At 59.8% G+C, this 57,671-nt stretch carries 49 protein-coding genes and 2 pseudogenes (1 of these 51 running past the window's edge); 19 read left to right on the top strand and 32 right to left on the bottom strand.

Annotated elements, in window-relative coordinates; all coding sequences use genetic code 11:
* Together FNL14_RS09830 and FNL14_RS09825 are read left to right on the top strand one after the other, a co-directional pair.
* Positions 1–764 carry the 3' portion of an aldehyde dehydrogenase gene (locus FNL14_RS09830; protein WP_142059605.1) on the top strand. The gene continues 733 nt to the left of window position 1, outside the view, so 764 of the gene's 1,497 nt are visible here — the last part of the coding sequence; its start codon lies off the left edge, out of view; it ends in the stop codon at positions 762–764.
* Positions 765–919: 155 nt separating this feature from the next.
* Positions 920–2,191, top strand: coding sequence for a M20 family metallopeptidase (locus FNL14_RS09825; RefSeq protein ID WP_142059603.1), 1,272 nt, complete (start codon positions 920–922; stop codon positions 2,189–2,191).
* Between the two features lie 458 nt (positions 2,192–2,649).
* Here FNL14_RS09825 and FNL14_RS09820 read toward each other — a convergent pair whose 3' ends face one another.
* The 5 genes from FNL14_RS09820 to FNL14_RS09800 form a co-directional block, all read right to left on the bottom strand.
* Positions 2,650–3,084 (bottom strand): PAS domain-containing protein, encoded by a 435-nt coding sequence (locus FNL14_RS09820; protein WP_142059601.1) that lies wholly within the window; start codon positions 3,082–3,084, stop codon positions 2,650–2,652.
* Positions 3,085–3,286: 202 nt separating this feature from the next.
* Positions 3,287–3,811 carry a helix-turn-helix domain-containing protein gene (locus FNL14_RS09815; protein WP_220126159.1) on the bottom strand — a complete coding sequence of 175 codons (525 nt, stop codon included), beginning with the start codon at positions 3,809–3,811 and terminating at the stop codon, positions 3,287–3,289.
* 232 nt (positions 3,812–4,043) lie between these two features.
* Positions 4,044–4,475: a Rid family detoxifying hydrolase gene (locus tag FNL14_RS09810; RefSeq protein ID WP_255470766.1), complete on the bottom strand. Its 432-nt coding sequence runs from the start codon at positions 4,473–4,475 to the stop codon at positions 4,044–4,046.
* Positions 4,476–4,501: 26 nt separating this feature from the next.
* Positions 4,502–5,716, bottom strand: a complete 1,215-nt coding sequence (locus tag FNL14_RS09805; protein WP_142059597.1) for a MalY/PatB family protein — start codon at positions 5,714–5,716, stop codon at positions 4,502–4,504.
* Positions 5,713–6,828 carry a Xaa-Pro peptidase family protein gene (locus tag FNL14_RS09800; RefSeq protein WP_142059595.1) on the bottom strand — a complete coding sequence of 372 codons (1,116 nt, stop codon included), beginning with the start codon at positions 6,826–6,828 and terminating at the stop codon, positions 5,713–5,715. Before FNL14_RS09800 ends, FNL14_RS09805 begins: the two co-directional genes overlap by 4 nt.
* 570 nt (positions 6,829–7,398) lie before the next feature.
* Here FNL14_RS09800 and FNL14_RS09795 point away from each other — a divergent pair.
* Together FNL14_RS09795 and FNL14_RS09780 are read left to right on the top strand one after the other, a co-directional pair.
* Complete coding sequence (locus FNL14_RS09795) at positions 7,399–8,754, top strand: MFS transporter (protein WP_142059593.1); 1,356 nt, start codon at positions 7,399–7,401, stop codon at positions 8,752–8,754.
* Positions 8,755–10,126: 1,372 nt separating this feature from the next.
* Positions 10,127–12,043, top strand: coding sequence for an SGNH/GDSL hydrolase family protein (locus FNL14_RS09780; protein WP_181762589.1), 1,917 nt, complete (start codon positions 10,127–10,129; stop codon positions 12,041–12,043).
* 245 nt (positions 12,044–12,288) lie between these two features.
* Here the strand turns inward: FNL14_RS09780 and FNL14_RS09775 are convergent, their stop codons facing one another.
* The 8 genes from FNL14_RS09775 to FNL14_RS09740 are packed head-to-tail and all read right to left on the bottom strand — an operon-like array spanning position 12,289 to position 20,541.
* Entirely contained in the window at positions 12,289–12,711 is a 423-nt protein-coding gene (locus FNL14_RS09775) for a DUF4913 domain-containing protein (protein ID WP_142059585.1), read from the bottom strand.
* The gene (locus tag FNL14_RS09770) at positions 12,704–14,473 is read right to left on the bottom strand and encodes a type IV secretory system conjugative DNA transfer family protein (RefSeq protein WP_142059583.1); all 1,770 of its coding nucleotides are present in this window, start codon (positions 14,471–14,473) and stop codon (positions 12,704–12,706) included. Before FNL14_RS09770 ends, FNL14_RS09775 begins: the two co-directional genes overlap by 8 nt.
* Positions 14,473–16,092 (bottom strand): ATP/GTP-binding protein, encoded by a 1,620-nt coding sequence (locus FNL14_RS09765; RefSeq protein ID WP_142059581.1) that lies wholly within the window; start codon positions 16,090–16,092, stop codon positions 14,473–14,475. The genes FNL14_RS09770 and FNL14_RS09765 overlap by 1 nt, the downstream gene beginning before the upstream one ends.
* Positions 16,092–17,603, bottom strand: coding sequence for an SCO6880 family protein (locus FNL14_RS09760; RefSeq protein WP_142059579.1), 1,512 nt, complete (start codon positions 17,601–17,603; stop codon positions 16,092–16,094). Before FNL14_RS09760 ends, FNL14_RS09765 begins: the two co-directional genes overlap by 1 nt.
* A 1-nt stretch (position 17,604) precedes the next feature.
* On the bottom strand, positions 17,605–18,909 hold the full coding sequence (locus FNL14_RS09755; protein WP_142059577.1) for a hypothetical protein: 1,305 nt from the start codon (positions 18,907–18,909) through the stop codon (positions 17,605–17,607).
* On the bottom strand, positions 18,909–19,634 hold the full coding sequence (locus tag FNL14_RS09750) for a hypothetical protein (RefSeq protein WP_142059575.1): 726 nt from the start codon (positions 19,632–19,634) through the stop codon (positions 18,909–18,911). Before FNL14_RS09750 ends, FNL14_RS09755 begins: the two co-directional genes overlap by 1 nt.
* Positions 19,635–19,646: 12 nt before the next feature.
* A complete protein-coding gene (locus FNL14_RS09745; RefSeq protein WP_142059573.1) occupies positions 19,647–19,934 on the bottom strand; it encodes a hypothetical protein in 288 nt (95 codons plus the stop codon).
* Between the two features lie 13 nt (positions 19,935–19,947).
* On the bottom strand, positions 19,948–20,541 hold the full coding sequence (locus tag FNL14_RS09740; protein WP_255470765.1) for a DUF6668 family protein: 594 nt from the start codon (positions 20,539–20,541) through the stop codon (positions 19,948–19,950).
* Between the two features lie 167 nt (positions 20,542–20,708).
* Here FNL14_RS09740 and FNL14_RS09735 point away from each other — a divergent pair, with 167 nt between their 5' ends.
* From FNL14_RS09735 to FNL14_RS09705, 7 genes are all read left to right on the top strand, one after another.
* Positions 20,709–20,981 (top strand): helix-turn-helix domain-containing protein, encoded by a 273-nt coding sequence (locus FNL14_RS09735; protein ID WP_011689726.1) that lies wholly within the window; start codon positions 20,709–20,711, stop codon positions 20,979–20,981.
* Positions 20,982–21,014: 33 nt separating this feature from the next.
* Positions 21,015–22,097, top strand: coding sequence for a CHAP domain-containing protein (locus tag FNL14_RS09730; protein ID WP_142059569.1), 1,083 nt, complete (start codon positions 21,015–21,017; stop codon positions 22,095–22,097).
* Positions 22,094–22,609 carry a hypothetical protein gene (locus tag FNL14_RS09725; RefSeq protein WP_142059567.1) on the top strand — a complete coding sequence of 172 codons (516 nt, stop codon included), beginning with the start codon at positions 22,094–22,096 and terminating at the stop codon, positions 22,607–22,609. The genes FNL14_RS09730 and FNL14_RS09725 overlap by 4 nt, the downstream gene beginning before the upstream one ends.
* Positions 22,610–22,615: 6 nt before the next feature.
* Positions 22,616–24,079, top strand: coding sequence for a chromosome partitioning protein ParA (locus FNL14_RS09720; protein ID WP_142059565.1), 1,464 nt, complete (start codon positions 22,616–22,618; stop codon positions 24,077–24,079).
* Between the two features lie 49 nt (positions 24,080–24,128).
* Positions 24,129–24,359 (top strand): hypothetical protein, encoded by a 231-nt coding sequence (locus FNL14_RS09715; RefSeq protein WP_255470764.1) that lies wholly within the window; start codon positions 24,129–24,131, stop codon positions 24,357–24,359.
* 400 nt (positions 24,360–24,759) lie between these two features.
* Positions 24,760–26,355, top strand: a complete 1,596-nt coding sequence (locus tag FNL14_RS09710; RefSeq protein ID WP_255470763.1) for a helix-turn-helix transcriptional regulator — start codon at positions 24,760–24,762, stop codon at positions 26,353–26,355.
* Positions 26,356–27,329: 974 nt separating this feature from the next.
* On the top strand, positions 27,330–28,100 hold the full coding sequence (locus tag FNL14_RS09705; RefSeq protein WP_142059561.1) for a ParA family protein: 771 nt from the start codon (positions 27,330–27,332) through the stop codon (positions 28,098–28,100).
* 633 nt (positions 28,101–28,733) lie between these two features.
* Here the strand turns inward: FNL14_RS09705 and FNL14_RS09695 are convergent.
* The 8 genes from FNL14_RS09695 to FNL14_RS09660 all read right to left on the bottom strand — a co-directional run bounded on the left by FNL14_RS09695 (position 28,734) and on the right by FNL14_RS09660 (position 34,713).
* A complete protein-coding gene (locus FNL14_RS09695; protein WP_142059557.1) occupies positions 28,734–29,333 on the bottom strand; it encodes a hypothetical protein in 600 nt (199 codons plus the stop codon).
* Between the two features lie 194 nt (positions 29,334–29,527).
* The gene (locus tag FNL14_RS09690; RefSeq protein WP_181762588.1) at positions 29,528–30,199 is read right to left on the bottom strand and encodes an Abi family protein; all 672 of its coding nucleotides are present in this window, start codon (positions 30,197–30,199) and stop codon (positions 29,528–29,530) included.
* A gap of 316 nt (positions 30,200–30,515) precedes the next feature.
* Positions 30,516–30,695 carry a hypothetical protein gene (locus FNL14_RS09685; protein ID WP_142059553.1) on the bottom strand — a complete coding sequence of 60 codons (180 nt, stop codon included), beginning with the start codon at positions 30,693–30,695 and terminating at the stop codon, positions 30,516–30,518.
* 450 nt (positions 30,696–31,145) lie between these two features.
* Complete coding sequence (locus FNL14_RS09680) at positions 31,146–31,946, bottom strand: DUF2382 domain-containing protein (RefSeq protein ID WP_142059551.1); 801 nt, start codon at positions 31,944–31,946, stop codon at positions 31,146–31,148.
* 47 nt (positions 31,947–31,993) lie between these two features.
* Entirely contained in the window at positions 31,994–32,764 is a 771-nt protein-coding gene (locus FNL14_RS09675) for a hypothetical protein (RefSeq protein ID WP_142059549.1), read from the bottom strand.
* Positions 32,765–32,973: 209 nt separating this feature from the next.
* Positions 32,974–33,480, bottom strand: coding sequence for a hypothetical protein (locus FNL14_RS09670; RefSeq protein ID WP_255470762.1), 507 nt, complete (start codon positions 33,478–33,480; stop codon positions 32,974–32,976).
* Positions 33,481–33,681: 201 nt separating this feature from the next.
* A complete protein-coding gene (locus FNL14_RS09665) occupies positions 33,682–33,963 on the bottom strand; it encodes a hypothetical protein (protein WP_142059545.1) in 282 nt (93 codons plus the stop codon).
* A gap of 81 nt (positions 33,964–34,044) precedes the next feature.
* Positions 34,045–34,713 (bottom strand): TetR/AcrR family transcriptional regulator, encoded by a 669-nt coding sequence (locus FNL14_RS09660; protein WP_255470761.1) that lies wholly within the window; start codon positions 34,711–34,713, stop codon positions 34,045–34,047.
* A gap of 458 nt (positions 34,714–35,171) precedes the next feature.
* Between FNL14_RS09660 and FNL14_RS09655 the strand changes: the two genes are divergently transcribed.
* The 3 genes from FNL14_RS09655 (at position 35,172) to FNL14_RS09645 (ending at position 37,362) form a co-directional block, all read left to right on the top strand.
* Positions 35,172–35,936: a CHRD domain-containing protein gene (locus FNL14_RS09655; protein WP_181762587.1), complete on the top strand. Its 765-nt coding sequence runs from the start codon at positions 35,172–35,174 to the stop codon at positions 35,934–35,936.
* Positions 35,937–36,025: 89 nt separating this feature from the next.
* Positions 36,026–36,679, top strand: a complete 654-nt coding sequence (locus FNL14_RS09650) for a sortase domain-bontaining protein (RefSeq protein ID WP_142059543.1) — start codon at positions 36,026–36,028, stop codon at positions 36,677–36,679.
* Between the two features lie 47 nt (positions 36,680–36,726).
* Positions 36,727–37,362, top strand: a complete 636-nt coding sequence (locus FNL14_RS09645; RefSeq protein WP_142059541.1) for a hypothetical protein — start codon at positions 36,727–36,729, stop codon at positions 37,360–37,362.
* 292 nt (positions 37,363–37,654) lie between these two features.
* On the opposite strand, the gene FNL14_RS09640 is transcribed toward FNL14_RS09645, so the two are convergent.
* From FNL14_RS09640 to FNL14_RS09630, 3 genes are all read right to left on the bottom strand, one after another.
* Positions 37,655–38,179: a hypothetical protein gene (locus tag FNL14_RS09640; protein ID WP_142059539.1), complete on the bottom strand. Its 525-nt coding sequence runs from the start codon at positions 38,177–38,179 to the stop codon at positions 37,655–37,657.
* Between the two features lie 96 nt (positions 38,180–38,275).
* Positions 38,276–38,935, bottom strand: coding sequence for a helicase associated domain-containing protein (locus FNL14_RS09635; RefSeq protein WP_142059537.1), 660 nt, complete (start codon positions 38,933–38,935; stop codon positions 38,276–38,278).
* 69 nt (positions 38,936–39,004) lie between these two features.
* Positions 39,005–39,601, bottom strand: a complete 597-nt coding sequence (locus tag FNL14_RS09630; protein ID WP_142059534.1) for a recombinase family protein — start codon at positions 39,599–39,601, stop codon at positions 39,005–39,007.
* Between the two features lie 1,054 nt (positions 39,602–40,655).
* Here FNL14_RS09630 and FNL14_RS09625 point away from each other — a divergent pair.
* From FNL14_RS09625 to FNL14_RS09615, 3 genes are all read left to right on the top strand, one after another.
* Positions 40,656–40,967, top strand: coding sequence for a hypothetical protein (locus FNL14_RS09625; RefSeq protein WP_142059532.1), 312 nt, complete (start codon positions 40,656–40,658; stop codon positions 40,965–40,967).
* 202 nt (positions 40,968–41,169) lie between these two features.
* The gene (locus tag FNL14_RS09620) at positions 41,170–41,853 is read left to right on the top strand and encodes a helicase associated domain-containing protein (protein ID WP_181762586.1); all 684 of its coding nucleotides are present in this window, start codon (positions 41,170–41,172) and stop codon (positions 41,851–41,853) included.
* Between the two features lie 460 nt (positions 41,854–42,313).
* Complete coding sequence (locus FNL14_RS09615) at positions 42,314–43,108, top strand: DUF2382 domain-containing protein (protein ID WP_142059527.1); 795 nt, start codon at positions 42,314–42,316, stop codon at positions 43,106–43,108.
* 372 nt (positions 43,109–43,480) lie between these two features.
* On the opposite strand, the gene FNL14_RS09605 is transcribed toward FNL14_RS09615, so the two are convergent.
* Positions 43,481–43,948, bottom strand: coding sequence for a hypothetical protein (locus FNL14_RS09605; protein WP_142059523.1), 468 nt, complete (start codon positions 43,946–43,948; stop codon positions 43,481–43,483).
* Between the two features lie 703 nt (positions 43,949–44,651).
* Between FNL14_RS09605 and FNL14_RS23605 the strand changes: the two are divergent.
* Positions 44,652–44,798: pseudogene (locus FNL14_RS23605) on the top strand (ATP-binding protein); the annotation flags it as partial.
* A 373-nt stretch (positions 44,799–45,171) separates the two neighbouring features.
* On the opposite strand, the gene FNL14_RS09595 reads toward FNL14_RS23605, so the two are convergent.
* The 7 genes from FNL14_RS09595 to FNL14_RS09565 form a co-directional block, all read right to left on the bottom strand.
* On the bottom strand, positions 45,172–45,741 hold the full coding sequence (locus FNL14_RS09595; RefSeq protein ID WP_142059521.1) for a hypothetical protein: 570 nt from the start codon (positions 45,739–45,741) through the stop codon (positions 45,172–45,174).
* A gap of 265 nt (positions 45,742–46,006) precedes the next feature.
* The gene (locus FNL14_RS09590; RefSeq protein ID WP_142059519.1) at positions 46,007–46,849 is read right to left on the bottom strand and encodes a hypothetical protein; all 843 of its coding nucleotides are present in this window, start codon (positions 46,847–46,849) and stop codon (positions 46,007–46,009) included.
* A gap of 29 nt (positions 46,850–46,878) precedes the next feature.
* Positions 46,879–47,880, bottom strand: coding sequence for a hypothetical protein (locus FNL14_RS09585; protein WP_142059517.1), 1,002 nt, complete (start codon positions 47,878–47,880; stop codon positions 46,879–46,881).
* Positions 47,877–50,741: a DNA methyltransferase gene (locus FNL14_RS09580; RefSeq protein WP_255470760.1), complete on the bottom strand. Its 2,865-nt coding sequence runs from the start codon at positions 50,739–50,741 to the stop codon at positions 47,877–47,879. The genes FNL14_RS09585 and FNL14_RS09580 overlap by 4 nt, the downstream gene beginning before the upstream one ends.
* Positions 50,741–54,037, bottom strand: coding sequence for a helicase-related protein (locus tag FNL14_RS09575; RefSeq protein ID WP_181762584.1), 3,297 nt, complete (start codon positions 54,035–54,037; stop codon positions 50,741–50,743). The genes FNL14_RS09580 and FNL14_RS09575 overlap by 1 nt, the downstream gene beginning before the upstream one ends.
* 174 nt (positions 54,038–54,211) lie before the next feature.
* On the bottom strand, positions 54,212–54,526 hold the full coding sequence (locus FNL14_RS09570) for a hypothetical protein (protein ID WP_142059513.1): 315 nt from the start codon (positions 54,524–54,526) through the stop codon (positions 54,212–54,214).
* A complete protein-coding gene (locus FNL14_RS09565) occupies positions 54,507–54,839 on the bottom strand; it encodes a hypothetical protein (protein ID WP_142059511.1) in 333 nt (110 codons plus the stop codon). The genes FNL14_RS09570 and FNL14_RS09565 overlap by 20 nt, the downstream gene beginning before the upstream one ends.
* A gap of 633 nt (positions 54,840–55,472) precedes the next feature.
* Here FNL14_RS09565 and FNL14_RS09560 point away from each other — a divergent pair.
* Positions 55,473–56,628, top strand: a pseudogene (locus FNL14_RS09560) (IS1249 family transposase).
* Positions 56,629–57,671 lie beyond the last annotated feature (1,043 nt).

Genomic DNA, 57,671 nt, shown 5'->3' with positions numbered 1-57,671 from the left:
GCGATTCGGCAGGCCGCACGGTCGCGAAGGCTGCGGCGTCCAATTTGGCTGTCATGCAGATGGAGCTCGGATCCAACAATCCCGTGATCATTCTGGATGATGCCGATGTCAGCTCGGCGGCACAGTCCATTGTGCAGGGCATGACCCGTCTCAATGGCCAGTGGTGCGAGGCACCCGGCAAGGTACTGGTTGACGGGTCGATTCACGACCGTTTCGTTGAAGCTATGAAGTCCGAACTCAATAAGCTTCGGGTCGGAAATGCCTTGGACGAGACAACGCAAGTGGGTCCCCTGGCGTTTGAGCGGCAGCGTGATGGTTTGAAAGCCTCAGTGAATCGACTCCTCGAACTGGGGGGAACGCTGGTCACTGGCGGCGACCTACCGGATCTTGACGGCTGGTTCCTGGCACCGGGGATGATCGTCGGATGTCCCGCCGGAGCCGCCACCGAAGAACTCTTCGGGCCACTGGTCACGGTACATCCCGTGCGTTCCGTTGAAGAGGCACTTAGCCATGCAAACGGACCAGCAACCGGTCTTGATGCCTACGTGTTCGGCGGTGACGAAACACGGGCCATCGACGTGGCATCCCGTATTCGTGCCGGTGAGGTCCGCATCAACGGTACGTTCATGAGCGACCTGGCCAGCAATTCGCGCCAGAGTTTCTGGGGTACCAGCGGTATCGGAGGCCACGGTCCCCAGTACGGCGTGCGCTTCTTTACCGGCGACCGCGTGGTTGGCGTCGACAGGACGGATCTCCCGCTCTAGGCGCCGTATCCGATCCCACCAAAGCGTAAGCGAGGCCCTGCGAGGCCTGCGACAGAGATTCCAGGAAAGGACGCGCAGCTCAGACGCGAGCTCCGCGTCCTCTCGGGAAAGCAGCAGGCCAGGACCTTGGCAACATGAGACGAGAAAGCCCTTCAATGACAGATACTTCAACGACAAATACGGGGCGGCTTTCAACGCTGAGCTTCCTGGAGGGCGCCATGGCGGCGATCCCGGCCTTTGGAAGCGACCTGGTCGATTTCCGTAGGGAAATGCACGCCGATCCTGAAGTCGGCCTGTATCTGCCCCGCACCCAGGCCAGGGTCCTTGAGGCACTCAAAGGACTCGACCTCGAAATAAGCCTGGGAAAAGCAGCCTCGTCCGTGGTTGCTGTACTACGCGGCGGGGCCACCCAGGCCCCCGTGGGGAGCCGTCCTACTGTACTGCTTAGAGGGGACATGGATGCCCTTCCTGTGGCAGAAAAAACGGGTATACCCTTTGCCTCAACCAATGGCGCAATGCATGCCTGCGGTCATGACCTGCATACAGCGGGCCTGATTGGTGCCGCCCGTTTGCTCTCGTCCGTATGTGACAACCTGACCGGCGACGTCATCTTCATGTTCCAACCGGGGGAGGAAGGACATGACGGGGCCCGCATCATGATGGAGGAAGGCGTTCTTAACGCAGCCGGCAGGCGACCGGATGCTGCCTACGCCCTGCATGTCGTTTCGGACATGCCGTCAGGCGTGTTCACGACCCGAGCCGGCTCCTACATGGCAGCCTTCGGAGACCTGTCCGTCAAGGTTATCGGGCGTGGTGGGCACGGTTCGCGCCCCTTCCAGGCTCTGGATCCCATACAGGTAGCTGCTGAAATGCTTGGCGCGCTACAGACGTACATTACCCGTCGATTCAACGTTTTTGATCCCGTGGTTCTGTCCGTGGGCCAATTCCATGGCGGTTCCGCCTCTAATGTCATACCTGATTCGGCGGAATTCAGGGCCAGCGTCAGGTCTTTCAGCCCCGGCGTCGAAGCACGGCTCGGACAGGAGTTGCCGGATCTTATCCGGCAACTGGCGACCGCTCATCAACTGACAGCCGACGCAATGTTCACTCCAGTTATGCCGGCCACCGTCAATCACGACAGTGACGCCGAACTCTGGGGCAGGACCGCACGGACGTTCTTCGGAGAGCACCGCTTCGTGCCCAGCCCGTCCCCCAGGACCGGCTCCGACGATTTCTCGCGTGTCCTCGTGGAGGTACCGGGAGCGTACGGGCACCTCGGAGCTGGGTCTCCAGATATCGGCCCCATGGAGTGGGCTCCCATGCATTCGCCCAGGGCAGTGTTTGACGACAGTATCCTCGTCGATCAGGCACAATTTATGGCTGGCGTGGCGCTTGGAAGGCTCCACGAGTTGGAGGTCCTGGGGTAGCTTGGAGGGCTTCCGGAGCGTCCACACCTCCTTTGAAGCAGTGGACCTAGCAGTACCGGTCTCGACGCGCCGAATGGATGGCCCTTCAACCACTATCAGGTTGCCGTACACCCAACCAAAGTTGCCACACGGTCCCGTGCCTTGTCCTTCGAACAAACCCCAATTGATCGACGTTTGAACGAGTTGTCAGGCCTGCCTGCCCGCCCACAGCCGGGGACAATTCTCGTCGTTTATCCACCGCTACTGCGACCAGGGAGCTACCCCAACAGCTCCAATTTCCAGCCGTGAAAACTCGAATTGACCCCAGCCATGGACGGATCAGAATCGCCACCAGTTCCGGGCCGCGGGATTAGCATGCATGGCTTTTGGCCGGGCGATGCAGGTTGACGGAATCTCCATTATCAGCCAGTTTGAAATAGTCGGGGGAATGTCCCGAAAAGGGGCTGTTTCCTGCCCCGTCAGTTACGGAGTTCCTGCGCGGTCACGTCCTCGGCCCCGTGGATAATACAGGTAACCTCTCCATTTCCATCGAAGACCGGCGCGTTAAGGGGCTGCCAATAGCGCTCTTCGTAAGATCCGTCAGGGAGTTCCATGTCGTACCGTTGGACCGGAAGAATATCGGCTTCGCGCGTTGCGACTACGCGCTCGATGGATTCGCGGAGGACAGTGGTCCCGTTGGCGGTCGGGTCGTTAGGGTTGTCGGGGAAGACGAGTAGGATGTCCCGGCCCAGGACAGCGTTACGCTGCTTTCTCGTGGCAGCGAGAAAGCTGTCCGTTGCGGCAACTACTCTCCTTTGTGGATCGACGACGATGTACTGATTTGGAAGGCTTTCGAATATTAGTCGAAAGTCCGGGCTGTTCCGACTGTCGGCTTGGGTGATTGGTTCGGTCATGCGGCACCTCTCTGATGTTGATGAACGCGGCTCATTTGGGGCCGCGTAATTGTTTATGTGCGGGCACCAAGGATCGTGGGGATGTGGCTTTGCTCCCCCGGATTCCAATGACGTTGTTATCCAGCCTGGTAAGAGACCCAGGCTCAGGTACCTCCGCCAGCGCGGCGGATTTTGTGACTTCTCTTGGCCTTTGCTGTGAGGCCTAGCGACCGACTGCAGGCACTAGGACCCAAATAACCTCCGCACCTTGATTCTCATCAGGGTTGCGGTATGAATGCGGTTCTCGTCCGGCAAACGTGATGGCCTGGCCCGCCGTCAGTTTCACTTTCCTGTTCGAAAATAGAATCTCGACTTTTCCGTTAAGGACGTAGGCAGTCTGGGTATCACAAAACGTGGGGTACAGTTCATCACCCGGTGAGGCTCCGGGCTCCAATTCCGTGTGAGTGACTGTAACGCTTTTTGTTGTACTGGGGGTTAAAAGACTGTGGTTGATGCCCTGTTTCGACGAAGTCCCTACAACGATCTGTCCCTTGGAAACGATCTCCGTTACCTCTTCGGAGAGCAAGTCGGAGGCTTCAATCCTGAGTGTGTGACAAAGGACCATCAGTGTTGAGACGGTCGGTGACACGGCGTCACGTTCAAGACGGGATAGATACCCCTTTGATAGCCCGGCTGCATCGGCAACCTGCTGCATGGTCAGACCTTGAGCAATGCGAACTGCCTTCAAGCGGGGTCCGATTGAGAATGACTCACTGACGCCGTCAACGGCGGTAGATCGGGTGTTCAATGTGAACCTTTCATCTCAGACCCGCGCTGGCCTGCGTCACAAGCGTGTGTCGTTCTTCCTCCAGAGGAGCTGATGCCTGACCCGGCATCCTGTAGGTGGACACGTTTCCTTGAGCATCATCCAAAACACCAAATTGTAACAAGGTGTCACGCCTAGAGTGGCCGGCTTGTTCTCAGATGTCTTTTTTCAGGTCGCTCACGGCTGCGACGACTTCGATCTCTACGAGGGCCTGGGAATCTGGGAGTGAACTGACAGCCACGCAGGAACGTGAGGGCAAGATCGTCCCGAAATACGAAGCATAGACATTGTTCACCGCGGCGAAATCTTCAATACGCCGCAGGAAGACCGTTGCCTTGAGGACGTTCTGCAGACTGGCCCCCGCCGCATCGAGAATTGCGGACAGGTTTGCTATGACCTGATGTGTCTGTGCCTTGGCGTCACCCGGTTCGACGACCTCACCCGTCGATGGATCAATAGGCAATTGACCGCTGACGTAGAGAATCCCTGCGTGGTAGGTACTCTGCGAGTAGGGGCCAGCCGCTTGCGGTGCGGCCGACGTTGACAAACGGTTGATGGCGTCTAGTACTGGTGTAGGGGCTTTCACATAGTCCTCCTGTATCTGAGGTGACTTCACTTGTTCACCTGGTCGGTCCGGCAGTGCTGGAAACCTTCGGAAATAGCGGTGATGATTTCTTCCAGGACCGGGTAAGGAGTGGCGAAGTTGAGACGTACAAAACCACGTCCGGGAGATCCAAAGTCAGCCCCTTCCATGAGTGCCACCCTTGCTCTCTGGCTGATGTGCATTGCGGGGCGATCCGTCCACTCTGTTTGACGGAAGTCGATCCAAGCGAGGTAACTTGCGTCAGGAATGCGGTATCTGACCCCAGGCAGAGAACCGCGAATCAGGTCCGCGAGCTGCCGTCGGTTCTCATCGAGGTAGATCAACAGGTATTGCAACCATGATCTCCCAGCGCTATAGGCCGCCGTCGTCGCCCAAAGACCGGGTGTGCTGGCACTGTGTGAGAGTAAGGCGTTGAGTCTTTGGGCCGTCGCCCGGTCGCGTTCGGCTACGACAACGTGGGCAGCATTGACTCCGCCTATGTTCCAGCCTTTGGTCGCCGAAACACCAGTCATTGCATGGCCAGCGGCTGCGTCGGTAACGGACGCATAAGGGACGTGCCGCTGATCTTCTCCCGTGGCCGATTTGGAGTACGTCAGGGGCCCATGGATCTCATCGCTGAAAACACGCCCCCCATGGGCTTCCACGATGTTCGAGAGGCTCGTCAGTTCAGCCCTTGTAAAGACAGTTCCCGTCGGGTTGTGCGGGTTGCAAAGAATCAGTGTTCCGGCACCCCTGGCGAAAGCCCGCTCAATATCATCCAAGTCAAGGCACCATCGACCATCCACACATTGCATGGGACTCTCAATAACGTTCCAGCCCAGCTCGGTCGGAACCTGCATAAAGGGTGGGTAGGAAGGAGTCGGGACGATGACGTCTTTTTTCGCTCCTGCGAAGAAGAGAAAATATGCTTCAAGGGCGTGGACGAGGCCACCGATGGTGACCACATCCTGTCGGTCCACAGTCCAGCTGTACTGATCCAGCAACCATTGCCTTGATGCCTCAGCTGCAGTTTCGATCGCAGCCTGGTGGGGGTAGCCCAAGTCGCCTCTGTCGACCGCGGACCGAAGAGCGGAAACGACCTCTTGTGCCGGCGCGAAGTCCATTTCCGCGACGGCTGCGCCGAAACGGTCGGACCCGAGTGTCCATTTCGCGCGCCCCATCTCCCGGAGTGCTTCGGAATCATAGGCTTCGAACAAGTCCCGCGGGCTGCCCAACAAGCTCATTTGATGAAAAGTTCACGATCGAAGTGGGTTAGGACCTCGCAGCCATCTTCGGTGACCGCAATGGTTTCCGAAATGTTGAGCCCGTTGGCAGAGATGTAGGCGTGGAAGGTCATGCCGGCTTCGAAACAGAAATCGGCATTGTGCGTCACTTCAAGCTTTTCGTACGTATTGGGCCATAGGATCATCCCAATGCCATAGAAGGTCTTGTTGGGGTACCGCTCGACCCACTTGGTCCCCAGAACACCGTCGCGGACAATCCGGTCCGGCACGGAACAGTGGACGCCAGCCTTAACGGTGGCCAAGGCCTCATCTTGAACTTCCACAAAACGGCGGAACGTGTCGACCATCCTCTTTTCCGGTTCTCCGATCACGAGGGTCCTCATAGAACGGGCGTGATAGTTTTTCTTGTGCGCCGTCATCTCCAAGAAGACGAGATCCCGGTCCGTTAGAACCCGGTCGCTGTACCAGTTATGGATGTGATGGGCCCGATCTCCTGAGGCGATTGGACCGGGATCGCTGAAGTCGCTGCCTCCACGAACAGCTGCGGTTGAGGTCGCGATTGCGATATCACGCTCCGTGCCCCCTGCCCGTGCCGCCTCAATGCCTGCGGCGTGCATCAGACCCACGACCTGGCCAGCTTCCCTGAGGTATCCCAGTTCTGCATGCGACTTTATGAACCTCAACGAGTCAAGTTCCTCCCCGAGATTAACGAACTCGATCCCGTTGGTGCCAAGCACCGAATGAATGAGCGAGAACGGGGCTCGCCATGAACCGCCGTCGAAGCCAACGCGGCCGGCTACCGATGCCTCCGATAGTGCCCGCCGCACAACCTCCGCAGCCGTTTCGCCGTCATACCAGAGCAGGTAGTTGTCCGCCCAGGCGCCTGTCGTCCGGAAATGGTGTTCCTCGGCTTTACGGAGCACCGTGAGCGGGGTGCCGGAAGACCCGATAAGCGCAAACTGGAACGAAGTACTGTAGCCCTGGGTGTAGAAACCGGTCAGATACGTGACCATCTCGGGCTCGAACACCATGAGGTAGTCCAACTCCCGATCCGCCATGTACTTTCGCGCTTTATCCACGCGCGTCATGTATTCAGCGCTTGCAAACCACATGTGAACTCCTCAACTTGGCCAACGTGGCCCTTAGAACTTTTCGTTTACAGCAGAAGCACCCACGAGCGCTTCCGGTTTCACCAGCAGTCCTCGATGGAACCGTGCAGCTGCTGACATGCGACGTTGCGCGTCCAGCAGCCTGCGACAAGCAATATCGCGAGCTCGAGCCGCCCGGACTGGCGATGAAACATATGTTTCATGGAAACCTAAAAATAGAGCACTGTCAAGATCGCTGTTGGTAGTGAGAAAGCTTCGCAGCTGGTTTGCGACTTCGCGCGGATTAGCCCACTAAAATCCCTGTTCTCGTCCTGAAACGCTGATCTTTCTTTCTGAAGACCTGACTTCACCATGAAATTCTTCTTGACAGGGGGCAACGTGACCTGTTTCATATAAGCAACACAAGTTGTCCAAATGAGTCATCCCGCGCTCCTTAGGCGCGGGGTTAAACAGGGCAACCGGTGCTACGGCTGAAAGAGCCTGCACTCTCCCGGCGGTACAGGTATTCCAGACGACGAAGTCCGGATGTATAAGACAGATAGATCTCCTTGGAGATCGACGTTAGGAAGTCAGATGTCCACTAATGAACAGGCCAGTTCGGTGCGGCGCGGGGTCACGGCCGCCGCGCTGGGCAACATCATCGAATGGTTCGATTACGGGGTCTACAGCTTTGCAGCTGTAACCATCGGAACCCACTTTTTTGCCACGACGGACCCGGCAACGGCCGCCACGTCCTCGTTTGCCGTTTTCGCGCTTTCGTTCCTTGTGCGCCCCATTGGCGGTGTTGTCATCGGCGTCCTAGGAGACCGCCGCGGTCGTCGTGACATGCTAATGCTCACGGTTGGACTGATGACCGCGGCAACCGTAGCCATCGGGTTGCTGCCCACATACGCCCAGATAGGGTTCCTGGCACCAGCGCTTCTCACACTGGCGCGCCTCGTTCAAGGATTCTCCGCCGGCGGGGAGTACGGCGGCGCCAATACGTTCATGGCTGAGGTTTCGCCGGCCGGACGTCGGGGATTCTTCGCCAGCATTCTCGAAACAGGGGTTCTCATTGGATATTTGGGTGGTGCCGGAGTAGTGGTGGGCCTCATGTCAGCTCTGCCAGAAGAAGCCTGGCAGGACTGGGGGTGGCGTATCCCCTTCATCGCCTCATTGCCACTGGGAATCTTGGCTTTGCTCCTCCGCAGGCATCTGGAAGACACTCCGGTGTTTGAGAAGATGAAGGCGGCAGCTGAGCTCACCCGATCGCCGCTCTTTGATACCTTCCGCCGCGCCCCCCTCCCCTTGCTTGTCACCTTCCTGATCGTGGCCTACGCGAACGGGGCGTACTACCTGATCCTGACATTCCTTCCCTCCTACGCACAGACCGAACTCGGTCTGTCGGCCAATCTATCTTTGACGCTCAGTATTGTGGTGATGCTCGCACTTCTTTTGACGATCCCATTGTTTGGCCGCCTCGGAGACAGGATTGGACGGACCAAGCTCATCACCGCGTCTGTGATCGCCCACTTCGTCCTAGCCATCCCCGCTGTCTTGCTCCTGACATCCGGAAACGTGGTGGCCGTTTTCGCTGCCACGCTGATTCTTGGAGTAGCGATTGCACCACTGGCATCACAATATGCCGCCGCCCTTACAGTTCTATTCCCTCGGTCAATCCGATACACCGGATTCACGTTGTCATTCAACGTTGCGACTGCGATCTTCGGCGGATCGGCACCCTTCATCGTCGGGAGCCTGCTGTCAGCGACAGGTAATCAGCTCGTCATTGCATTCTTCCTGATGGGCACAGCCATTCTGGCGGGCATCGGCATTAGGCTCCTGCCTGAAACAATGCACATGAGCGCAGACCATGACGAGAGCATGGGCGGATCTGGAATCACACGGTCCGCGGAAGCGAAGGCTTTGGCTGCTGACGGAGGACGGTAATGCTCAACTGACGGTGGCTTGGCTATTCACCGACCGGATGGAACAGCCCACGCCCCCAGACATAGCTCCGCCGTATCTTCTGGGCGCCAGGGGTTAGTTTGAAGCCACTCGCTTCGAGCAAGCCCTTGGCGTTCTTGGCCAGCCGTAGATCCTGCCGTAGGAGCCATCGCTGACGGTCCAGGACGTTCTTTTGCAGCAGTGACCTCAATTCCTTGTAGGACAAGCCTCCCCAGAACCTAACCAGATCTGTGGGTTAGGGGGCGGATTACGATTTCTGACGACTCGATTGCTTGAGGGATACCGGCCCCGGGGGACTAGCGGAGCGATAATTACGACCGGCGGCGCCGGTCAACCAAGCCAAAGGAGGAGGACTTTTGTTCCACCCTGAGCATCTCTTGATTTCGAACGTTGAGCTCCCAGTGATGGGCATCAACCTGAGCCAGAGACCAACACTTCAGCTTTCCCTCGAGGTTACTGTGAGGCGGCCCCAAAACAGGGACGAAAAACTAAACCGTGCAGTCAGCAACCTGATACCCGTCGCTTTGGAACGCAGGCAAGGAATCCTCGTAATTCAACGTGATTACGGCGAGTACACCGTTCGAGTCGACCCCGAAGTTCCTTGCGGCACAACTCTCGAATCCCGTCGTCCCGACTCCGCACGGCAACAACAAAAGCCCACCCTCGATCCCACACACTTTCAGGCCAGAGAACCTGGGGCTGTATACCCTGTTCTATGAGATACACCCTAACCTGACGTCAAGCACCGGAATAAAATGCGTCTGAATAGGGTCCAAAATCGGAATCAACTGACACCAGGGGCGAACGTCTAGACCCTAACCTGATAGTTTCGATCGTTTGTCGGAACCCGGACCATCAGATCTCACGTTATCGATTACTTCGGAATAGCCATCAGCCGGTCATCCGCTCACGCCCCCGGTCGCGTGAACAGCTGTGGTCGGCGAACACGATCAACCAGTCACGCAGTCCGGCTGCTGCGCGTATCCGTACTGCTGCCCAACAATTCGGTTACCTTCTTGGCAAGTATCAATGAACGATTGCTTCCCCTCAGTGCAGCGGCCGAAACCCTAGTCCAAGAAGTTAGGTAGCCCCTAACGTGCCGACATGCCGGACGTACTGGATATGCTTCCACAATCGTGCTGGGCAAGTCCCGGTGGCATCTGGGCGGCCATTCCTGCAGGCTGCAGTCAGGGAACTCTCCCGAGCTTGCGGACGGTAGCTTCGGCTGGTAGGCCATGGCAACGTCCAAGATCCTAAAGCGCCACCTACTTTCGGGAGATACAGGGCCATGCTCAGTAATACGGACAACGTACGGATTGGCCCGCCAATCCCATTTGCAGGACGGCTTCGTGTCGTGTCAGCGACGACCATAGTTTTGCTGTTAGCGGCCTTCTTGGCATTTACCAATTCCTTGCCTGCGAAGGCCGCCCCTGACGAAGTCTTGATCCTCGGAAGCACAGTCTCGGGGGGAACCGGGAGTATCGAGGCCAGCGAGGTTACGGCCAAGGGGCTAGTGCCGGTGATTGTTGACGACGTCACTTGGCAAACAATGAATCAAGCTCAATTTTCGGCCTACCGCGCCATAGTGTTAGGGGATGCTACCTGTTCTGAAAATGCCCCAGGTGCAGCCCAAAGTTCAGTTGACAAGTGGGGCCCTGCCCTAAACGGCAACGTTTTAATTGCGGGCACAGATCCCGTTTACCACGCGTCTAAAGGTGGAGATACTCTCACGCGCCGAGCGATTGACTTTGCTGTAGATCAAAGTGGCAAGACGGGAGCCTATATCGCCCTGAGCTGCTACTACGAAACCGCCGGGGCCCATACGCCAGTTCCACTGCTCGATGCCTTAAGGCCTGGAGGGTTCACAGTAACGGGTGCCAACTGCTACGACTCGAGCCATATAGTTGCCACTCATCCAGCCCTCACCGGATTGACGGACGCTGATCTCTCCAATTGGAGTTGTTCAGTTCATGAAGCCTTCGATACTTGGCCAGCTGACTTCACAGTTCTTACAATCGCCAAGGACTTGGGCGCCGCCTACACTGCTAGCGATGGCACCATCGGAACGCCTTATATCCTTGCCCGTGGATCCGGACTCAGGAGCTTCCCGTTGTCGCTCGACCCCGCCTCCCAGACCCACGGTCTCTTCGCGACTGCCACCATTACCGCGCAACTGCTGGATGGGTCCACTAGTGCACCTGTAGCAGGAATGCGCCTCGTGGGAAGAATTTCGACTGGACCTAACATGGGAACGGCGTTGACGTGTGGCAGTTGCTCTACAGACAGCGCGGGTCACGTGGCTTTCAGTTACATCGGCAATAGCCCGGGAACGGATAGCATCCAGGTTTGGATCGACTCAAACTCCGACGGCGCCCCCTCTGCTGGTGAACCTCAAGCGACTGCCGCGGCTAATTGGACGACGATACCGGTTCTAGCCAACACCTACGTTGCTCTAGGAGACTCATTTTCCAGTGGAGAAGGCGCCCCAGAGGCTGGAAAGTTTATCGTGGGTTCTGATACAAGTACCGACAAGTGCCACCGTTCAGTAAATGCATACAGTTACGTGGACAAGACATTGCCTGGCATGCCGTCAAACTACGAGTTTCATGCTTGTAGCGGAGCAATTGTCAGAGATTTCTTCACGCCATTCCCGACAAACCACACGAATAGGCTAGGTCAACCAGAGAATCCAGATGAGTCCCATGCGCAGTTGGACTGGGTGGGCAGCACCAGCAGACTCATCTCCCTGACTATCGGCGGAAATGACGCCGGGTTTGCAAGCGTGTTGAGCGACTGCATCTGGCCCAGCAAAAAATCCTGCAAAGAAAAATATGCTGCTCAAGTTGACCAGAAGATAGACACGTTGGCAGGAGTTGCCGGTGGCCCGGACACAGTGAAGGCACTCTTTAGCGCACTACGAGAAAAAGCCTCAATTTCTAATGCAAAAGTTGTTGTCTTGGGCTACCCCCGATTTTTCCCTCAGGATACCAAAGCCGCTTGCAAGCTCGGTGTTAACTATAAAGTCTTCTCGGCGGAGGACCTTAACTGGATTAACTCTGAGATCTGGAAATTAGATGTGCTTCTAAATCTCCGGGCTATTGAGGCCGGATTCCAATATGTTAACGTCTACGATGCGTTTAGAGGGCACGAGTTATGTACCAAAAACCCTTATATGAACACGCTCGTCGTTCCTGATGTGAACCAGAGTTTTCACCCTAATAAGCAGGGGCAGGCAGCGCTAGCAGCTACTTTGAAAAAATACCTTCCGTAGCCCCGCATATTTCCTTCAATGAATGAGTAGACAAAGAACGCCGTCAGCTTCAAATCCCCTAACTGTGCAAGGCTGTCAAGCGATCCGCTGCCCACAGCTGGGGACAATCCTGATGGGTTATCCACCGCTACTGCTGTTGAGGGAGCTTTCCTGGTGGCTCCCGATTTTCAGCCGGGGATAACCCGGATTGCCCCCAACTGTGGACAGCCCGCGTGGTCACCTAGGGCGTTGGCTAACGGAACCCGTTAGAACAGTCCTGGGGGCGGTTCTTCGCAGGGCAGAGGGGCGAGTTTGGCGCGGTGTCCGTCGTCCGGGTTGCAGCCTTTGAACGGCCCGTCTGTTGAGAGCAGTACGGACATGTGGTGGTCTGCGTGGTCGCGCCACCAGACGCTCATCCCTGTGGTTCCGTCCAGGCGCAGGAATTCCCAGGCACGCCAGAGCGCTTCGAGGCGGCTGATCGCTTCGGCGTGTTTCCACCACTGCGGGCACCAGGTGACGCCCCCTTGGACGTTGAGCTGCCGGCGGTAGCTGGTGGCCAGTTTGCTGCTGACGAATTCTGCCACGTTCGGGTAGAACAGCTCAGGAGCTTCCGGCTCCTCTTCGGCTGGCTCGGTGGGGGTTGCGGTGTCTCCCAGTTCGTCGTCCCACTCCCCCAGGCCCTCACTCACCGGAGGCACCCGCGGTGACCCATCGGTTCCCGGCTGCGGCCGTCGGTTTGTTCGCAGGGTCATGTGCGGCGATCGAGGCCCGCACCGCATCGGCCTGCGGACCGCTCATCCACGGCACTGTCTCCAGCAGCGCCGCAGGGGCGCCGGAGGCGAACATGATGGCGCGGCCGCGAGGGAACGCGGCCAGGTCGGACACGTCAAGGGTGCGTTCTTTGCGGTCGTCGTCGTGGCTGTAGGAGGTGCCTTGTTTGGAGCGGCTTTTGGTCGTGTTGGAGTACCGGTATTCGCCCACGAGCTGGGCGAGCTCGTTCAGGAACTCGGCTTCGGCGACACCGCCGCCGTAGACCTTGATGTTGGAGGCGCTCCAGAGCTTGCGCATCCCGTCCCGGCCCCACACTTCAACGCCCTGGGACCAGGACTGGAGGATGGTCATCAGGACGATGCCGCGGGAGCCGTAGTGGCTGTAGAGGTTCGGCAGCTCTCGCCACCGGCAGACGTTGGCTGCTTCGTCCAGGACACCGACCATGGGCGTGGCCAGACGGCCTCCGGGTGAATGGACGGCGAGTTCTTCGGCGGCCTCGACCGTGGCCACGGTCAGCGCCGTCACCAGCGGGCCCGCGGTGCCTTTGCCTTCCTTGGACAGGCTGTACAGGGTCCCCTTGGAACGGACGAATTCCGCCGGATCGAACTGCGGCCGCCCATCCTTCTCACCCTGCGGGGTCACCCAGCGGGCGACCTGGCGGTTGGTCAGGCAGGAGGCCATCTGCAGCGCCGTGCCGTACACGCCGCCGCGCTGTTTTTCGGGGGCGTTGATGACGCCGCCGACGGCGTTGGAGGTCTGGGTGAAGCCGTGGGCCTTGAGGATGTCCACTGCTTCATCATCCGCGGGACGGGTCAGCCAGGTGTGGACCTGCGTGATCGGCCGGCCGTCGAGGGCTGCGGCGAGCAGGAGCCCGGCAAGGAGGTCCTGGCCGGCGGGGTCGAAGTAGGCGTCCGTTTTGGCATCCGGGCCGCGGGATCCGGCGGCGAAGTGGTCGGCCAGGCGTGCCGCTTTCACTTCGTCGGTGACGTAAGACAGCGGGTTCCACCACCAAGAAGGTTCCTCGAGTGCGACGGACTGCGGGTCGAAGACCCAGACTGGGCCCTCGGCGGCGCGGACGTCGCGTGTTCCGTCAACGATGTCCCGCTTGTTTGAGGTCACCAAAGCTGCTCCCGGGGCGGCGAGGATCGCGGGGATTGCCCGGGATGTCGTCTTGCCTGTGCGGGGTCCCCAGATGTCGATGTGCATGTCTTCCCAGGATCCGTAGACCATCTGGCCGCCGAGGACGGTCTTGCCTACCGGGACGCCGGGTGAGCCTTTCACTCCGAGACGTTCTGCGGTGGCTGTCGCGCCGCGCAGGCTCAGGGCGCGCAGGTCACGGCCTTTGGCCATGTGCTGGGCGGCGGTGTCCACACGGGAACGCTTGGACCGTTTGCGCAGCACCGCACGGACCACAAGAACGGCCACGATGAGGATGAGGACGCCGAAGCCGACCAGTACCCAGGTGGCGGCCGCCGGCCAGGTGACCTTGTGCGAAATCAGGCTGAAGACCAGTTCAAACGGGTTCGCCGGCAGTGTCTGGCTATCACCAGACAGGATCGAGCCGAGGTGCACGGCACCGGCAACGGAGCCGACACCGAGCACCACGACGGTGATGAAGACCCAGAGCAGGATGGTTTCGCCATCCATCCGGGAGCGCTTGCCGCTGCTTGATGCACCCATCAGTTGTCCCCTTCGCCGTTCCTGCTGATCGTCCAGCGCTTGTTGGTGTCGTGCAGTTTTTCTTCGACGCTGGTCAGCTTGAGCGCGACGGGGATTCCGGGGCGGCCGCCGACTTTGAAGAGGAATTTGCCCAGGCCCGGGCGGACGCGTTTGCGGGATCCGCCGACGTCGGTCCATGAGCCCGGGTCTGCCCATGAGATGAGGCGGGTTTGTTCGGCCCGGGAGAGGGTGACCGCTTTGTTGAGTTTTTCCATTTCTGCTCCGGGGAGCGCGCCGCAGACGACCATGCCGGAGCGTTCTACGAATCCGCGGGCTTTCATTCGTTCGGATTCGGTGGGCAGGGCTTCGAGGTCGCTCATGGTGTGCGTGATCATGGCCTGCCCGACACCCTCGGTACGGTTCAGGCGGGTCAGCGAGTCAACCCGGTCGACCATGCCTTCGCCGGAGCGAAGGGCCCGCCACAGTTCGTCCATGACGACGAAGTAGTTCCGGCGCGGTTCCAGGCCGGCATCTGCCAGGGTGTGGGCGACCTGGACGGTGGCGAACCCGGTTGACCAGCAGGCCAGCAGGCAGGCCGCTTGGATGTCCCTCTGCGTGTCGGAGATCCCTGAGAGGTCAAAGACCACGGGTTTGGTCAGGTCCATCGGCTGGTCCGTGGGCTGGGAGAACATGTCAGAGAAGCGGCCCGAGCCGTCGAGGGAGTACAGCGACTGGCGCAGCTGGTCGGTCGCGTCGAGGTAGCGGCTCATGTCGCCGCGGTCCAGGGCGATCGCCCGCAGCTCGTCGGGGGCGTCTTTGATGACCTCGATCAGGTCCCCGATCAGGGGAACGCGGTCCAGGCGCTCGTCCAGGATGTGCAGGGCCCGGTCAATTAGGGATTCCTCGTGCGCGCTGGGCTTGGCGTTCCGCACGATGGTGATCAGCGCCGTGATCATGTTCAGGCGCCGGTTGTGCGAGTCGGCCATCAGCTGTTCGGCCAGCTTCTCTGCCTTCACCGCTGCCGCGAGCAGCGGCGCGGCCGCGGCCTGGTCGCCATCTGGATCATTCAGGATCCGGTTCGCCTTGGCCCGGTGTTCCTCGGCCGAGGCGAGCAGCCTGACGGCGGCTCCCGTGGCTTCACCGGGATCCAGGACGTTCAAGTGCCCGCGCCCTGGACCCAGGCTGATGACCTGCCCGCCGAGGGCTTCGATCAGGTCAACGTAGTCCGGCTTCAGGTCACCGAGGATCAACGGGTTGATGCTCCGGCCTGCCAGGCCCAGGACGATGTGCCGGACCAGGGTGGACTTGCCGTAGTGCGGCAGGCCCAGGACAAACATGGAGGGGTTGTTGATCATGCCGTGCATAAACCAGCTGATCGGATCGGCCCCGAAGGGCGCTCCGGTGTCGGTGTGAACACCGATCGGGACTCCCAGGATCGGGGTCCCACTGCCGCCCACGAACGGCCAGAGACCGCAGACCTGGACCGAGGTTCCGCGCCATTCGTCCGCTGCCGTGACGTAGACGGCTTCGCCCTGTCCGCGGCCGCGCCAGCCCCGCAGGCCCGGGCGGCGGGCGACCGCGGCCGCGAGCTTGGAGGCAGGAGCCTGTGTGCGCTGGTGCTTGGTCTTGCTGCCAAACATCACATGGCCTCGCGGATCTCTTCGGGAACCTTCAAGTGCTTGGGCAGGACCAGCCCCAGTGGCAGGGACGCGGCAAAAGCAGAATCCTGTGCGCCGTAAGCGCGGCGCAACAGCAGACGTGCCGACGGGCCGAGGTTGCCCTCCACGACGGCCACGGCGTCCTCAAGGTCCCGGGAGGACAGCACCGTGGCCGTGACCACCATGCCGAAGTTGACCAGCCCGGCCCCCTTGGCTTCCTCCGCTGCGGTGGCCTGCGCCGCGCGCGCATCCACCAGGGCGCGGGCGGTGGGCCGGTTGGTCGAGGAAGCCCGCGTCAGGGCGCTGGTCTGGTCCGACTCCACGATTGCGGCCGCGCGGCCGGCTTCGATCGGCCGGTACAGCAAGGTGACGCGCTTGCGGTCGATCTCCCCGTGCGGTGCGACCAGCCGGCCCAGCGCTGATGCCAGGATGTGCCCGCGCGGGGCGCCGGTCATCGTCCAGGACACCGAGTGCCCGGAATCGTGGCGGTAGCCGTCCCAGTTGGATTGGTGGGCGGACGGCCCGACGTCGCCCCAGTCCAGGTCAACGGGTGTGCCCTGGTAGTGGGCTTCGTCAATGAGCCGGGCCGCTGCAGGGTCGTAAGCGACCCGAACGACCTCGCACAGTTCCTGGGCGTTCAACGGCGCGCATGCCCCGGCGCCGGTGGATTCCAGACGCTCGGTCAGGCTGGGAAGCCGTGAGGCGAGATCCCTTGCGATTTCTTCGGCGGTGCGTCGTTTGCCGCCGGCCCGGGCGGCGGCGCTGAATGTCAGCGCGACCCAGGCACGGATCGTGGCCGATCCCTGCGGGTAGGTGTTCAAGGCCTCCCGGAGCATGGCCTTGGCAATGTCAGGGGCGTCGTCATGGATGTTCGATTCAACTTCCCGGCGCAGCCGCGCCCCGGAATCGGGTGCGGTTTCGACCGTGACGGATGCAGCCACGACGGCAGGTTCATTCGACAACGAGGCCAGCCAGCCGCCCCAGTTAGCCACCCAGGCGTCAATCTGCTCGGGATCGACCAGGGACGCACCGTCGGGCTGGGTGCCGAAGATAACGGTGTAGTGCGCGGTGGAGGGAAGGTGGATCAGCGCGAAGGGGCGGCCATAGGAGTCGGTGAACTCGTAAAGCTTGGAACCGGCGGAGATCCCAGGCAGCTGGAACTCGCCCCAGGGCGTCAGTCCCAGCGGGCCGGAGCGGTAGATGTTGGCGCGTCTGCGCCGTGCGGAGCGGAACGCCAGCCGGGCGAAGATCCGCTCCCCTACGGATTTGTTGTGTTTGTCGGTTACCGAGACGACGGCCAGCGCCGCCCCAAGGATGAGCAGGGCAACGAGCCCGGCGAGCCAGCCGCCGACGAAGAGACAGATCACCGTGATGATGAGGCCAACAAACAAACCGGCTGTTGCCAGCCCACCAAGGGTGCCGATGCCCGCTTTGCGCGGGCGCCGCCAGTTGCCGTAGGTCGGTTCCCTGTATGTGTTCTCGATAGCGGCCATTTCAGGCACCCCCCGTGGATTCTTCGCTCATGTCTTTGATGGCCCCGGAAGCGGCCTGGCCTGCTTCTGTGCCCTTTTGTGCTGCCAGTACGGCGACACCGCCCGCGCCCGCGGCCACAGCGCTACCGCTGGCGGCTGCTCCGCTGCCTGCAGCAGTACTGCCGGTGCCGGTGGATGGTGCCGCGCCTGTGGAGCCGGCGCTCCGGGTATCTGTTTTCCCCGCTGTGCCGGACGTTCCTGCCGTTCCCTGGCTGCCGGTGCCCGAGGGGCCCTGCGATCCGGGGCTTTGGCTCGAGGTGCTGCTGGTTGTCGTTGAGCTGGTGGATGATCCGCCGCCGCGTCCGGCGCTGCCCATGCTGATTGCGCCGGAAGCCAGTGCGCCGACTGTCCCTGCTGCCAGACCGCCACCGCCGCCAGCGACAGCACCAACCATCGGGGTGACGAACCGCATGAGGGCTGGCATGGCGAACAAGGCAATGATCATTAGAGCCAGGCCGGTGACCGTTGCCAGGAGCGCGGAGCCGAAGTCCTTGCCGTCACCAACGTTTCCGAAGATCTTGCTGCCGCTGAGCTGGAAGGCCGTCGCGTAGATGATGGCGGCCGCGGGCTTGTAGAGAATGAAAGCGATCAGCCATGCTGTGCATTTCTGGAACCAGCCCCTGCCTGCCTCGGTGTTGCTGAAGGCTGCAGCTGTAGGGAAGATCCCTGTCAGGATGACGAGCAGGCCGCCGCGGATGATCATGAGCACGATCTGCATGACGGAGGCCAGAATCGCGATGAGCCCCAGGAGGATGATCATGATCGACCCGATCGGGCTGGTGGCCGAAAGCGCTAATAGGGCCGTGATGTTTTCGTTGAACGAGGTCCCGTTCGTGGAGTTGGTGATGATCCAGGCTGAGAACTGATCCGCCGCGACTGTCAGCAGTCCCACTGCTGCCACACCGGCGCCGGAGACGACGATTAGGGTCGCCAGCGAACGCACCAGATCGCGCAAGGGTGCACCCCTACGTTCAATCGTCATCTTGGCTGCACCCACGAGGACAGACATCACAGCCAGGGAGGCCGTCCAGAAGTAGAGACTGTTCTGGAGGAACAACACCGGGTCACTCGCGGTAGACCCTCCCGGGGCTGCGGTTAGAGCGGGAGTTCCCACGTTCACCCAAAATGTCCCGAGTGTTTGGACTGTTTGTCCTACGGCATCGGCAATAGCTTTCGCCATGTTCTTGACGGCATCATTGGCGACGTCCTCCAAAGCCGCGCCTGCATGGCATCCGATGCTGAAGGTGTCCCATCCTTCGCAGGCCATCAGACACCAGACCAGGGAATGTACCCGGACAAGTCACTTATCTGTCCCCCGCCCGTGCTGCCGGTAGCGGGAACAACAACCTTCCAGTCGCCGCTGTGCCACTGGAGCGGAACAGGAACGGAAACCAACGCACCGTTGCTGCCCTTTGCAGCAATGACGATCACGGCTCGATCGGGTTCATATGAGCGGATCTGGAAGCCTGCGATCTGCGCTGTCACAGCTGATGTCGCTTGCGGCTCAGGCTGATTCAGCAGTGCATCTCGTTCGGGTCCAGGGACTGCTAGCTCCTCATAAACCAGTCGAGCCTTCCCCGCAGCGGAAAGCACGGCGACGTTTGACGCCGCGTACAGGGCTCCCATGGGTGAGTGTGCAAAGCAGGAGCGGAGGCCGTTGGCTTCGGACTTGCCGGGGCCGAACTGGGTAGGTGACGTTGGTGCGGCGATCTTGCCAACCAATTCCCATTTGGTGTCGGTTGGTGTGGTGGCCGGCTTGGCCTGGTCGCCGGATGGCAGGCCGCACACACTGGCCGCCGACGTCTCCGTAGGTTGGCCGCTGCTGGCACTCGTGCTGGTGGAGCTCGGTTCAGGGGACGCCGTTCCGCCGCCTCTGGGAACCAGGGCCAGGATTACCCCGAGCGCGACAATGATCGCCACGACAACGGCCGAGATGATGAACTTAGGTTTGGTCAGCGGATTCTGGTCTTCGTTCACTGTCGGTTCAGTCATGGCTGAAGCTCCTTAGACCAGGGCGCCTACGACGCCGCCGGCGGAGGCTGCCAGGATGCACCCGCCGAGGACCCATGCCAGACGGCCGGCATGCTCGCCGCCCTCGCCCCGTCGGTTGTTGACCATCATCGTTCCGGCTGTGATCAGGATGCCCGCCACGGCCAGGCCGAAGACGATCCATGCGAGCCACTTGAGCATCGTCAGTACGCCTTCAGAGCCGGGAGGCGCTTCACCTGTGCCCGGGTTCGGTATCTCTGTGATGGCAAAGCTTGACCATTCCAAGGCCTTGGAGAACAACATGAGTTTCTACTTTCTATTTGGCCGGGAGTCCGGCGGTGGCAGTTACTGCGATCTGCACCTGCTCGAGGGTGGTGCGGGCTTCTTTGGGAAGTTCCTCGGTGGCGATGTCATCGCCGTAGCGCCATGCGTCCACCCAGGGGAAATGCCACATGTGGGGCACTCCCCCGCCGACGACGCGGGCGAAGTCGCGGATCTCTTTGGGGAGCCGTCCGGGAGCGTCAGCCATGACCACGAGGCCGGCGACCTGGATGTCGGGAAGTGACCTTGATGCCCATTCAGTTGCAGCCAGCCGTGCCGCGCGAAGGCCTGGGATATTGGACCGGGCAACCAGGACGATCACGGATCCGGCTGGAGTCAAAGGCCAGTGATGATCGGCTGCCCTGGTGTTCTTGTCCAGGCGTGCAAGCGACGTTTCGCCCGCGCCGCCGTGGACGCCAAGCCACCAAAAGCTCGGTTCCCTCCCCGCGACGTTCTTTCGGGGAAGCCGGTCCGCCTGGTCGGGCTGCGGAACACTCAGCTGTGGCCTGGTCGCCCCCGTAGGGATGAAAGGCGGCTCTTCCGGGATAGCTGGAACGGGTTCGTTGATAGTTTCTGCGCCGAGCGTCACCCAGCGATTCTTTGAGACCGGCATTTCACTTCCCCTACTAATGTCCGCAAAGATCGTATCGGTACCATCCGACACGAAAGGCCAAAAGTGACCGCAAACAACACCTTTAGTACCTTTCAGTCACTTCTAGTACATCACAGTACCAATTTGTGGTCTACGATGGCTCTATGCGGTGGGACGGACTGAGCGTGGACCCCAAGTACCTGGAGGCACTCTTCGCCAAGTACCCGGAGCGTCTTACGCCTCAGGACCTCGAAGAGATCTTCGGGTTGTCCCGAAACACCGTCTACCGCTGGCTCCAAACCGGAGTGATTCCTGCTTACCAAGTCGAGAAGACATGGTTAATCGCCAGAGATCAAGTCAAGGACTGGGTCTGGGAGAACCGGAACACGCTCAGGAAGGGCCAGACACCGGAAGTGAACGACGAGGACCAGCCCTAGGGCGAAGCAGCCGAGCAGATGTGAGGGGGACACATGCAATCACGAACGAGCGCGCCTGTGCTGGTCGCCGGCGCCGTCCTTGCGCCCGTCGGCTTGGTACTGTCCATCATCCTGTTCGGCGGGGGCTCTCAGGCCGCGGCCGATGTCTGCTCATCAACCGGGTCCAGCGTCAGCGTTGACGCAAGCCAGCTGCCCAAGGTGCCTGTCGCCGGCTACGAGGGCGAGCAGCTGAAGAACGCTGCCCTGATCATCAACGTAGGCAAAGCCCTCGGCCTCTCTGCCCGGGGGCAGACGATCGGTGTCATGACGGCCATGGGCGAATCCGGACTCCGTGTCCTGGACTACGGCGACGGCCCGGGCCCTGACTCCCGGGGACTGTTCCAGCAGCGCGACAACGGCGCATGGGGGACCTACCCGGACCGCATGAACCCAACGACTTCAGCGACGAACTTCTTCACCGCCCTGCAGAAGGTCAGGGGCTGGGAACAGCTCGAACCCACCACGGCCGCGCACAGGGTCCAGCGCAACGCCGACCCGTTCCACTACCAGTCCTACTGGGCGGCCGCCGTCGAGGTCGTCGCCGCCCTGGCCGACGTGCAGATCACCGATGCCGGCGGGGAAAGCTCCTGCGGGATCCCTGGCCAATCCGGCAAGGACGATGACCTGCCGTGGCGCACGGCGAAGATCTACGAGCCATCCCCGTTGGGCATGTACAACCGCGAATGCGTCGACTTCGCCCTCTGGCGTGTCAACCAACAGCTTGGCAGCACCACCCTCCCTTACAAGGTCCTGAACGGCACCTTCCGGCCTGACGGTGCCGTGCTCGGCTCTGCCCTTACCTGGAAAGACGGCTGGGACGCCAAGGGCTGGCCCACCGGTGGAACACCCCGTGTTGGCGCTGTCGTCTGGTACTCCCCCGGCACCGGGGGCGCCGATGGCACCTACGGCCACGTCGCCGTCGTCAAAGCCGTCAACGGTGACGGCAGCTTCCTGGAAGAGGGCTACAACGGCAACCCCGCCCCGAACGACCACACTTACTACACCCGCACCGTAGAGAACAACACTCCCAGCGCCTTTCTCTACCTGCCCGGCAGCAACTCACCGGAGGAACCATGAAACGCGCCCTGACAGCCCTCGCCGCCCTGCTCGTGTGCACGGCCTGCGCGCCGGTAGCCAGCTCAACACCCGCGGAACCGTCGCCCAGTGCTTCCGCCGCCAGCCCAGCCACTCTCAGCGCAGGCGGCAAGCCCCAAGCTCCCGGCGGCACAGCGCCGGCCACCCTGGGCATCCCCTGGGACGAGGCAAGCAAAACAGCCGCGCTGGAAACCGCGACCAAGGCCATGACGCTCTACGCCCGTCCCACGGTCACGGACAAGCAATGGATCCAGGAGCTCGGGCAGCTCCTGACCGCCCAAGCAACCGCTGATTACCAATACGTTGACCCGGCCAACATCCCGGTCACCAGGATCACTGGAACGGGCCAGCTCAGGATCGATGAGAACAACGGTTTCGGCTGCCATGTCGTCTTCCCCACCGATGCCGGCGACTACGACGTCCAGCTGCTCCGCAGCGCAGCCGACAAGCCCTGGCAGGTCAACCGTTTCACACCCCCGAACGGCACAAAGTAAGGACAGATGATGGAAACTCAAGCGCTCGACTTCCCCAAGATCAACGCCGTTCTACGCACCAACGGAACCGGCGAAGTCACCATCAACGGAACCTCCCACGCGATCGAGGCCGCCGACGAAGCCGCCGTGCTCAACGATGCATTACGAATCATCACTGAAACCGCTGCCCAGCTCGGCCGACCCGTCCGCGTCAGCACCACCGACCCGGACGGGCAGGGCCTCATCATCGTCTCCCCCGAAGGCGTCGTCAGCGAGGCCGCACCGATCAAGCCCACCGCAAAGCGGGAGCAGGACCCCCTGCCCGTTACGGCAACCCCTACGCTGGAAACGGCCAAGGCCACGACCACGGCCGCGCCTGCACCTACGCCTGATTCAGTCCTTTCTGCCTCTCCATCCGAGGGGGCGCCGGGAGAAGCTGCCGACGCTGCGCCGGTGACCTTCAGTGCAGCCGTTACAGCCGCTCCCGCCGAGGGGCCCGAACCGGCCGCCACAGCAGCCGCAGTAGAGCCTGCCACTCGGCGCAGCCTCAAAGACACCTCGTTCCTCATCAGCGCGCCCGTGCTCCAGCCGGCCACGCGCGGCTGGCGGGGCGTTCTCAGCCGTCTGGGCTTCCGCATGGACCCCTCGCCGGAAGAGCTGGCCGAACGCGAGGACATCCGCGTAGTGAGCCAGCACTGGCCAGGCCCCCGCACCGTAGCCGTCGTCAACCGCAAGGGCGGAGCGAACAAGACCCCCACCGTCGTGATGCTCAGCGCGATACTGGCCCGCTACAGCGGCGCAGCGACCGTCGCCTGGGACAACAACGAATCACAGGGCACGCTCGGCTGGCGCACCGAAAAGGGCGGCCACAACAACAGCGTCCTGGATCTCATCGACTCATCAAAGGCACTGCTCTCCCCCAGCGCCCAAGCAGCCGAGATCGCCCAGTTCGTCCACCACCAGACCTCGGACAAGTTCGACGTCCTGCGCTCAGACGAGAACGAGGAGGGCGACCACGAAGTGACCGCAGAGGAGGTGGACATCGCCCACCAGGTACTCACCCGCTACTACCGTCTGATCGTCATGGACTCCGGAAACACGGCCCGTGCCGCAAATTGGCGGCGAATGATCCACCACACCAACCAGCTCGTGGTCCCCGTGACAGCCATCGAAGACCGCGCCGAGGCCGCGCGCCTGACTCTCCAAACGCTGGAATCCCGCGGCGGCCACGACGCCGAGCTGGCCCGCAACGCCGTCGTCATCGTCTCCGAATCCACCGACGCCAAGCGCAGCATGAGCGGCGACGCGCTCAAGCGCGCCAAGGATGAGGCCAGGCGGATCGCTGACGGCTTCGCCCCGCATGTACGAGCCGTAGTCCGGATCCCCTACGACCCCGCCCTGGTCAACGGCCCCATCCGATACGACGCCCTCCAACCCGCTACCCAACGCGCGTGGCTCGCCGCAGCCGCAGCTGTGGCGAAAGGTTTCTAAGAAAGTGCGACACGCCGAGAGATTGCGGTACCGGTACCGAGGCTCATGGATGGGCAAGGATGAGACCATGAGTCAGCCATATGCAACCCCGAAGCTCGACGGCCAGCGCGTCGCTTTGCGCGGCCGCGTATTGCCCGACCAGCACGCTCGCGCGAGTACGCAAGCGGCACGCCACGGCCTATCGCTGAGCGAGTACCTTGGCGCGCTCATCGACCGCGACAGCGGGCTTCCCAACAAGATAGACCAACCGCAGGAGGCGCTGATCCCCAGGGCGTCTTAAATTACTGAAGGCCCGCACTAGGCGGGCCTTCGTAAACATATGTAGTTCAGATCAATGATCTTGGCGGGTCGCGATCTGAACTTTTATCCAACACCCACCCAGTGGGTGGATCTTGTCATATCCATCCCCGAGAGGAAGGCTACTGCAATCCATGGTACCGGAACCGGTATTGACGTCAACGCATGCCCTTGTGAGTGTCGCTCAAGGTCCAAAACCAGAAGATGCATGGGGTCTTGCTCCGCTGATAGCTGGCGCGCCTTCGTACCGATTGGGGCGCTGGATTGGGCAGAGGTTTCAATATCCTCGGCCAAAGAATGCGCCGAAGATCACTCGTTCTTTGCCGAGACATCCTGCTGCTGTAATGGTGCACGGCACGGACGGCCGAGTCTCTACGCTGTGCTTGGACTTTGACACCTCGAAGGCACTGAAAGGCGTGGTGGACTCAGACGCGGTCCGGGTGGGCCGTTTGTTGTCGGCGTGCGGCATGAGGTTCGTGGAGGATTTCTCCCCCAGCGGTGGACGCCACCTTTACGTGCCGCTGCACGACCGGATGGACGCAGCCGAGGCCCGGGAACTAGTCGAAGCGCTAGCCCTGACGGCCACCAGTCTCGACCCGAGCCCCCACCAGAACATCACCGACGGGTGCATCCGTGTCCCAGGAACGCCCCACAAGTCCGGTGGCCACCAAACCCTCATCACTCCTCTGTCCCAGGCATACGACATCCTGCGGCGCCGCAACCCAGCCTCTGCGCTGATGGAGCTTCGGTCCGCGCTGGCTCCGGAGCTAACCCGGAAGCGCGCACTCAAAGCCCGCGCAGCCAAGACTGTTGCCGGACAGCGAACCGGGATTCTGCCGGCACTACCGCTAAACGCTGGTAGTGAAGCGCCGCTGCGCAAGGTCGCCCGAACCGGCCTGTACGACACGGCCAGGTACAAGGGCCCATCCGAGGCTCGCATGGCTGTGCTGAACCACTTCAGCGCCTGCGGCTGGTCCCTACAAGACGTCGAGAACGAACTCACCGGCCAGTTCCCCGGGCTGGCCGCCCTATACGGAACCCCCCAACGCCAGGCACGACTCCTGCCCTATGAGTGGACCAAAGCCCAGTCCCTCACCTCCAGTCAAACCGTGCAGAAACGACTCCCCCGTAAACACAGGAAAAAGAGTGCCCCTATTAACAACACAAGCCCAACTTTAACCACCGGGGGGGCAGAGAAACCTAGCAGCGTTGGAGTGCAGCAGCTCGTAAATGATCTGGAAAATGTGCTCTACGCAGTCCTCGATTACAGACTGCAGGCCAGAGGCCGGCAAGGCCTCAGCCTCCGTCTGCTCATCCGTGGACTACTGGGCTACATGAGGGCCAAGGAAACTAATGTTCTTGATGTTGGATGTCGAACTCTTGCTGTCGCGATGGGAAAACACCACGTCACCATTGCGAGGCTCCTGCCCGTCCTGGTTGCTGCCTCCGATGGAATCCTGACCAAAATCATGGATGCACGCCACAAAGCCGCCGACGTGTATCTCATCCAGCTCCCCGAGCAGTACCAGCAACTGGCTCGCGAACTAGCCTGGCGAAAAGGAAAAATTCATGCCATCCGGCCTGTTTTTCGAGCCCTGGGGGATGCAACAGCGCTGGTGTACGAAGCCATCGAACGTGGACGCCACTCCCCCACGACTGCGGACCTCGTGCGGGCCACCGGTGTCAGCCGGAATGCATGCTCGGCCGCGCTGGCAGAGATGGAAGCCCTAGGTATGGTCGAACGCCAGGGACAAGCGTGGAAGATCACCACAGTCAACTTACGCATGCTCGCGGCACGACTCGGCGTCATGGATGACTACCTTGATCAGATCAGCCGTAACCGCAATGAACGTGCTGCCTGGCACGCCTACCTAGACCGGTTTCTTACCCCCAAGGTCGAAGAGAGTGACCTGTTTGATCCAGAACGGGATGAGTACTGGCTACCACCTGATGATGCGGCAATTTGGCATGCAGCTTGAGGCCGAGTGACAGGAAAGAGTTAGGAATGCATTGCGGTGCCGGCCTGCAAGCAGGTTGAGGAGGATCTTTTCGATCTCGATCGTAAACATTGTTGGCTGCCACCCGCCGAGGACTCTGCCTTATGGACAGTGGGCAAAGACTCTCTTAGTTCTCGCCGCCTGCCGTGAACCCAACGGTCGAGCAAGGAGTATGTCGAGGAATCAATCTTGACGTATTTATTCTTGTTCAGGGCCGGCAAGTCTAGAGCGTTCCCGGATCAACAAACGAGTAGGCCCAATGGGGGCTCTATGAAGACGTCATCATCACGCCACTAGCCCTTGAGCCTCGGTGTTGCAGAGCACCGGGGTATGCCCTCAGCCTTCTTGAAGCTAGCGGCATATAAAATAAATCCAGACATATTTCACCTTCGGATACGGTCGCGGCCGTTAAAGGTGCGTCTATACAGTGCCTGGAAGGCCCTGCACTCCCAGTGTTTTTTGGCGAGCCTATCGGTGCCCATGCGACGCCAGAGGTAGTTTTCCGTCCGTTCCGGAGCTAGGCACTCGACCTCGGAAACCCACCACCTCCCTCTCTGTAGTTCCGCTTTCATAGGCGACGCGCCAAGATAAATACGTCATGACGTAAAGATAGATGGATAGATGGATGGATAGCCCGATGTCCGGTGCGCTTCGGGACCGAAGGAACTCGCTGGACCTTCTCTGAGGAGCATGCTGCGTGCCACATGTGACGTCAGAGGTAGTTTCCGTCCCTCCCGGTTAGGATTCGATATCGAAACCCCCTATCTCGGCGACGCGCCGAGATAAATACGTCATGACGTAAAGATAGATGGATAGATTGATCGTCGGATGTCCCTGTGGGTGGTGCGGGTGTGTTAACCGCCAGATGGTAATAAATACGTCATGACGTAAAGATATATTGATTGACGAATTGATAGATGGACAGGCAGATTTATTAATTATGATTGAGGTGACTTGTGAAAGTAACTGCGATAGGGAACCGAAAAGGCGGAGTCGGTAAGACCTCTGTGACACTGGGTCTTGCCACTGGTCTGAAGTTGATCGGCAAGAAAGTGCTCGTGATTGACCTGGATCCTCAGGCTAATGTCACCGAAGCACTTGAAGGCTCCGGTGAGTTCGACGTTTTCGACGTGCTGTATGGGGGAGAAGCCGGCACTTTGGGGCAGGCAATCACCGAGACTTCTTGGCCTGGCATCGATCTCATCCCGAGCTCCGAATCGCTTGCGCGGCTGGAATCGGAAAGCCTCATGACACCAGAGTTGCGGTTAAAGACCGCCGCCTGGGGCGCTGAGGAATTGATGGCATACGATCACATTCTTCTGGATCTTCCGCCCGCGTTGGGTCGTCTTACGCTCAATGGCCTTATTTGGGCTGATCGAGTCCTTGCCATAACGGAACCTGCAGCCTTCTCGGTCAAAGGCGTCACCGAATTCCTGGAGACAGTGAAGAAAGTGCAGTCGCTACCGCACCTGAATCCGGCACTTGAGTTCCTAGGAATCATCATCAACAAGACCAGTTCGCCCCTGACAGGAGAGCATGCCTTCCAAATCGGCGAACTGGAGGCTGCCTATGGCCAAGATGTAAGGAGTCCTCACCTTCCGCTCAGGACTGCCATGCAGGACTCTGTCAGCTCCAGAGCGCCTCTAACAAAGCTCAACAGCAGGGGAGCTGTAATCATGACCGAAAAGTTCGTCGAGCATGCTCGCTTTATCGATGGAGTCAACTGATGCCAGTAGAGAGAAAATCAGCAATCCGCAAAGCGCCTGCTGCCGACGTAGTCGATGTTCTGACTTCCCGAAGCGACAGTAGACAAGCGCTGTCTACGGAACCTTCGCATGCACAGTCACCTGACCCGCTAGAGGCTGCTCCTCGAACATCGTCAAACAGGCGGCCCGGGCCGGGCCGTCCTCGAAGTAAACGTCGGATGGAACCCTTCTCCTCAAAGATCGAAATCGAACTCAGAGACGAGATGGATGACTATGTAGCTGAGCACGGACTTTCGATCATCGACTTCCTGGATGAGGCAGTCAGGGACCGCCTCAAAAAATAATTATGTCTTGACGTAATTATTAGCCATAGCTGCCGCGTTCGTGAGTAGTCAATAACGACCGTTTGTGGGACGGGGGTTCGGTTGCGATGGGGAAGTGGCCCGGCAGGACTGCAGTTCTCCAGCTGCTCTGAGGCGCTCCGGAGCAGGTCAATAACGGCCGATTCTGATTGGGAGCTCGTCTAGCAACCGGGACCGCGCATCCCGCCAACCATGAGGGATGCGGTCTTTATGGGCAGGACTCTCGCCGCATCGAACCACCCGTTGAAAGACGCGATTTCACCGAGAAAGCGGAATTTAGAAACTCTTTGACTCAGCACACCTCTCTGAGCGGGACCTCGTCGACCCGAGTGCCTGTGGAATCAGTAAGCTCTACCCGGACAAGCACGCAGGAGGGCGCATACAACTGCATAGTGAAGGAGTCATGATTTTCCGGGTGGTTAACGGTGTCTGTTGTGACATCGTTCGGCGTGTCATCATGGGCGCCTGGTAGGTCTTCGGTGTCCTTTCGCTCGATGTACTTGTAAACAGTTGCTCCCTCGAGATTGTTGGAGACCTTTACCCAACTCGTATTGCAACTAGGGGAGTGCATGACTTTCGCCGTGGCAATGGGAGTGTCCTCTCCCGGCTTGAACAACGAAAATTGGTCCTTTGCCTCTGCGTCGGCATCACACCCATCCAGTGGACTGTGTTTGTCGTACTTTTCGGCAAGCTCGGCTGCCGAGGGTGGAAACCACTTTTGCCACTGATCTGTGACGGTGATCAGAAGGTTCGCACCCTTTTCCAGCGGTTCCAGTATGGCGCTTGCCACGCCCAAGGCAAGGACTAGTGCTGCAATTGCCGCGCCTTTCTTGATCGCCTTGGGCTTCTCCTTCTTCGTATCCGACTCCTTGAGTTGCTTATCCTTGGGCATGCTTTAACCATGAGTTACGGTGGTTCGCTCTTCAAGGCTCGTGATGAAGTTGAGACTTAGGCTGCTATGGCAATGATCAGCTACACAGGCAGCCTAGATTCTAGGTCTAGTTGAGGGGGCCGGCAGCGGAAGTTGCCCGGATATAAGTCTTTCTCGCCCAAAGTTTACCGCCACTTTGAAAATCCCTTGGCCGTTCAGGGCTTGGAATTCAGCAGGGTGGCTACTCTGCTATGGCTCCGTACGTGCATCTGAACATCCCGGTCCAAAACGCTAAGCAACCAAAACAGCTCACGATGCGCCTTGTTCGCTTTCCGTAGGTTTGGCTCGTGATGGGCCAGCCGGTTTCGCACCTCGTTGAGCGTGAGAAGGCGATCGTAAACGTCCTGACGCGCAATCCCCGGAGCGAACGCATTGCGAAGCGCATGGGTCCACAGTGTGGGCTCAAATCGAGAACTGAACAGTTCTACCCATACGCCGAACGTCAGATCCGCAACGATCCGCCCTGTTTGCAACGGAGGAAGTTGGTTGCTCGTATGACTGCATTTGAACTTCTTACGAGATTCAGCGAGACGTTGGCGAAGCCATTCATTAGCGTCATAACTAAGGCCAGCCCTGTTCGTAGTACTTGCAACCGGAAATAGCGTCAAAGCTGTCGGTGCCGCCAGCCATGTCAACGACGGCTGAACCAAGGTGCTGAGCTCCCGGTGAATTGCATTTCGGAGTGCAACTTCGACGTGCGCGAAATCATGCAGGAGTGCCGCATTGACGGCTGTATTCCACTGATATAAGTCGAAGGCGCGCTGCGTGTCGTTGCCGGCTGCCCGAAGATAAGTCTTGAACCGACCAGCTGTAAGCCAATCTTGCACCCAAGGAGCGTAGGGAGAGGCGTTGGGATGCAATCTGGTTGCCTTTCCGATAGGCTCGAGGAGCAAGTTCAGAATAGCCTCTGGCGGAGATAGTCCGGCATGTTACCTGAACACTTAACTTGGTCGCCCCGGTATTCCGTCTTTGAGCGGACCCGGGGCGTTCCCATTTGAGGGCGGTGTTTTACGCAGGCGCCAGATCATCGACCTCGACGCCCGGCCCACCTCACCTTTAGAACTGGGATCCTGGAGTGCCCACCAATGCCGAGCCAGAACCGGTGGCGGGACCCACCCCTATCGAATGGGATTCAAACTGCGCCTAGTCGGCGTCGGACTCGGCGTCATCCACGATCTCGCCAGACGCGATCCGCTCCTCGGTGCATCGATATGCTCCAGCCGTGTAGTCCTCCAGGTCAATTACATCGATGCGCCAGATGCCGCAGCCTCCAACTTGAATGGCGCCGCACGCACCTTGAGTACGGCTAGGCGCTTTCAGCATCGGGCTCATAGCTCTAGTGGTCGTACTTCTGTTGCTTTGAATGGTTAGTCTGCACTCTCGGAGACCGTGTGGGGAAACGTCGCAGAGTGGGCCGGTGTCGTGTGACGTTCTTTGGTTTGTTGGAGCAAACGGTGTACGTCAATAACGACCGTTTCTGAGTGCACTCTTGGGCGGCAGTTGGGGAGCGGTCGATCTCGTCTGCGTCTTCTAGTTGTGCCGAGAGTGATTTGGGGTGTGTCAATAACCAGCGTTTCTGCACGTGCGGTAAGGGCTGTCGGCGGGCCAGTAAGGACCGGCAGGACCTGTCGGAAGAAGGTAGGACGCGCACTGGTGCACCTGCGCCTTCCTGAGGGGAACGGCCTGATGCCCGGAAATGGCGATGGTCCGCCCTCCGGTAAGGAGGGCGAACCATTCACCTGTGCTGGCGCTTGGAGTGGGCGCCAGGCTCATTTAGCGGTTCGTGCGGTCGTCGTCGTCGAGGTCGATGTTTTCCTTGCGGACTTCTTCGGTGACGGTGTGTTCATCGGTCACGGTTTCTTTGTCTAGGCGGACTCGTTCTACCGGGACAGTTTCCTTTTCCACGACGGGGCGTTCTTCGTGGAGGATGACCTCGTGCTCTTCCTCGCTGATGGCAGGACCGGCCATCGCGGCGCCACGGTTTTCTTCGGTGATGGGTTCGCGTTCGAGGCGGACCTCTTCACGCTGGACCGGAACGGTTTTGGTGACGTTCTCGGTTACCACGTACTTGCGCAGCCGCGCCCGGCCGGTAGCCTGCTTTTCGGTGCCGACATGGACCTGCTCTTCCGACCGGGTCATCGCATCATCGGTGGTCGGGCCGGAGGTGTCATGACCCACCGCACCACGTGCGTTGGTTTCCCGCTCGGTGGTGCTCCGGTCGGTAGTGTCTCGGTTGGTGCCGGTGTAGGCAGCTCCGCCGGAGCGTTCGTAGTAGGTGTAGAGCTGGTCTTCTTCTTCAGGCTCAAGGTGACCGTCGGGGGCGACCCGGGGTGCGTCCTTGACCTTGTCCTTGGTGTAAGGGACAACGATGTCGTTGCCGTCCTGGGTCGCGGCGTCCAGCGGGGCGAAGGACTCGTGGGTGCCAAACAGGCCGGTCTTGACGGTGACCCAGGTCGGTTCCGAGGTGTCGTCATCGGCGTAGATTTGGCCGATGGAGCCGATCTTGGTCCCGTCAGAGGCAATGACGTTGCCGCCGGCGGTGGTCAGTGCAGAAAGGTTCTCAGTGCTGATCATGATGTTCTCCTTCTCATACTGCGTGGTGAGACCTGCAACGCCTGCGATCAGGCGAGGGGGTTTTTGGTGGCGTGGGCGCCACCGGTGGACTTGGTGCCCGCGGCTTCCTTGGCCTTGGCGCTGAGCTGATCCTTGGCCGGGGGTGCGGACTGGGCTTCAGCTTTGATCTTGGGGGCTTCGGCTTCTGCCTTGTTCAAGTAGTTTTCCCAGCGGCGGGACATCGGTCCGATGAGTCCGCCGCCGACGCCGACAACGATCACGCCGACGATAGCGGCGAGGACGGCGATCAGGATCGGGGTGGTGACCGTGGTGGCGATTTCGACCTGGTTCAGGGCTGCGATGACGCCGATACCCAGGATGAAGATGCTGGCGATGTTCGCCAGGGTCTTGCCGTAGGAAAGCCCGCCAAGGGAGCCTTGGATAAGGCTCTTGACCCCTGCCGCAATGGCGGCACTGATGATGACGATGATGATCGCGACAACGATCTTGGGCAGGAAAGCGATGATGCCGGCGAGCAGGTCACTAACCGGGTTGGGCCCGAAGACACCGAATGCGAACTGGAGCACGAACAGGACCAACGCGTAGTAAACAATCTTGCTGATGACATCGCTGGCATCCATGGATGAACGCGACAGCGCCTTTTTCACCCCACCGCGCTCCACCAGGCGGTCGAAGCCGACCTTCTCCAGAAGCTTGTCCAGGGCTTTGGAAATAGCCTTGGCAATCAGAAGGCCAACAATCAGGATGACCAGGAATAACGCGAGTTTGGGGACGAACTCCACGACCGTTGCCAGTCCGGACCTGAGGGTTTCTTCCATTAAAGGGCCTCCACATTGCAGGGAAATGACATCTCATAAGTGCCGCCGAACGGCAGCTGCAGTCTCTACATAGCCACAGATAGGAAGCAAATAGCAAGCATGCTTACTATTTTGTTTGAAAACCCATCCGGCATGCTTGAGCCTCGAACACTGCGTGATCCGGCCTCTTCATCGCTGGTTTTAGGTGTGGCCAGTTGACTGAGGATTTGTCAGCCATTCTTGCCCTTGGCTTTGCCCTGGTTGCCTTTGCCGTTGTCAGCAGGAGCTGGAACAGGTGCTGGTGCCGGTTCAGGGGCGACAGGTGCCGGAGCCGGGATAACGGGTGCGGGATTTTGGGGCTCTGCTGCCGCTTGTGACTCTGCTGCAGCCTTCGACGCTTCAGCGTCCGCCACAGCAGCGGCTGCTGCCGTGTCTTCGGCCGCTTTTGCCGCAGCTGCTTGGGCGGCGGCCTCCGCCTCGATGACAGTGGTGAGATCGGCCCTGATAGCGGCGATGATGGTGGATATTTTCCGGTGTCGTTCTTCTGAGACGTCACCGTTGCGGGCACTGGTTTCCAGGTCAGCTTCCAGGGCGTCAAGAGATGTCAGCACACGGGCAGGATCGTTGGCGGCCGCGGCCTCGCTCACGCCCAGGACGCGTGCCTGCAACTGCCGGGCGGCGTTACGCTGCAAGCCCATCTCGACCGGGCCGCAGCCGGCAAGAAAAGCTGCCAGCAAAAGCGCAATGCAAAGGGCCAAGTACCGTGCAACCGTACAGGTGCTTTTGGACGGGACCAGCGCCATGGTTCCCCGTCCTTTTGTTGAAGTATCGGGATCCATCACTTGATTCCCGGTAGACCCTGTTGGGTTTGCGGTCCTGGGCTGGAGCATGACGATGTGCGGGGCTGGTGGGCTGCGTTTTGAGTGGGCAGGGGTTGGTCAGACCAAGCTTGGTTGGCTGGCGAGGATGTAGTCCAGGGCGGCCGGGCCGGTCATTCGAAGTCCGGGCCGCATGTAGGGGTGGTCGTTCCCGCGCCGTTCGTGGATGCCCAGCCGGGACATCGCAGTCCAAAACGCTTCGCAGGGTCCGGGGTTTTGTGCGAGCAGTGCGCACCAGCTGAGGTAGACCCCGAAGAACTGGTCTTCCGTGAGCTTGTGATCATCGGGCGTATCGGCGGCAATGCATTCTTGAATAAAACGGGTGTAGTCCGGGTTTTTCATCTCTAATTGCTCCTGTTCCTTGAATCTACAAAATGGTGGAGATGCATGAGGCGGCCTTCCGGGCCGCCAAAAAACGCAGAACTACCTGACTGTGTGCTGGGGGAGAGGTAGGGAGCTCATGGTGGCGTTACCTCCGTGGTCGCGGATGAGAGAAGCGGCCATACGTTTGGCGAATACGGCTGCCTCCCGGTCTCCCTCGACCGCTGAAATGATTGAACCCTTGGTCAGGATGTGGCAGGAGCGGGCAAAAACGTCGGGTTGTTCAAGGCCGGCCTCCACTGCCAGAGCCCGTATGAAGCCCCGGACTTCCGCTAGGTAGTGGATTGATGCGACTCCCAGCGGATGGGCGGGGCCCATTTCCAACAGGGTGCTGACGAAGGCGCAGGCCTGGAAGTCATCCTGGCGGAACCACCCGTCCAGAACATCGAAAATAGCCAACAACCGGCCCGTGGGGCTCTCGGTCCTCCGTGCGGTTTCGGCAATAATCGCCTCAACCGTCAGGTCCTGGTGGCAGTGCTCCAAGTAAGCCAGGACCAGCTCATCCTTGGACGTGAAGTGCGCATAGAACGTCGCTTTGGCGACCCCGGCCCTTGATATCAATTCAGCGATGCCGACATCACGGATGCCCCGCTGTAAAAACAACTCGTAAGCGGCAGCCAGGATGCGCTCCCTGGCGCCACCAGTGGTCGGACGTGGAGGAGCAGAGACGGCATCAGCGGCGGGTGGAAAGTCATAAGTGTGTTGAATCACAAGCCAGACACTACACCACCAGCAGACAGACCGGTCAGTACGGCCCGGTGCAACTCTAATCGAGCGACAATCTTCAGTGGCATAGTGCGAGGTTGCCTGGCGGGGTGGTCTCCGTTTGGGGCCAAGGGCCAGTCCCAGCCCCCGCGCTAGGAGGCGGACCTTGCTGATTCGGTAACGGCCGCTCCGACGAACAGCAAGAGGATGCGGCTTAGCAGTTAGTGCGGCCGTCGCTGTCGAGTTCGATCTTCTCCTTGCGCGGACTTGTTCGGTGAAGGTGTCACAGCTTCACTCCGCCCGGAACGGCAGGGCCGCTTCTGCGCGATTTTCGCTCGTACTGGGGCGGAAGCATGTGAACCCGACCACATCAGCGCCCATCTTTTCCTGGCGTGGTTGCGAAGTACTGTCGTCCTCTTATGGGGAATCAACATCACACGCGCGTGTATGAGGAGATTTTTACGATGAATAAGACACTTCGCTTTATGGCAGTCCCCACCCTCGCTCTTGGAGCCCTCGCCCTTTCCGGCGCCCCGGCAATGGCGCATGATGGTTCCTACCAGTCCACCCTGAAGCAGCTCAATGGCAGCGCCGGCTCAGGTACCATCACCGTTGATGTCACGGGCAACCAGGCCCACGTTGTCCTGAAAGTGTCGGGCATGCCGGCGACCTTCATGGATGCCCCGTACCCGCACGTTCAGCACATCCACGGCGGCGCCCAGGGCGTCTGTCCAGACCCTTCGGCCGACAAAGACGGCGACATGGTCATCTCCACCACCGAAGGTGCACCCTCCTATGGCGGCATCGTCACCACTTTGTCCACCAGTGGCGATACCAGCCCCGCTGCGGGTCTTGACCTGAAGGTCGGCGGACAGGGTGCCTCCTACACGGTGGACCGTACGTTCGAGCTGAACGCTGAAACCCATGCGGCCCTCGAAGCCGGCACCGCGGTGGTTGTTGTGCATGGTCTTGATCCCGCCACCCTTAGCGCAGCAGGCCAGGCCGCCAAGAGCGATCTTGCCCCCACGCTTCCCCTTGCCGCGACCTCTCCCGCGCTGTGCGGGACCCTGACGGCCGGTCAGATGAAGATGCCTGCAGGCGGCGCCGCGACCGGCGTTGCCACCGAAACCGGCACCGACACCGGAGCCCTGGCAATCGGTTCCGGGCTGGTCCTGGTAGCCCTGGCCGGTGGAGCCTACGCCGTCCGCCGCCGCAACGCAGCAGCCTAAGCCAAAGCTGAACGGATCACTGCTGTGACACCCAGGAACCCCGGCCGCCGCGGGGGTCTCGGGGCCTCCACGGCGGCGGGGTTCTGCTCATGCTTTCCCTGGCCGGCTGCGCCGGAGGAACCGCCACGGCTCCCGGCGCCGGAGTATCCCCTTCGATCTCCGTCACATCCCTGGCGGCCCCTGCGCCGGCACCGTCAAGCGCCACCGCCGCTGCATCCCCGGCTGGAACCCCCGGTCTGCCGGCTGCCACAGGGCCTCCGCCCGCCCAGCAGCTCCCGGCCGTGCTGGGTGCTTCACCCCCGGTAACCCTGACGATTCCCGCGATCGGGGTCCGGACGGACCTGCTCCATCTGGGACTGGAAGACAACGGTTCCCTGAAAGTACCGGAGGACATCGGCAACGGTGCACCTGCCAGTTGGTACAACGGCTCGCCAACCCCAGGCGAACGCGGACCCTCAGTCATGCTGGGCCACGTCAACGCTCTGGGCGGCCACACCGGCGTCTTTGCAGACCTGCGGAAGCTAACCCCCGGGGCCGAGATCAACGTTTCGCGAACCGACGGCAGCACCGCCGTGTTTACCGTTGAGCGCGGCGCCCTGTATCCCAAAAACGAATTTCCCACCCTCGAGGTCTACGGCAACACCCCCGGAGCCGAACTCCGTCTGATCACCTGCGACGGCTACGACCCCGCCACCGGCCTCTTTGACGACAACTACGTCATCTACGCCAAACTCAACGCCTGACAACCGGCCACTGCCCACAAGACAGAGCGGCCAGAACTGGATGAGCCATGAAACAGCACAAACCCCTGCTGGCCTCCCTGGCCTTGTCTGCCCTGCTGCTCTCCGGATGTGCAACAGCCGCCGGATCGGTCACCGCAGCGCCAGGCGTTTCCATGGCGGCAGCCGTGCCAGCAACGTCACCGGAAGTAAGCCACCACGGTGCCGGCCATCACAGCCAGGGATCCGCATCACCGGGCACCACGGCGAATGGACCCAGCGCCGCTGCCCTGATGGTCTGCGGGGACCAGCCAAAGGAGAGACTGCGCTCCATCCTGGATCTGGACTGGGACCCCCACACGATCGATAGCTGGGCCGACAGCACCTTTACCTGCACCTACCACCTGGCCGAAGGAGCTTTGGTCATCTCGGTCCAGGAGGCGACGGACCAGGCATCGGCACGCAAATACTTCGACGCGATGCAGGCCCTGGCTAAAGACGCCGCCCCCATCGGAGGCCTCGCGAACCTCGGGTTCCCGGCCTACGAAACCCCAGACGGATCGGCCGTGTTCCAAAAGGACAGCTTCATCCTGCACGTGGACGCCAGCAACCTGCCGCCCACTCTCGGACCGGACAACATCACCCGGAACGCTTTGGCCTATCAGCTCTCCACCACCATCCTCGCCTGCTGGATCAAACACCCCTAAACACGCCCAAAGTTCCAACTCGATGCTCACAGCAGCCCGCCGGACTGAACCCCATTCTGCGCTCCATCGCGGTGGCTGGGCCAACCGGCCGCTGCGCTCTGAAAGGGGCAGGTCAAATACGACCGTTTCTGACTCATCCGGGCAAGTCGCCGAACTGGGTGTGCCTAGAGCTACCGCCTGTTGGTCAGAACTGGTTCTCGAAAAGAATCTTGGTCAAAACCTGGTCAACAAGGTTTTGGCGGGGCATGCCGAGGATAGGAGGAGGGTCGGGGGAGGGGGCTGGCCGGGCTTACTATTTATCCGCCCAGCGTTCGTGGGCAGACTGTCGGCTAATGCCGACCGCCCGGCCAATGTCTGCCCAGGAAGCGCCGGCTGCCTTCGCGGCCGCTACAGTCTTATCCAGCCTCTGGCCGGCTTGGGTATATTCACGCGCAGCTGCTTCGACGCCAAGAATGGCGTCTGTCGGTGCTATGTGTTCCTTCCACTCCTCGTGAATGGCGTCTTCGACTTTTCGGGAAGCGTCGGCGAAGCCGTCAAATGAGACGTAGTCACGGTGCCGGCTGAAGTCAGCGTCGGCTGCAGAGGTGACTCTTTTCCACATTTCGCCTTGCCAGCCACAGGTGCAAGCTCCACGCCAGCCGATCATCTTTTCATCGGGGATTATCTCGTAGTCAGGCATCATCTTGTCCCGCTTGTACCCGCCAGTTACCCCTTTAACGAGCATTCCTTCGCCTGAGGACGAGGAAGAAAGCCTTCCGTCAGGCGCTACGCAAGCCGCCCACCCCTCGTGGTGATTGTCGGTTGATACCCAGCCCATTGCAATGCCTTCCCGTCAGGAGTTCCTGACAGCAAGTGTGTCAGGAACTCCTGACAATTACTAGAAGCCGCAGGGCACCCCGGTGACAGCCGTGCGTTATCGGCTGGCGCGGCGACCACCCCTGTGGCCGCGACCCTCCCGCCACCCGGGCAGGATCTCGTTCAGCTTCTTCTCCCTGGCAGGATCCAGTCTGCCGGCGCGGTATTCGATCCGCTGTCCATGCAACCAAACGCCCAACATGCGTTCGTCCAGGTCGTCCGTTTTCTGGTGCCGGGGCCAGTCGCCGCCGGCAGCCCTGATCCTCCGCAGCTCATCCAGCCGCTGCTGCCACCGGGCTTCGTCATCGGCCTTGCTCCTGGATGTTTTGTCCCAGTCTGGGATGACGGCCAGGCCTTCACGGTAGGCGGGGGAGAGGGTTCCTTCTGCCGCTTGCCGACGGCGGTTTGCCAACCAGGATTCAAGTGCACGCTCCCGGGCTGATTTCCCATGGCTGGAGGGTAGCCGGCCATGTACCTGATGGAAGGCTAGAAGGTCGGCGAGGTTCCGTAGACCTACCTGGTTCGGCTGCGGGGCCACGGCGGGCAGAGCTGCTTTGTGTTCTTCTCGAATGCCGGGTTCTGCCCGTGCAGCGATCTGCAGGTGGTAGCGGACAGTGGTTGCTGCGACGCCAGCCGCAGCGGCAATCTTTGATGTCGGAATTCCCTGCCGGTACATCTGTACCCACTCCGGATCAGGTGCGGTCCGCCTCGTTTCCATTGATTCTGTCCCCCGTTTCGTTTGCGCTCCACATCTACAGTCATGGGTCTCTCCGCCGTCCCCGGGCACCTACATTGTGGTGCTTTTGTGCGCGGCGAGGGCTTGCTGGTGGCGGTAGAGAGTGGCGCGGCTCCAGCCGACGAGGCGGGCCGCGTCTTCTGCGGTGCGTCCCTTGGCCCGGGCGTCCTGAGCGATGGCCAGCTTGTCCGCTATGACGATCGGATCAGTCAGCGGTCGGCCGAAGCGTGTTCCGTTCTGCCTGGCGGCGGCGATGCCGGCATTGACTCGCTCGACGATCAGCTCGCGCTCATATTCGGCCAAGGTGGCGAGCATGTTCAACATCAGCCGGCCTGTTGAGGTCGTCGGGTCGATACCGTCGGAGATGGATCGGACCTGGATTCCGCGTTCTCTTAGTAGGTTCACGGTGTTCAGAACGTCGATCAGCGACCGGCCCAACCGGTCGACCCTCCAGACAACGACGGTGTCGCCCTCCTCGGCGTACTCGAGGAGCCTCTTCATCCCGGGCCGTTCGATCGCTGTTTTACTTCCGGAGGTTACGTCGGCGAAGACGTCGCGCTTCTGCACGCCGGCGGAGACGAGCGCGTCGAGCTGCAGTTGGGCATCCTGGCTCGAAGTACTAACTCGCGTATAGCCCAATTGCCTCATCAGGCCATTTTGACTCATAAAGCCCGGCACACGCGGACGTTGAGACAATTTGTGGTGAGACGTGTTTTCGAGACGTGTGCGCGCCCGGTTTTGCAGCCTCCCGGTTGGGCGTTGCGGACGTCCCGACCAGTGTCTTGAAAAGCTTTTGTTTATCGAGACGCCTAGGGTTCGATGCTGCCCGCCGGCGCTTCCCCCAGGAACATCGGCTTCCGGAAGCCGCTTCCGGGTACGGGCCATGATTCTTCATCGGCGTCAGGGAAGCAGCCCGGCGCCTGAGGCGCCGGACTGCTCTGTGTGGGGTTTTGAATGCTTGGTTGCTTTCCTTAGTGGTTATGGGCAGGTGTCAGGGGCGCCCTGGCTCTTCGGTGGGTTGGTTGCGCATTGGTCCTGAAGGTCCTGCGGTGCAGGGCTCTTGTTGGTGGTGTTCCCCTGCGTTTCGGTGGTTGCGGTCGAGCCGACTCCACCTTGGTTCTTGCCCGGGCCTTCGAAGGTACTGCACGTGACTGTGCCTTGGGTCTTTGTACAGTTCTCGGGCAGCGATGCCGCCGTGGCGGACGCCATGGATCCTCCGAGGAGGAAGCAGCTGAGTGCGAGGGTTAGCAGTGTTTTGCGCATCTCTTGGTTCCTAATCTTTTTGACGGCCGGGTGGCGTTTTTTGCATGCTCCGGCACGGCAAAGGCGGTCCTCAGAACGGCGATTGAGGCCAAATCCAGTTTCTGGGGGATGAGCCGATATTTTGGGTTAGCCGGCCACGGGCGTCGATGCCTGTTCCGGCAGAGGTGGGGCGGGCACCTGGTGCCCCAGCGGGTGGCCCCTTAATGTGGTGCGGCCCAGAACGCGCACCTTCGCCGAGGCAGTCCACCCACACTGGCCTGTCCCGGCGAAGGTGGGCTGCCTGTTAAAGGCTACTGCTGAGGAGTTAGGTACACCCTACCCAACGTCGCAGAAACCCCTACCTAATCTGCTGTCAAGGGTTGTTTGTAAGTATGCTTAGTACTAGCGTCGTAAGTGCTGGAGAAACAGTATGGGGGACAATCCAAACAAGGAGAAAACCATGCATGCATTCAAAAAAGCCGGCGCCACCCTCGCACTCACAGGCTCAATGTTGCTCGCCGGAGGCGCCCTGGCTGGGCCCGCATCCGCCGCTCCTCAACTGATTGGACAGAATGGCCTCGTCAACGTCGCGGTTGGTGACATAACGATTCTCGAAGACGTCAACGTCGGTGTTGCTGCTACGGTCGCAGCCAACATTTGCGGCGTTAAAGTTGGCCCTGTAGCAGTCTTGGGAACGGCCGTTGACGCATCAGGCACCACCAGGACGGTTTGCACCAACAACGGGGCACCAGTCACGATCAGCCAGGCGTAACGGTCTGGATTAGCCCGCTTTATCGAGACGTAGATGCAACGGCTAGCGGCTAACAAAATTGAGGGACAGGGCCCGTGGGGTTCTGTCCCTCAGTTTTTTCTCGTAACTGACCGGTGGCTGTCGGCTTGCTGGCAATGAACCCCAGTATCAGAAGTCTTGCTGGAGCGTTCCGATGCGACAGCATGTATGGAGGTGGACAACATTGGAAGGGCGCTTGGATGGAAGCTTAGAAGCTGTTCCCGCCCGTGAGTGGGATGAACAGCTCGCTGACTATGTTTCCTTCCTCAAGGAAAACAACAGGGTTCCATCCCAGTATGCGCAAGACGCCAGGGAACGGTCGTTGTGCTTCTGGCTCAGAAACCAGAAGGCCAGCTTACGAAACGGCGTGCTGTTGCCGGACAGGGCAGTAAAGCTCGACGAGCTGCTGCCCGACTGGAACTCTCCCTACAGAGTGCGGCCAAGCTGGGAACAGATGCTGGCGCGGACAGTACAGTTCCACAGAGAAGCAGGGAGACGGCCATCCGTTCTTGCCACTGAAGACGAAGAACGCAGCCTGGCGAACTGGCTCCATCGTCAAAACGCGACACGGACAGTAAGCCGGGACCGGAAGCATGGCGAGCGAATAGCGCAATTGGACAACGCCCTGCCAAACTGGCGAAACCGCCCGCCCGGAGACCAAGAACGCTGGAACAGCCGATTGGAACAGCTCGTGGAGCATGTCCATACTCACGGCCGGTTTCCTGTCATGGGACCGTCCAGCCCGCCTGAGGAATACGCGCTTGGCAAATGGATCTCGGTGCAGCGGTATGCCCTAAAGAAGGGGAATCTGTACCCGGAGCGCCTAGCCAAACTGGACGAGCTAATTCACGGCTGGCGCAGGAACTAGCTCGCGTTGGGTCCGAGTCTGCCCCAAAAGCATTTTGGTTCTATTGTTTCCCATCGCCCGGACCTCAAGGCCCCAGGAGAGCGTAGAGGGTTCCCCAGTAACCGCGTCTCGAAATCTTTCAGTCTCAGGCTCTCGCCGCATTGAGACTGAAGACCAGCCACCCGTAAGGGATTTTGACCGGGACCGAGATCTTCAGTAACGGCAAAGTCTTAGGGCAAAGAGGCTGGGAAGCAGGTATTACGCCATAGACCGTTAGACGCTTTACAAGGTTCATCCTGGCAGGATAATAAGCATGCTTGCTATCTTCACGGTGATGTGGTTTAGATTGACGGAGGGGGAATGTTCCAGCGTCGCTAAGCGTCGCCGTCCGGCCCTCGGGAGGACATGGTCGAGAAATGGACTGTGCCCGACTGCTGACCGTGACGAACGAAATTAGATCGAGAATCCCTAAGGAGTATTCATGATCAGCAACGAACATATCGACCGCCTGCTCGCTGGGCGAGGCAATGTCATCGGCGCCAACGGGGAAAAGATCGGCGGCGTCGGCCAGGTCTACACCGATGATGAGACCGGCCGGCCCAACTGGGTCACGGTCAAGACAGGACTTTTCGATACGCGCGAATCGTTCGTGCCGGTTCAGGAAGCCCGGGTTGAAGGCGATGATCTCGTTGTCCCGTACACCAAGGACCAGGTGAAGGACGCCCCGGGCATCGACCCGGACGGTCACTTGGACCCGACTGAAGAGGATCGGCTCTACGAGCACTACCGCCTTGGTGGCGGACGCAATTACGCCGATACCGATGCCACCACTGGAACGGCGCGGGACTACGACACCGCCGGCCGCAGCACCGTGGGACACGACACCTCCCGTCGAACGACTGATGATGCCATGACCCGGTCCGAGGAAAAGCTGCACGTGGGCAAGGAACGTGAGGCCACCGGCCGGGCACGTTTGCGCAAGTACGTCACCACCGAGAACGTCACCAAGACGATCCCGGTGGAGCGCGAAGAGGTCCGGATTGAGCGGGAGCCCATCACCGATGCAAACCGTGGCGCAGCGATGTCGGGACCGGCGATCAGCGAAGAGGAACACGAGGTGACCCTCCACGAGGAGCGCCCTGTGGTCGAGAAGGAAACCGTCCCCGTCGAACGAGTCCGCCTGGACAAAGATGTTGTCCGCGACGAGGAAACTGTCAGCGAAGAAGTCCGCAAGGAACACATCGATACCGACGGTATCGACGACAAACGACGCTAACAGGCCCAAAGCAGGCGACCTGCTGCACTGACTGTGTGAACGACGCCCCCGGAAGTGAACTTCTCCTTCCGGGGGCGTTTCATGTGGGATAAACCCTTATCAGACCGCGTCAGCTGCGGCCCGCGCTCTGCGGAGGCTTTCTTCCAGACCTGCTTCATACCAGAAGAGAGCGCCCGGTTCAGGGGCAGGAGAATCGAGGTTTCGGTACAGAGCGTCCAGCAGCCGGGCCAGGTCTTCATCCGACAAGCCGGAAGTGACCACTTCCGGCCCCCTGGGGTCGCCGATGATTCTGGGAAGCTCAGGATCCCCCATCAGCCCCTGTATCCATTGCCGAACGCCGGGTTCGCCCTTCCGCGTCCCCAGGCCGCGCACTTACATCCGGCCAGAGGCCAGGTCTGCGTCGACATTAGCGCCAGTACCGGTGTTTTCCTGCGGGCTGACCGAAGGGGCGGGCTCTTCTTTGGATGCGCGCATGGAGCCCCAGACTGCTGCCCCGGCTGCCAATGCTGCCAGTGCACCGATCCACCACATCCGGAGAGACGGCCGCCGGGACTGAACCGGGATGGGGGCAGCTTTCGGCCGAACATGCTTGAGCTGTTCCTGGAGCCGTGGAGCCATCGTCTCCACACCGCCGGCAAGCTCGTCGGCCAGCCGCCGCAACAGCGCCTGGAGGCGTGGAGAGGCAGTCTCAATGCCTGTATCCAGCCCGGCCACGGCACGCTGCAGGGCAGCCTGCACCCCGGGCGTGGCCCATTCCCTGCCCCTGGCCAACTGACTCATGAGGTTCTCGGAAAGACGATGAACCTGTTCAGTCTCAGCCATTGGTTCTGCTGTGCGCATGGATGCCTCCTCGATGTTCATGGATGACGACAGACTATGGCCGGCAGAAGACCATAAACAAGGCCTTCGGAACCGGGACACCCCGGTGGCCCGTGACTAGGTCTTACCCACAACAGACGCTCATCACAGCTGCGGGCCCTGCCGCGAACATGCCTATGACAGCTGGGGACGACGGGAAGAAGCAAGGGCAGCGAGGTCGCGAATCAGCCGCTGCACCTCATGTTCCCGGCTTCTGGAACGTGGGGTCTGTTGTCCTTCACGGGGTCTCGCCAAGCGTGTCCTGGGCGGAGCAGGAACAGGACCCGGGTCCCTGGGTGGGGGCACAATAGTTGCACCCTCAGCCCCAACCGGAATATCTGCGCTCATAAGTCCCCCTTGACCTGATCGCTTCGGGAAAGCTCCCCTGATTACGCCTGTAGGGACACTCTAGGAAGCCCTGAGACGCGGCAAAAGACACTTTGCCCAATGCTCGGGACTTATTGCTGCAATCTTGAGGTTCACCGCACTGCGGGCGTCTACCGCTGGATCCCAGGAGCAGCGAATGAAGAGCTGGCGACGGCTGGGGGTGGGCCTTCGGAGTCTCCGGACGAAAACCCTTCGCCGCCAGCTCTCGTTACGACCTTAAGGTCTCTGCCCGCTCTGTGGTCGAGTATTCAGTACCCGTTTCTTACCGCTGGGGTTACCTGCCCCTTACTCGCAGGCAGCAGCAATCGAGCAGATAACCCGCGGCAACTTCCGGCTCCTCGAGCGACTGTTCCCCCAGATCAACCCGGTCCTCAAAAATAAACCAGCTCGAAACCATCACCGATGACGTCATCGAGCAGCCGCCAGCATCCTCGTCATCGGCAACTACCGACATTTACCGATCAAAAAAGGCCGCCACATAACGGCATACTTCACACACCGACCCGGGCCCTAAACCAGAAGGATGTCCCAGAAGTCGTACCCGCAGCCGCCAGCGGTTTCCTTTAGCTCGGAACCAAGGATGACTACAAGCTGCAAGCGTTGAGGGAGCATGAAGAAAGCCCGCCGATGGGGGACCGACGGGCTTTCCGGATCAAACGCTACATGCCGCTGATTTAGACATCGAGTGGACCATCGCTTGGAAATTGGTCGTGCGTCTCATGTTGTCTCCAGTGAACTAAATGTGGTCCCAGACCTTTACGGACGAGAGCAGCAGGAGCAGGACGAGCAACGGTATGAGCACCAAATGCTGTCGATTCCTACAGGATCCCCAAGTCGATCAAATCCTCGTCAGTATGACCCTTCCACCGGCAGGCGGGTTGATGCTGACATTTCGTGCCGCTCTTCTGATTGGCGAACGGAAGCATAAGGAACTTGCCCTTGAATAGTCTCAGCAATTGTTCCTCTGTGCATTCTGGGTATACGCCGGGAGTATCGGTCCAACAGACAACGAGCCGGTTAGCTGCGCCCGGAACCTGCCAGATCGCTCGCCCTCCACGGTGAGAGGTGTCTTCTCCTGAACCATAGCGCCTAAACAGATCCAGCCGCTGCCACAAGCTGGTGCCCGTAGCGAGACCGCCAGCTTTTCCGATATAGAGAACAGGCGTCGAGAGCTCCCACTTTCGTTGAAGCTTTGCCAACGGGTAGGCCGGGTCCTTGTCATCGTGCCAGAAGCCCGTGCTGGAGATGGTGAAATGCATCTTCGAATCTGGCCGGAGCACAGCATATATGCCGGGTGAGGACAACTCCGAACGATGCTCGTCCAAGGATGTGAATGGTACGAAGCCACGAAAACCCGAAGAGCTTAGCCCCTCGACGGTAAATTCCACGGCCAATCTCTCCTCGCCCAACATCCGGGGTGGCACTCTATGATTCATCCTCCGACGGAGCACGGCGGCGGAACTGGGCCATGAGGAAATGGTACTTGGAGATAGACCACGACAAACAGCGACCTGAATGTCGAGGTGTAAACGGGGTTTGTCGCGGGTAGTCAGTAGTTACAAGCCACCCAGTAGTTGGCCCAAATCAAATTCCTGTCTGAAGGCTGGAACAGGACCGTCCCGCTGGCTTCTCGATCCGCAGCGACGCGGCTTGTTAACCGTTAGCCTGACCTTCAAAACTAGAAGGGAGTTCTATCCAGGATGGCTCGGACACGGTGTTGTTAGGCAGCGGCCATTCACCAGAAGTGATGTATTTGAAGATACGCATCGTCTCTTGGTAAAGCCATGGCTGAAGATGACCAAGTAATGCCATCCGTCCTTCAAAATGGACGACAGGCCATGCATCGATGTCCCAAAGTGCCGGTTCTGCCGCAGATCCCACGGGTCCCATGTACTTGACGTTCATCCAAGGGGTTGCCCAAGCATCTTCAGCCGCCTTCCCCTCGGGCCATGCCCGCAACTTCTCGGGAGACAACCCTGCTGGCAGCGTGAACAGGTCGGCAGTGGAGCGGTGCTTGTTCAGGTTGTCTAGGCCGTTGATCAAGGTCAGCACGTGTCTCTTCGGATCCGCAACGTGCCAAGGTTGCACCTGTTTGATTCGATCAAGAAGTGTTTGGGGAATGGATCCTAAATGCCGTGTTCTCTCCAACCACTTGGCTTCCTGCTCCACTATCGGAAAATAGACTCCCTTTGGATTTTCCGGGGTTTTTCCATCCAAGTGGCACATCTCGTAGGCCAACACGTCAAGAGAGGAACGCAGGTTATGCACGCCGTCCCCGAATCGATTACTCCAGCGGAGCGTGGGGATTTTGGGGGTATCGGGAATGAAAATTTCAAGCTCACTCGGATCGGAGACGTTCTGTCTCGTCGGGGCGAGCAGACGGTTGTTGCTATTCCAATAGTCGACCTCGGCTTCTAAGGAATGGAAGTGTTCTGCCGCCCGCAAGAGCTTTACGAAACCAGAGCTCTCATACTCGACCCGGAAATCTTCAACCATCTGCTCATCGTACGGGCAAGGCTTACACGTTAGCTTTCCGTGACTGGATCCACAGGGGCGGACGGTTTCTTGATGAAGCCGGACATGCCGAGCATGTAGTTTTCACTGTCCCACTGGACGAACTGCGGGCTGATAGTTACCGATTTTCCCTTAGAAAAGCTGACTCGATTTGGATGCATAGGAGAACGTTGCCTTGGGACGTTGTAATCGCTTTGGGTGATTCCTTCGTCTGGTGCCAACCTAATTTGATAGGGCAGCCCACCAATGAATAACTCTCCCAGAGTCACCACTTCTGTCAGCGGGTGCTCAACCGCCCATACTAGGGACGCTGTACTGCCTGCATTGGTGCCGTTTTGGAACTTTCCTAGTTCGCCGCGGATGCTTGGTGGTTCATTGAGGCCTCCCGGCGGTGAGATCCAGACCTTCAGGTCTTCATCCGCTATGTCCACGTCTGCGAAGAACTGCGGGTCGTCTTGGACCATGGCGTTCCGAAGGACGTACTGCGCGCTGTACCAGGCTGCGACGGCAGTCTCCCTCAACATGTAGGTGGTTAGAGGAAGGCCGGCTGCCGTGCCGATTCGGTCTGCCAGGTGTACGTCGTCGCGTATGGCGTCCCCGACGTGAGTGCCCCAATAGTTGGCATAGTCTCGGATGAACTTGTCCCAAGTGAGATCAACTTGTTTGGACCCGGGTTGGATCCGTAGGGCTGTTTTGAAGCGCAGCTGGTTTATGTCCACTAAACCACCAGTTCCGAGAGCTTCAGTGGTGGGCATGGCCCCTGCAGCCCACACGATCCCTGGAACGGTTTGGGGTTCCGCGGAAACACCGAATTTTGGAAGCTGAATTCCATAGCTGTTGGCCGTCCTCGCGATCAGTTCACCGCCACGGGCGCCTGATATTAGGAGGCGAAGAACCAGGGCCAGATCATCGACGGCGTATGCGGCGCCGTCGTCGATACGCTCAATGTGGTCGCGAAGTCTCGCCGCCCCGCTCAGGAGATAACCAGCGAGGTGAAAGCGGCCAATCTTCATGCGTTGGCCGCTGCGCCTAGTAGTCGCGGTGAAACTTCTCGCGCTTCTACTGTTCCTACGAGGATGTGATGTCGTTTCAGCAGCTCGCTGGCCACTTCTAGTTCGTCTTCTACATGGAGCTCGAAGGCATCGGCCACGGCCGCGTCCAGTTTGTCGTGCAAACTGGCGAGTTGGCTTGGGGTTTGTCCACGTTTGTACAGAACAGAGAGTGGTTTTCCCAGTTCAAGTCTTGTTTCCATAATCCTTTCGGCCAAGCTGGCGATTACTTCCTTCTGGCCCGCGGACAGGTCAGGGAACGGGAACGCGCAGTAGGCCAAGTCAGGTGAAATGCTGAGGTCGCTCTTCAACCGCCCGGCAAATGTTCGCAGCCACACCATGAATATTCGGGATTGGAGTACGCCGAAAAGCCATTCCGGGCAGCCGTCCACGTGAATGAGCTTATTGCCCGCGATGACGTCAGCCTCCAGGTACGTCATCGGGACATACTCCCGGTCCTCACTACTAACCTCTGGCAACGCGAGGTACCTGTTTTTGGGCTGTCTTCTCTGGGTGAAGAGATGCGGGATGGCTGCCTGTTTTTGGACAGAGACAGTAGGGCTCTGCAGCCTGGCGATGGCCACCCCTTCAAGTCTTGCGGCTAAGGCCGGTACCCGCTGAAGTTCAGCAAGCTGGGCACTTTCAAACCAGAGACACCACTTCTCAGTGCTGTTCAGCATGTCTCTGCCCTGCATGAATGGACGAAGGTACTTTTGGACGGCGGGATCTGCCTTCAGGGAGATCAAATCCTCAAGATTTTCAACGATCAGGTGTCCACCATCTGTTGCCTGGGACCCTTTGGTCATCTTCGGCAAATGCGCATAGAAGGGAACGCGGCGCTTTACCGGCGCAGGCAGGTCCGAGTCCAAGAGATACATGTTTATCGCCGTGACAGGTCTTGCGACAGGGCTGCCGGATAGTTGCGGGTAGTCGAACAGGACACGCTGAGGCCGGCCGGTCGTTGACATGCCGATTATCACGCAATGGACCGCTGCTCCACCTGTAGCCTCTGATTGCCATTTAAACGTGCGATGCGCAAAGTCGATGTGGACACCAGCGCGCTTGAGGATGGGATCCAGTGCACGCGCCTGGTCCCCTTGGGTGATCGAATTTGTCGAGACGAACGCAACTCGCGCCTGACTTCCACGGAGGTAGTCGATGGCTTTTGCATACCAGCAAGCAACATAATCCAGTCGTCCTGTCCGCTCCCCTTGGGCTTCAGGCAACATCGCGAAAATCTGCCGGTTGTCGTTCTGCTGAGCCTTATCCATCCAGGCCATGCCGATGAAGGGTGGGTTGCCCGCGATGATGCTGTCAGGACCCGGAGAGATGATGTCCTTCCAATCCAGCTTCAAGGCGTTTCCGCCGGAAGGATTTTCAGGAGTCGCCGAGATGATTGAGGCTTGGCGCTGGATGGGTAGTCGTTCGGGAGCGAAACCCAATCTCTCCAGCATCTGAAGGTCGCATTGCCGGTCGATAAGGAACATAGCTGTTTCCGCTATCTTGGCTGGCCACTCGTCAATCTCAATGCCAAAGAAATTGTCGAGGCGGACCACTGGGTCAAGCAGAGTGGTCCTGCTTGCCCCTGCTGCATCCAGCTCACCTTCAAGACCAAACTCAAGTTGGTTGACGGCCAACGAGACGAGCTGTTCTGACTCTTTGACTCTGATGCGCTCAAGAACCGAAATCTCCAGTAAGCGCATCTCCCGATAGGCGATGATGATGAAGTTGCCGCAGCCGCAGGCTGGGTCGAGGAAACGGATCCTTCCCAGCCTTTCACGAAGCTTTATCAGGCGGCTGTACTCTTCACGATGTCCAACCGCTCGCGCGAACTCGTCCCGCAGTTCATCCAGGAAGAGCGGATTTAGCGTTTTGAGAATGTCTGTTTCGGATGTGTAATGCTCCCCGTACTCCCTACGCGTTTTATCGTCTCTAACAGACTGGAACATCGAGCCGAATATAGCGGGAGAGATATCTGACCAGTTTGAGGAGCAAGCGTCCAGGATCGTTGTTCGGAGACCTTGGCCGACCTTGGGAAGCGTGATTCGCTCACTGAAGAGACCCCCATTTATGTACTTGAAACCCGCAAGATGGGGACCTACTCCGTCTCGGTCTGCCGGCCTAGTGTCGAGATATGCAAAAAGCTCATTCAGACGTTCTGCCAGATCGGACCCGTCCGGGCTGGTGTGCTCAATGAGGAACTCCTGAAACAGATCCTTAGTCCACATGTCCGTGTCATCCCCGAACAGTAGAAAGAGCAAGCGCGCGAGCGTTACAGAGATAGCGTGCTCCGAGCAGTCAGCCTGGGCCAGAGTGTCGTACATCGAAGCCATGAGCTTAGAGGCTCGCTTGGTCTCCTTCTCCGTTTCCACGTCGAAGGCCTGCCTCACCCTTTCAATGACTTGGGTGACGCTAAGATCCTCGGTAATGGCCAGGGTGATTAACTGCAGTCGCTCCACAAGCTTGGGATTCGACATTCCGGTGACGTGTGCGTGCGAGGTGAGCCGAGTGCTCGTGGCGCCTCCCTTAACGGTGCGTGACGGCCATCGCCACACTTGTCTTTCGTCATTATGGAAAATCACGATTCGATCCGTGCTCTTCTTCGCGATAGCACGGTCGATCTCCGCCTGCTTTGACGCATTCGGCAGGACTGGACAAACCCAGACACGCAGCCCTTTGTAGCTGGAGAGGTTGGTGACGGTGAAAGGCGCTCCGTCAACGTCGACGGCGATGGCCGGAAGGTCGGGCCGAGACCACCGAAGGTGTGCCAGGAAAAGCACCTGGTACGAGTGTGACTCGACGAGTCCCAGTAAATTAGCAGCCACTATTCTTGAACTCCTAGTGAGCAGACGATCCTTGCAGGATCAACTTCCATGGACTTGATCACGAGCTTTTCGTCTTCTTGCAGCTGGCGCAGCATCTCGACAAGGTCCTCGTCTGACACGCGGTTGCGTAATGCTGACCGTAGGCGGAGCTCAGCCTGCTTCTGCAATGGACGGGCGTGGAGTGCGCTTAAGGCTTCTTCTGCTCCGCGTTGAAATAACGTTCCTGCAAAGCGTTCCCAGATCCTTTTGCGAACGCCCTTGAGGTTTCCTGCGGCCACACTTTCGCTGGACAGAGGGCCGTGGACGATGTTTCGAAGGCGGTCGAAATGATCCTGGCGAAGTTCTGCTGTGGGAGTCTCAGGCTCGGCACGGAAGAGTTTGAAGGCTTCGTAAGGAGTGATAAGCCGCTCTCGCTCACGCAGCCCATCTCCACCTTTGGAGACGGCAAATGCATCGACTCCGGATACGGTACTCACGTAGCACACCACGGCCCCGTGAGCTTCTTGAACGTATCGTTGGCGTGTTGAGTGGACCATATCCGGCATGCCTAGGACGCGGTGTGTGATCTCAGGGTACTTTTCCATGGCGTTTGACCAGACCAGCCATGCCTCGCTGACCGCGTCAGCTTCCTCATCTTCGACGTCCTCGTCGGCGAGCCTTCCGTCGTAGAAGTTGTCGAGGACTTGGATTTCCCTTTCAGAACCAAAGAATTGTTCATCTGAGCCGAACGCCTGAGCAGAGCGTTCCAGGCGCATCTTTATGCGTTGTCGGAGACTGATTTGTTCTTCCACCTTTTCGTGGGAAATCAGGTAGACGTACACGGTTTCCGATTTCTGGCCGATCCTATCGACGCGGCCAGCACGCTGAATAAGTCTGATGATCGCCCAAGGCAAGTCATAGTTGACCACGATGTGTGAGTCCTGAAGATTCTGCCCTTCGGAGAGTACATCTGTGGCTATCAGCACGTCGATTGGATCCGACGATGAAGTATCGTCTTGTTGACCTGGCAGCCTGTTGGACCCTGGTGAGAACCGTCTAGCAATGGCTCCAGGGTTATCGGTGTCACCAGTGGCTAGCCCGACGTTCCTGATACCCGCTTCGCGCAAGGTGGCAGCGATGTAGTCGGCTGTGTCCTTGTACTCCGTAAATACGAGAACCTTTTCCCCTGGGTGGTCATTGCGCAACAGATCGACCAACGCATTGATTTTTGAATCCTTGGACGCGTCCCAGTCCCCGAAGCGCTCCAGCAGCCACGTGAGAGTTTGGTTATCGCGCTCAAGATCTAGGCGCAGCTCGGAGCTGAAAATTGTTGTATTGATCCACTTGGTGGACGCGGGCAAAGTCCGCTTCAGGTTCTCGTAGCGTGATGCGTCGGTCCCGTGCAGTCCAACGGTGTCTTCGATGTCGGCATCAGTCACGCCCAACTGGTTCTCGGTGAAGTTGCCGAGCGGGACAGGCAGACGGTTGTTGATTGCGTAAAGGAAAACGTCGTTGCGCGCCCGCTGTCTCTGAAGGGATTGGATGAAGGAGTGACCGGACGAAGATAGTCGTTTAAAGAGTCCTGTCCTGACGAATCCGGCAACGTTGCCTCGGCCGGTCCTGATGTCCTCAAGGATTTTCCGGTCTGACGGACTGTGCGGCTTTTTCGGTGAGTCGTACTTTGCGAGCACATAGCGCGGGAGGAGGAGAGACCTGATGGCATCCAGCGTTTCGTCATCCTCCATCAGCCGCGCGGGATCGTTGTCACTGAAATCGTGACTAACAGGCTTTGAAACCCTAACTGGGAAAAAGAAGGGGGTGCCATCCGCGAATTGTAGGAACTCACGTTCAACTACCTCACCATCAAGACCGGTGACACGTTGTTTGCTTGCGGTGCGTTTGATGAAGGACCGGGTTCGACGGACTAGGTGATCGCTCATGAGGCGTTTCCAGTCTTCGGCTTCTTCAGATTCCCGGAAAGCAGCCAAAGTGTTGGTTTTGCCGTCAACCTTCTCGGCCAGCGCAGGATACTTGGAAAGGGCTTCAGTCGGTTCGATGCCCAGGTCATCGTCTTCGTCCAGGTATAGACCGATTTGATTCGCGACATCATTGAACGCGAGGTTGTAGGGGGTCGCAGTTAGAAGCAATACCTTGGAGTCATTTTCGCGTACGTAGGCGTGTATTGCCTCGTAGTCCTTCCGGCTGTTGTTGCGAAGGTTGTGGGACTCGTCGCAGATTACGAGATTAAATCTCTTCAGGTCGGGCAGGTCTCTCGCGGCCGTAGAGTAGGGAATGACGCGACCGTTCACATCGTATGCATCGAGATGCTCCTGCCACATCTTCTCAAGGTTTTTTGGGCAAAGGACGAGAGTTGAATAGTCTTCAGCCGCTTGGAGCATCATGGCTGTAGCTATCGCGGTCAATGTTTTGCCAAGACCGACGACATCACCGAGCATGGTCCCGCCGCGGCGCACCACACGTCTTGCCAGGATTCTTACCGCACTTTCTTGGTAGCCCAGCAATAGTTTCTGCATAGAGGGTGGCAACACGTAGCCGTATCCGTCCCGAACGTCCTGGGACATTGAGTGGCAGACCTTAAGGAAGACCTCGAACGGCGTCGGCTGGGACTCACTAGCCCAGGACTCTTCGATGAGTTCGATGATTTGATCGGTTATTTCTAGTGAGAAGGGATCTTCCCAGTGCGTAGTGAACCACTCTGCGAGCTTGGCCGCAGCGTCCTGTTCCAGAACATCGATGTTCAGTTCAAGATTGCTATAGAGCCCAGCGGCAGTCAGATTCGACGAGCCTAGGTAACCCATCACAGGAAGGGCGTAATGCCCTGGGCTGTGCAGGACATAGGCTTTGCCGTGAAGTGGTCGGCTCGTAAACACCTTTATCTGTACCTGGCCAGCGACCAGCTGGCGTTTTAGGGAACGCAAAGAGTTCTGGCCGTCTTCAGACGAGAGTCCCCGCATCAGCTGCTCGCGCAGATGGGTAACCAAGTACGCCTGCCGCTTTCGTGCCGTCTCGAAATCCGGCAAATCGGACTGCGGGTCAACGCCGGAGACCTGTTCCTGCAGGCTGGCCAGCATGGTCTCGGCAGCTGAGTTCGTGACCATTCCGACAAGTATCCGAGCGGTGGGTTCGGAGGTCTGGCTGTTCAAAGGTGTTTTTGAGTCCACCACCGCCGATAGGTTTCCCCAACCCCGCAAGTCGAAGTAGCCCGTAGCTACGTCAATCCGTGCATGCTCAGGAAAGGTCTTAAGAAGACTGTCACCCAGAGTATTGCCCGGGGTATTGTCAAAAATGGTTGGCATCGTTCCCCATAATCATTAGTGCTTCGTTCATACTTACCACTACGGTCGTTCGATCAGCCGCCAGGGCAAACGATGACAAGGTTTCGAGCCTCTCAGGCAGGGCTTCAAAATGACCACTGGATACCGCTGGAAACCCCTCACTTAGTCGCGCGTCTATGCGCGGGGGGCGCTGCCTCAGCTATCAGTGATTGACTCGAGTACCCACTGCTGGGAGAGGGGATCACGGCGCAGGTGGAAGGTCCGCAGTGCAGAGGTGGAGGTGCCAAGCCTCACCTGTATCCGCCAGTGCTCAATGCTTACCAAGTCACCGCTGCCCCTGGCCGCGGTGCGGCGGGTTTCCCACCAGGAGTCTCTGGTGAACCAGTGCAGCGGCTCCGCTGCTACTGCCCACACGCGCCCGTCGTAGCGGACGGCCAGGGGAGTGCCGGCCGCGGTGAAGCGGACGTCGACGGGGGCGTTGAGGGTTGTTTCACTTAATGTTGCTGTCACGGTTGGTCCGCTCTCCCAAATTCCTGTTCATCATTTCTTCCCGGCGAGTGACCGCCGAGCTCCACACCCAGGTCCGGTAGGTCAAGGGCCCGTCCTTCCACGTCACTTCGGCCGCCTTAGCTGTCCATGCGAACACTTCGCCGTCCACGAGTTCGGCACAGTTCGGGAACCGGATCCACGCCTTCACCGGGATCCCGGGGTACCCGTTCTTGGCCGGGAAGTGCTCGAAATCGAGTTCTTCCACGGTCAGCCCGATCGGGCCGGCGCGGCGCGCGTACTGCGCTTGCAGCGCGGCAGCTTGCTCCGGTCCCATATCACAACCTTAGAACATATATTCGAATAGACACGCCAACAAAAAGCGGCCGTCTGAGCCGCAGGTTTCATTGTGGGGGAGGGGTACGACAAAGGCCGGGTTGCACGCCAATGGGGACAGCCTGAGCTGTGCGGAGGGCTCCACCTGACCCCAGTGGGCACAACCCCATTCCCAAGCCCTGGGCTCCGCTGCGCTGCACCCAGGAGAAGGTCCTGCGCTTCGCTCCGGCCTGTAAAAGCGTTGTTTTTGCCTTACATGAGGCTGGGTTGTTCTCCGTACAAGGCCACTGATCGTAGCCGTCCGGGGGCCCGACCCGTCAACCCACGCGCCCGGACAATCCCCCGCGGTCGCTGCGCTCCCTTATCTCGCGGGATTCTCCGGCCACTCTTCGGGGTTGACGGCCCACCCTCGACCGGCTGGACCCGTGGGGGCCTCGCACGGCGGGGCAGGAAGGAGGTGGCTACATGAGCATCGACGAATTGCTCAAGCTCGCGACTTCGGTCGTGAGCCTGGCGACAGCTGTCATCGCTCTGCTTTCCAGGGTTAGCGGCCAAAATGTGTGTACGCGGTGGCCTTGGTTGTCCGTGTTCACTTGGGTTGTAGGGGTTTGCACATGCTTTGAAAGCATGTGGAGTGACGGTTCCATCGAATCAACCCAGGTGTGGTGTATGTGCTCGGAAGCTTGTGAAGAACGGGACCACCAGTTCGGGTCGGACGAGGTGGCGGTGTAGATCGTGTGGTGCGTCGAGCACGCAGGCCCGGGTTGATGTGACGAGGAAGGCTGAGTTCACGGCGTTCCTGTCCTGGCTCACCGGAAAGCAGCGCCAGGGCGGGTACGCGGCCTCCGAACGGACTTTCCGGCGCCGCAGTGCCTGGTGCTGGAATGTGGTCCCGCAGGCGCCGGTGACCGGGGAAGTTCATCCGGTGCTCATGCTCGACGGCACGTATTTCAACGGCTGGTGTGTGCTGGTGGCTTACACCGGTTCCCACGTCGTCGCGTGGCAGTGGTGCGACCGTGAAAAGCACGCCTCCTGGTCAGCGCTCCTGCAGCAGATCCCGGCACCGGACGTGGCCGTCGTGGACGGGCACAAAGGCCTCGAGAGCGCGCTGCGGGAACACTGGCCGGAAACGAAGGTCCAGCGGTGCCTGTTTCATATCCGCCAGAACATCCGCACGCATCTGACGCTGCGCCCGAAGCTGGAATCGGGCAAGGAACTGCTGGCCCTGGCCAAGGCCCTGACACACGTGACAGACCTTGATGAGGCAGCCTCGTGGATGGGCGAGTTCGCGTCCTGGGAAGCCCGGTGGGAGTCATTTCTCAAGCACCGCACCTACGCGAAGAAGAACACCGTCAGACCCGCCCATATCGGGGCCGGTCAGCTCTGGTGGTACACCCATCTGGGTCTGCGCCGGGCACGGGGAACACTGGCCGGAGCGATTTAAAGCCGGGCACATGTTCACCTGGCTCACCAGCGCGACCGCTGGCCAGAACATCGCACGCACCACCAGCCCGCTGGAGGGCGGGATCAACGCCGGACTCAAAGACCTGCTCCGCACTCACCGCGGGCTCACCCCGGACCACGCCGCCCGAGCCGTCGACTGGTACCTCTACCTGCGCACCGATCAACCTCAAGACCCCTGGCAACTGGTACAACCCCGCCACTGGCAACCCCAAAGAAAGAACCCCAGCCGCGCCGACGAACCCATCGGCCCAGCCCTCTACGACACAGCCTTCAGCGCCGAGGACGGAAACGGAATCCAACAAGGATGGGGCGGAAGAAGCAGATGACACGCCCAAGCCATACACACATTTTGGCCGCTAACCCGCTTTCCACGCGGAACGCGCTCTTAACGAGCAAACGCTCCCGAGCTGGCACTCGGAAGCGTAAGCGTAAAGCGAGGAAGGTGTAGCTACTGAAAATCCGGTGGTCGTGACCGCAAGGGTTGCGGCCACCGGGCTCCTTCTTAGCCTAGGTTCTACTCGACGATAAGGAAACCCTCATGGAACCACTGACGATCGTGAATTTCGTTTTTTCGCTGGCAGCGCTGGGCGCTTCCATCACTGCGTACCGCGCCATCTCCAAGGTCCGGAAGGATCAGGAGACCTAGGCCGGCGTGGGGGGCCGGGCCGCCCGACCGGGCTGGCCCGGTCTTAACCTGCCGGCTTTGTGTCTGGCGAGGAGTCCTCTGCCGGAAAGCTGCGGAGCATGGCGGCCATGCTTCGCACGCTCGCTGGGTCTTCCTGCCAGGGCTTGCCGTTCCGGGTGCAGGCATGAAAGCTGTTTACGGCCGAATCCTTAGCCGCTTGGGCGAGTTCGGCCCAGGCATCTTGGAGCTCCGCCAGCTCTTCTGGCGTCAACGGCTCCGGCGCTGTCGGATCAGTGACGGCTGTTGAAACAACCTTCTCGCCGGCTGCTGCCGGGCGTCTCTTGAAAAAGCTTCGCAGCCCCATATCCCTGCCCCTCTGAAATAGATGTCCCGCCAGGAGGAGAACTCCCCCGAGTTCCGCTTCGACTGGCGAGACGCTCCTACGCTACCAACGCCGACGGGATCCCCGGGAAAGAAAGAGCGGGCCCGCATTCCAAGGAATGCAAGCCCGCTGCTTTGCAAACATCCTGCTGCTTACGCCTTCGAGCATCCCACAGAAGGAGGCTGCCGTGGAGTTTTAGGTCCAGCCGTCACCGGCCAACTGGGGGGAGCGGCCGGTGACGGAGGACGCTCTCATTTTACGCTCACCACGCCTGGTTTTCGCTGCGCTTCAACGAGTTGTTGGGCGTCCGCTGGCGCGGCCGGCTGTTGGGCGCTGGCGGTCCGTCGCAGAGCTCCGGCCCG

The organism is Pseudarthrobacter sp. B4EP4b, assembly GCF_006680095.1.
Lineage (GTDB): Bacteria > Actinomycetota > Actinomycetes > Actinomycetales > Micrococcaceae > Arthrobacter.
The sequence above is the reverse complement of the archived record's forward strand: the minus strand, read 5'-3'. Positions and strand labels throughout refer to the sequence as shown.

What these genes read in the sequence shown, in the direction of transcription:
- FNL14_RS09685 (WP_142059553.1), bottom strand. Translation starts at nt 30,695, where the DNA reads ATGCTGAAAGCGCCTAGCCGTACTCAAGGTGCGTGCGGCGCCATTCAA.
- FNL14_RS09645 (WP_142059541.1), top strand. Translation starts at nt 36,727, where the DNA reads ATGAAACAGCACAAACCCCTGCTGGCCTCCCTGGCCTTGTCTGCCCTG.
- FNL14_RS09745 (WP_142059573.1), bottom strand. Translation starts at nt 19,934, where the DNA reads ATGTTGTTCTCCAAGGCCTTGGAATGGTCAAGCTTTGCCATCACAGAG.
- FNL14_RS09695 (WP_142059557.1), bottom strand. Translation starts at nt 29,333, where the DNA reads ATGCCCAAGGATAAGCAACTCAAGGAGTCGGATACGAAGAAGGAGAAG.
- FNL14_RS09575 (WP_181762584.1), bottom strand. Translation starts at nt 54,037, where the DNA reads ATGCCAACCATTTTTGACAATACCCCGGGCAATACTCTGGGTGACAGT.
- FNL14_RS09820 (WP_142059601.1), bottom strand. Translation starts at nt 3,084, where the DNA reads ATGACCGAACCAATCACCCAAGCCGACAGTCGGAACAGCCCGGACTTT.
- FNL14_RS09800 (WP_142059595.1), bottom strand. Translation starts at nt 6,828, where the DNA reads ATGTGGTTTGCAAGCGCTGAATACATGACGCGCGTGGATAAAGCGCGA.
- FNL14_RS09605 (WP_142059523.1), bottom strand. Translation starts at nt 43,948, where the DNA reads ATGCGCACAGCAGAACCAATGGCTGAGACTGAACAGGTTCATCGTCTT.
- FNL14_RS09635 (WP_142059537.1), bottom strand. Translation starts at nt 38,935, where the DNA reads ATGGAAACGAGGCGGACCGCACCTGATCCGGAGTGGGTACAGATGTAC.
- FNL14_RS09650 (WP_142059543.1), top strand. Translation starts at nt 36,026, where the DNA reads ATGCTTTCCCTGGCCGGCTGCGCCGGAGGAACCGCCACGGCTCCCGGC.
- FNL14_RS09755 (WP_142059577.1), bottom strand. Translation starts at nt 18,909, where the DNA reads ATGGCCTGCGAAGGATGGGACACCTTCAGCATCGGATGCCATGCAGGC.
- FNL14_RS09675 (WP_142059549.1), bottom strand. Translation starts at nt 32,764, where the DNA reads ATGGAAGAAACCCTCAGGTCCGGACTGGCAACGGTCGTGGAGTTCGTC.
- FNL14_RS09825 (WP_142059603.1), top strand. Translation starts at nt 920, where the DNA reads ATGACAGATACTTCAACGACAAATACGGGGCGGCTTTCAACGCTGAGC.
- FNL14_RS09735 (WP_011689726.1), top strand. Translation starts at nt 20,709, where the DNA reads ATGCGGTGGGACGGACTGAGCGTGGACCCCAAGTACCTGGAGGCACTC.
- FNL14_RS09640 (WP_142059539.1), bottom strand. Translation starts at nt 38,179, where the DNA reads ATGGGCTGGGTATCAACCGACAATCACCACGAGGGGTGGGCGGCTTGC.
- FNL14_RS09730 (WP_142059569.1), top strand. Translation starts at nt 21,015, where the DNA reads ATGCAATCACGAACGAGCGCGCCTGTGCTGGTCGCCGGCGCCGTCCTT.
- FNL14_RS09715 (WP_255470764.1), top strand. Translation starts at nt 24,129, where the DNA reads ATGGGCAAGGATGAGACCATGAGTCAGCCATATGCAACCCCGAAGCTC.
- FNL14_RS09720 (WP_142059565.1), top strand. Translation starts at nt 22,616, where the DNA reads ATGATGGAAACTCAAGCGCTCGACTTCCCCAAGATCAACGCCGTTCTA.
- FNL14_RS09585 (WP_142059517.1), bottom strand. Translation starts at nt 47,880, where the DNA reads ATGAAGATTGGCCGCTTTCACCTCGCTGGTTATCTCCTGAGCGGGGCG.
- FNL14_RS09765 (WP_142059581.1), bottom strand. Translation starts at nt 16,092, where the DNA reads ATGTTTGGCAGCAAGACCAAGCACCAGCGCACACAGGCTCCTGCCTCC.
- FNL14_RS09655 (WP_181762587.1), top strand. Translation starts at nt 35,172, where the DNA reads ATGAATAAGACACTTCGCTTTATGGCAGTCCCCACCCTCGCTCTTGGA.
- FNL14_RS09680 (WP_142059551.1), bottom strand. Translation starts at nt 31,946, where the DNA reads ATGATCAGCACTGAGAACCTTTCTGCACTGACCACCGCCGGCGGCAAC.
- FNL14_RS09665 (WP_142059545.1), bottom strand. Translation starts at nt 33,963, where the DNA reads ATGAAAAACCCGGACTACACCCGTTTTATTCAAGAATGCATTGCCGCC.
- FNL14_RS09805 (WP_142059597.1), bottom strand. Translation starts at nt 5,716, where the DNA reads ATGAGCTTGTTGGGCAGCCCGCGGGACTTGTTCGAAGCCTATGATTCC.
- FNL14_RS09630 (WP_142059534.1), bottom strand. Translation starts at nt 39,601, where the DNA reads ATGAGGCAATTGGGCTATACGCGAGTTAGTACTTCGAGCCAGGATGCC.
- FNL14_RS09625 (WP_142059532.1), top strand. Translation starts at nt 40,656, where the DNA reads ATGCATGCATTCAAAAAAGCCGGCGCCACCCTCGCACTCACAGGCTCA.
- FNL14_RS09750 (WP_142059575.1), bottom strand. Translation starts at nt 19,634, where the DNA reads ATGACTGAACCGACAGTGAACGAAGACCAGAATCCGCTGACCAAACCT.
- FNL14_RS09590 (WP_142059519.1), bottom strand. Translation starts at nt 46,849, where the DNA reads ATGGTTGAAGATTTCCGGGTCGAGTATGAGAGCTCTGGTTTCGTAAAG.
- FNL14_RS09770 (WP_142059583.1), bottom strand. Translation starts at nt 14,473, where the DNA reads ATGGGTGCATCAAGCAGCGGCAAGCGCTCCCGGATGGATGGCGAAACC.
- FNL14_RS09795 (WP_142059593.1), top strand. Translation starts at nt 7,399, where the DNA reads ATGTCCACTAATGAACAGGCCAGTTCGGTGCGGCGCGGGGTCACGGCC.
- FNL14_RS09565 (WP_142059511.1), bottom strand. Translation starts at nt 54,839, where the DNA reads ATGGGACCGGAGCAAGCTGCCGCGCTGCAAGCGCAGTACGCGCGCCGC.
- FNL14_RS09615 (WP_142059527.1), top strand. Translation starts at nt 42,314, where the DNA reads ATGATCAGCAACGAACATATCGACCGCCTGCTCGCTGGGCGAGGCAAT.
- FNL14_RS09760 (WP_142059579.1), bottom strand. Translation starts at nt 17,603, where the DNA reads ATGGCCGCTATCGAGAACACATACAGGGAACCGACCTACGGCAACTGG.
- FNL14_RS09725 (WP_142059567.1), top strand. Translation starts at nt 22,094, where the DNA reads ATGAAACGCGCCCTGACAGCCCTCGCCGCCCTGCTCGTGTGCACGGCC.